Annotated in this window: 59 protein-coding genes and 1 tRNA gene (2 of these 60 only partly in view); 29 read left to right on the top strand and 31 right to left on the bottom strand. The window is 40.9% G+C overall.

Features of this window, described 5'->3' with window-relative positions; translation table 11 throughout:
* Positions 1–403 carry the 5' portion of a hypothetical protein gene (locus FLL46_RS05610; RefSeq protein ID WP_142892491.1) on the bottom strand. Its footprint begins 62 nt before the window's first position, so only the first 403 of its 465 coding nucleotides appear in the window; its start codon is at positions 401–403; its stop codon lies off the left edge, out of view.
* 63 nt (positions 404–466) lie between these two features.
* Positions 467–1,360 (bottom strand): Fpg/Nei family DNA glycosylase, encoded by an 894-nt coding sequence (locus FLL46_RS05605; RefSeq protein ID WP_142892490.1) that lies wholly within the window; start codon positions 1,358–1,360, stop codon positions 467–469.
* 1,047 nt (positions 1,361–2,407) lie between these two features.
* Between FLL46_RS05605 and FLL46_RS05600 the strand changes: the two genes are divergently transcribed.
* The 5 genes from FLL46_RS05600 (at position 2,408) to FLL46_RS05580 (ending at position 8,470) form a co-directional block, all read left to right on the top strand.
* A complete protein-coding gene (locus tag FLL46_RS05600) occupies positions 2,408–3,367 on the top strand; it encodes a sensor histidine kinase (RefSeq protein ID WP_168204061.1) in 960 nt (319 codons plus the stop codon).
* Positions 3,368–3,370: 3 nt separating this feature from the next.
* Complete coding sequence (locus FLL46_RS05595) at positions 3,371–5,587, top strand: bifunctional diguanylate cyclase/phosphodiesterase (protein WP_142892488.1); 2,217 nt, start codon at positions 3,371–3,373, stop codon at positions 5,585–5,587.
* A 187-nt stretch (positions 5,588–5,774) separates the two neighbouring features.
* On the top strand, positions 5,775–6,482 hold the full coding sequence (gene tsaA / locus FLL46_RS05590) for a tRNA (N6-threonylcarbamoyladenosine(37)-N6)-methyltransferase TrmO (protein WP_142892487.1): 708 nt from the start codon (positions 5,775–5,777) through the stop codon (positions 6,480–6,482).
* 146 nt (positions 6,483–6,628) lie between these two features.
* Positions 6,629–7,231 (top strand): outer membrane beta-barrel protein, encoded by a 603-nt coding sequence (locus FLL46_RS05585; RefSeq protein ID WP_142892486.1) that lies wholly within the window; start codon positions 6,629–6,631, stop codon positions 7,229–7,231.
* A 237-nt stretch (positions 7,232–7,468) separates the two neighbouring features.
* On the top strand, positions 7,469–8,470 hold the full coding sequence (locus tag FLL46_RS05580) for a phage integrase N-terminal SAM-like domain-containing protein (RefSeq protein ID WP_142892485.1): 1,002 nt from the start codon (positions 7,469–7,471) through the stop codon (positions 8,468–8,470).
* Positions 8,471–8,630: 160 nt separating this feature from the next.
* On the opposite strand, the gene FLL46_RS05575 is transcribed toward FLL46_RS05580, so the two are convergent.
* From FLL46_RS05575 to FLL46_RS05525, 11 genes are all read right to left on the bottom strand, one after another.
* Complete coding sequence (locus FLL46_RS05575) at positions 8,631–9,065, bottom strand: YbaN family protein (RefSeq protein ID WP_168204060.1); 435 nt, start codon at positions 9,063–9,065, stop codon at positions 8,631–8,633.
* An 83-nt stretch (positions 9,066–9,148) separates the two neighbouring features.
* Positions 9,149–10,111 carry an MBL fold metallo-hydrolase gene (locus FLL46_RS05570; RefSeq protein ID WP_168204059.1) on the bottom strand — a complete coding sequence of 321 codons (963 nt, stop codon included), beginning with the start codon at positions 10,109–10,111 and terminating at the stop codon, positions 9,149–9,151.
* A gap of 205 nt (positions 10,112–10,316) precedes the next feature.
* On the bottom strand, positions 10,317–10,880 hold the full coding sequence (locus FLL46_RS05565) for a hemerythrin domain-containing protein (protein ID WP_142892482.1): 564 nt from the start codon (positions 10,878–10,880) through the stop codon (positions 10,317–10,319).
* 330 nt (positions 10,881–11,210) lie between these two features.
* On the bottom strand, positions 11,211–11,687 hold the full coding sequence (gene greA / locus FLL46_RS05560; protein ID WP_142892481.1) for a transcription elongation factor GreA: 477 nt from the start codon (positions 11,685–11,687) through the stop codon (positions 11,211–11,213).
* Positions 11,688–11,700: 13 nt separating this feature from the next.
* The gene (gene carB / locus FLL46_RS05555) at positions 11,701–14,919 is read right to left on the bottom strand and encodes a carbamoyl-phosphate synthase large subunit (RefSeq protein WP_142892480.1); all 3,219 of its coding nucleotides are present in this window, start codon (positions 14,917–14,919) and stop codon (positions 11,701–11,703) included.
* A 70-nt stretch (positions 14,920–14,989) separates the two neighbouring features.
* Positions 14,990–16,141 (bottom strand): glutamine-hydrolyzing carbamoyl-phosphate synthase small subunit, encoded by a 1,152-nt coding sequence (carA, locus tag FLL46_RS05550; protein WP_142892589.1) that lies wholly within the window; start codon positions 16,139–16,141, stop codon positions 14,990–14,992.
* A 210-nt stretch (positions 16,142–16,351) separates the two neighbouring features.
* A tRNA-Leu gene (locus FLL46_RS05545) sits at positions 16,352–16,437 on the bottom strand.
* Between the two features lie 18 nt (positions 16,438–16,455).
* The gene (secG, locus tag FLL46_RS05540) at positions 16,456–16,959 is read right to left on the bottom strand and encodes a preprotein translocase subunit SecG (RefSeq protein ID WP_142892479.1); all 504 of its coding nucleotides are present in this window, start codon (positions 16,957–16,959) and stop codon (positions 16,456–16,458) included.
* A 3-nt stretch (positions 16,960–16,962) separates the two neighbouring features.
* Positions 16,963–17,724, bottom strand: a complete 762-nt coding sequence (gene tpiA / locus FLL46_RS05535; RefSeq protein ID WP_142892478.1) for a triose-phosphate isomerase — start codon at positions 17,722–17,724, stop codon at positions 16,963–16,965.
* A 143-nt stretch (positions 17,725–17,867) separates the two neighbouring features.
* On the bottom strand, positions 17,868–19,967 hold the full coding sequence (locus tag FLL46_RS05530) for an EAL domain-containing protein (protein WP_142892477.1): 2,100 nt from the start codon (positions 19,965–19,967) through the stop codon (positions 17,868–17,870).
* A complete protein-coding gene (locus FLL46_RS05525; RefSeq protein ID WP_142892476.1) occupies positions 19,967–21,403 on the bottom strand; it encodes a YfiR family protein in 1,437 nt (478 codons plus the stop codon). Before FLL46_RS05525 ends, FLL46_RS05530 begins: the two co-directional genes overlap by 1 nt.
* A gap of 395 nt (positions 21,404–21,798) precedes the next feature.
* Between FLL46_RS05525 and FLL46_RS05520 the strand changes: the two genes are divergently transcribed.
* The 10 genes from FLL46_RS05520 (at position 21,799) to FLL46_RS05475 (ending at position 30,481) form a co-directional block, all read left to right on the top strand.
* On the top strand, positions 21,799–23,142 hold the full coding sequence (locus tag FLL46_RS05520) for a Na(+)-translocating NADH-quinone reductase subunit A (RefSeq protein WP_142892475.1): 1,344 nt from the start codon (positions 21,799–21,801) through the stop codon (positions 23,140–23,142).
* Positions 23,142–24,371, top strand: a complete 1,230-nt coding sequence (locus tag FLL46_RS05515) for an NADH:ubiquinone reductase (Na(+)-transporting) subunit B (protein WP_142892474.1) — start codon at positions 23,142–23,144, stop codon at positions 24,369–24,371. The genes FLL46_RS05520 and FLL46_RS05515 overlap by 1 nt, the downstream gene beginning before the upstream one ends.
* Complete coding sequence (locus tag FLL46_RS05510; protein WP_142892473.1) at positions 24,361–25,122, top strand: Na(+)-translocating NADH-quinone reductase subunit C; 762 nt, start codon at positions 24,361–24,363, stop codon at positions 25,120–25,122. The genes FLL46_RS05515 and FLL46_RS05510 overlap by 11 nt, the downstream gene beginning before the upstream one ends.
* Positions 25,122–25,766, top strand: coding sequence for an NADH:ubiquinone reductase (Na(+)-transporting) subunit D (locus FLL46_RS05505; protein ID WP_142892472.1), 645 nt, complete (start codon positions 25,122–25,124; stop codon positions 25,764–25,766). The genes FLL46_RS05510 and FLL46_RS05505 overlap by 1 nt, the downstream gene beginning before the upstream one ends.
* Positions 25,766–26,374 carry an NADH:ubiquinone reductase (Na(+)-transporting) subunit E gene (nqrE, locus tag FLL46_RS05500; protein ID WP_142892471.1) on the top strand — a complete coding sequence of 203 codons (609 nt, stop codon included), beginning with the start codon at positions 25,766–25,768 and terminating at the stop codon, positions 26,372–26,374. Before FLL46_RS05505 ends, nqrE begins: the two co-directional genes overlap by 1 nt.
* An 18-nt stretch (positions 26,375–26,392) precedes the next feature.
* A complete protein-coding gene (nqrF, locus tag FLL46_RS05495; protein ID WP_142892470.1) occupies positions 26,393–27,619 on the top strand; it encodes an NADH:ubiquinone reductase (Na(+)-transporting) subunit F in 1,227 nt (408 codons plus the stop codon).
* A 119-nt stretch (positions 27,620–27,738) separates the two neighbouring features.
* Positions 27,739–28,749 carry an FAD:protein FMN transferase gene (locus FLL46_RS05490; protein WP_142892469.1) on the top strand — a complete coding sequence of 337 codons (1,011 nt, stop codon included), beginning with the start codon at positions 27,739–27,741 and terminating at the stop codon, positions 28,747–28,749.
* A gap of 81 nt (positions 28,750–28,830) precedes the next feature.
* Positions 28,831–29,778, top strand: a complete 948-nt coding sequence (locus FLL46_RS05485; protein ID WP_142892468.1) for a carbon-nitrogen hydrolase family protein — start codon at positions 28,831–28,833, stop codon at positions 29,776–29,778.
* A gap of 118 nt (positions 29,779–29,896) precedes the next feature.
* Complete coding sequence (gene nqrM / locus FLL46_RS05480) at positions 29,897–30,106, top strand: (Na+)-NQR maturation NqrM (protein WP_246119268.1); 210 nt, start codon at positions 29,897–29,899, stop codon at positions 30,104–30,106.
* A 36-nt stretch (positions 30,107–30,142) separates the two neighbouring features.
* On the top strand, positions 30,143–30,481 hold the full coding sequence (locus tag FLL46_RS05475; RefSeq protein ID WP_142892466.1) for an outer membrane protein assembly factor BamB family protein: 339 nt from the start codon (positions 30,143–30,145) through the stop codon (positions 30,479–30,481).
* A gap of 58 nt (positions 30,482–30,539) precedes the next feature.
* Here the strand turns inward: FLL46_RS05475 and FLL46_RS05470 are convergent, their stop codons facing one another.
* The 3 genes from FLL46_RS05470 to folP form a co-directional block, all read right to left on the bottom strand.
* Positions 30,540–30,950, bottom strand: coding sequence for a CBS domain-containing protein (locus FLL46_RS05470; RefSeq protein ID WP_142892465.1), 411 nt, complete (start codon positions 30,948–30,950; stop codon positions 30,540–30,542).
* Between the two features lie 101 nt (positions 30,951–31,051).
* The gene (glmM, locus tag FLL46_RS05465; RefSeq protein WP_142892464.1) at positions 31,052–32,389 is read right to left on the bottom strand and encodes a phosphoglucosamine mutase; all 1,338 of its coding nucleotides are present in this window, start codon (positions 32,387–32,389) and stop codon (positions 31,052–31,054) included.
* Positions 32,390–32,417: 28 nt separating this feature from the next.
* Positions 32,418–33,278: a dihydropteroate synthase gene (folP, locus tag FLL46_RS05460; RefSeq protein WP_246119267.1), complete on the bottom strand. Its 861-nt coding sequence runs from the start codon at positions 33,276–33,278 to the stop codon at positions 32,418–32,420.
* Positions 33,279–33,484: 206 nt separating this feature from the next.
* Here folP and ubiE point away from each other — a divergent pair, with 206 nt between their 5' ends.
* The 11 genes from ubiE (at position 33,485) to FLL46_RS05405 (ending at position 41,738) form a co-directional block, all read left to right on the top strand.
* Positions 33,485–34,249 carry a bifunctional demethylmenaquinone methyltransferase/2-methoxy-6-polyprenyl-1,4-benzoquinol methylase UbiE gene (ubiE, locus tag FLL46_RS05455; RefSeq protein WP_142892463.1) on the top strand — a complete coding sequence of 255 codons (765 nt, stop codon included), beginning with the start codon at positions 33,485–33,487 and terminating at the stop codon, positions 34,247–34,249.
* Positions 34,250–34,278: 29 nt separating this feature from the next.
* Positions 34,279–34,935 (top strand): ubiquinone biosynthesis accessory factor UbiJ, encoded by a 657-nt coding sequence (locus FLL46_RS05450; RefSeq protein ID WP_142892462.1) that lies wholly within the window; start codon positions 34,279–34,281, stop codon positions 34,933–34,935.
* On the top strand, positions 34,928–36,565 hold the full coding sequence (ubiB, locus tag FLL46_RS05445) for a ubiquinone biosynthesis regulatory protein kinase UbiB (protein WP_142892461.1): 1,638 nt from the start codon (positions 34,928–34,930) through the stop codon (positions 36,563–36,565). The genes FLL46_RS05450 and ubiB overlap by 8 nt, the downstream gene beginning before the upstream one ends.
* 56 nt (positions 36,566–36,621) lie before the next feature.
* Complete coding sequence (locus tag FLL46_RS05440; protein WP_142892460.1) at positions 36,622–36,957, top strand: histidine triad nucleotide-binding protein; 336 nt, start codon at positions 36,622–36,624, stop codon at positions 36,955–36,957.
* Between the two features lie 125 nt (positions 36,958–37,082).
* Positions 37,083–37,328 carry a twin-arginine translocase TatA/TatE family subunit gene (tatA, locus tag FLL46_RS05435; protein WP_342779775.1) on the top strand — a complete coding sequence of 82 codons (246 nt, stop codon included), beginning with the start codon at positions 37,083–37,085 and terminating at the stop codon, positions 37,326–37,328.
* A gap of 43 nt (positions 37,329–37,371) precedes the next feature.
* Positions 37,372–37,728, top strand: coding sequence for a Sec-independent protein translocase protein TatB (gene tatB, locus FLL46_RS05430; protein ID WP_142892458.1), 357 nt, complete (start codon positions 37,372–37,374; stop codon positions 37,726–37,728).
* A complete protein-coding gene (gene tatC / locus FLL46_RS05425; protein ID WP_142892457.1) occupies positions 37,721–38,500 on the top strand; it encodes a twin-arginine translocase subunit TatC in 780 nt (259 codons plus the stop codon). Before tatB ends, tatC begins: the two co-directional genes overlap by 8 nt.
* Complete coding sequence (locus FLL46_RS05420) at positions 38,490–39,050, top strand: hypothetical protein (RefSeq protein ID WP_142892456.1); 561 nt, start codon at positions 38,490–38,492, stop codon at positions 39,048–39,050. Before tatC ends, FLL46_RS05420 begins: the two co-directional genes overlap by 11 nt.
* Before the next feature lie 17 nt (positions 39,051–39,067).
* Complete coding sequence (locus FLL46_RS05415) at positions 39,068–39,856, top strand: YdcF family protein (protein ID WP_142892455.1); 789 nt, start codon at positions 39,068–39,070, stop codon at positions 39,854–39,856.
* A gap of 241 nt (positions 39,857–40,097) precedes the next feature.
* Positions 40,098–40,745, top strand: a complete 648-nt coding sequence (pyrE, locus tag FLL46_RS05410) for an orotate phosphoribosyltransferase (protein WP_142892454.1) — start codon at positions 40,098–40,100, stop codon at positions 40,743–40,745.
* Positions 40,746–40,769: 24 nt separating this feature from the next.
* Positions 40,770–41,738: a hypothetical protein gene (locus FLL46_RS05405; RefSeq protein ID WP_142892453.1), complete on the top strand. Its 969-nt coding sequence runs from the start codon at positions 40,770–40,772 to the stop codon at positions 41,736–41,738.
* A gap of 104 nt (positions 41,739–41,842) precedes the next feature.
* Here FLL46_RS05405 and slmA read toward each other — a convergent pair whose 3' ends face one another.
* Genes slmA through coaBC form a run of 3 tightly spaced genes read right to left on the bottom strand, consistent with a single transcriptional unit; the run spans position 41,843 to position 46,216 of the window.
* Positions 41,843–42,427, bottom strand: a complete 585-nt coding sequence (slmA, locus tag FLL46_RS05400; protein WP_342779774.1) for a nucleoid occlusion factor SlmA — start codon at positions 42,425–42,427, stop codon at positions 41,843–41,845.
* 9 nt (positions 42,428–42,436) lie between these two features.
* The gene (locus FLL46_RS27800; protein WP_281281932.1) at positions 42,437–44,962 is read right to left on the bottom strand and encodes a phosphomannomutase/phosphoglucomutase; all 2,526 of its coding nucleotides are present in this window, start codon (positions 44,960–44,962) and stop codon (positions 42,437–42,439) included.
* Between the two features lie 45 nt (positions 44,963–45,007).
* A complete protein-coding gene (gene coaBC, locus FLL46_RS05390; RefSeq protein ID WP_142892451.1) occupies positions 45,008–46,216 on the bottom strand; it encodes a bifunctional phosphopantothenoylcysteine decarboxylase/phosphopantothenate--cysteine ligase CoaBC in 1,209 nt (402 codons plus the stop codon).
* 279 nt (positions 46,217–46,495) lie between these two features.
* Here coaBC and radC point away from each other — a divergent pair, with 279 nt between their 5' ends.
* The 3 genes from radC to rpmG all read left to right on the top strand — a co-directional run bounded on the left by radC (position 46,496) and on the right by rpmG (position 47,789).
* Entirely contained in the window at positions 46,496–47,173 is a 678-nt protein-coding gene (gene radC, locus FLL46_RS05385) for a RadC family protein (protein ID WP_142892450.1), read from the top strand.
* A 210-nt stretch (positions 47,174–47,383) separates the two neighbouring features.
* Positions 47,384–47,620, top strand: coding sequence for a 50S ribosomal protein L28 (gene rpmB, locus FLL46_RS05380; RefSeq protein WP_142892449.1), 237 nt, complete (start codon positions 47,384–47,386; stop codon positions 47,618–47,620).
* Between the two features lie 13 nt (positions 47,621–47,633).
* Entirely contained in the window at positions 47,634–47,789 is a 156-nt protein-coding gene (gene rpmG, locus FLL46_RS05375) for a 50S ribosomal protein L33 (RefSeq protein ID WP_142892448.1), read from the top strand.
* A 195-nt stretch (positions 47,790–47,984) separates the two neighbouring features.
* Here rpmG and FLL46_RS05370 read toward each other — a convergent pair whose 3' ends face one another.
* From FLL46_RS05370 to FLL46_RS05315, 12 genes are all read right to left on the bottom strand, one after another.
* Positions 47,985–48,728 carry a Rossmann-fold NAD(P)-binding domain-containing protein gene (locus FLL46_RS05370; RefSeq protein ID WP_142892447.1) on the bottom strand — a complete coding sequence of 248 codons (744 nt, stop codon included), beginning with the start codon at positions 48,726–48,728 and terminating at the stop codon, positions 47,985–47,987.
* Positions 48,709–49,521, bottom strand: coding sequence for a bifunctional DNA-formamidopyrimidine glycosylase/DNA-(apurinic or apyrimidinic site) lyase (gene mutM, locus FLL46_RS05365; protein ID WP_142892446.1), 813 nt, complete (start codon positions 49,519–49,521; stop codon positions 48,709–48,711). The genes FLL46_RS05370 and mutM overlap by 20 nt, the downstream gene beginning before the upstream one ends.
* A gap of 14 nt (positions 49,522–49,535) precedes the next feature.
* The gene (locus tag FLL46_RS05360) at positions 49,536–50,018 is read right to left on the bottom strand and encodes a hypothetical protein (protein ID WP_142892445.1); all 483 of its coding nucleotides are present in this window, start codon (positions 50,016–50,018) and stop codon (positions 49,536–49,538) included.
* Positions 50,008–52,053: a motility-associated ABC transporter substrate-binding family protein gene (locus tag FLL46_RS05355; protein ID WP_168204057.1), complete on the bottom strand. Its 2,046-nt coding sequence runs from the start codon at positions 52,051–52,053 to the stop codon at positions 50,008–50,010. The genes FLL46_RS05360 and FLL46_RS05355 overlap by 11 nt, the downstream gene beginning before the upstream one ends.
* A 1-nt stretch (position 52,054) precedes the next feature.
* Positions 52,055–52,966, bottom strand: coding sequence for an ATP-binding cassette domain-containing protein (locus tag FLL46_RS05350; RefSeq protein WP_142892443.1), 912 nt, complete (start codon positions 52,964–52,966; stop codon positions 52,055–52,057).
* Positions 52,967–53,195: 229 nt separating this feature from the next.
* The gene (locus tag FLL46_RS05345; RefSeq protein ID WP_142892442.1) at positions 53,196–53,504 is read right to left on the bottom strand and encodes a DUF3301 domain-containing protein; all 309 of its coding nucleotides are present in this window, start codon (positions 53,502–53,504) and stop codon (positions 53,196–53,198) included.
* A 125-nt stretch (positions 53,505–53,629) separates the two neighbouring features.
* Entirely contained in the window at positions 53,630–54,040 is a 411-nt protein-coding gene (locus tag FLL46_RS05340) for an ExbD/TolR family protein (protein ID WP_142892441.1), read from the bottom strand.
* 353 nt (positions 54,041–54,393) lie between these two features.
* Positions 54,394–54,654, bottom strand: coding sequence for a YfhL family 4Fe-4S dicluster ferredoxin (locus FLL46_RS05335; RefSeq protein WP_142892440.1), 261 nt, complete (start codon positions 54,652–54,654; stop codon positions 54,394–54,396).
* Between the two features lie 78 nt (positions 54,655–54,732).
* Positions 54,733–55,218: a pantetheine-phosphate adenylyltransferase gene (gene coaD / locus FLL46_RS05330; RefSeq protein ID WP_142892439.1), complete on the bottom strand. Its 486-nt coding sequence runs from the start codon at positions 55,216–55,218 to the stop codon at positions 54,733–54,735.
* A 66-nt stretch (positions 55,219–55,284) separates the two neighbouring features.
* Positions 55,285–56,877 (bottom strand): GMC family oxidoreductase, encoded by a 1,593-nt coding sequence (locus FLL46_RS05325; protein WP_246119266.1) that lies wholly within the window; start codon positions 56,875–56,877, stop codon positions 55,285–55,287.
* A gap of 45 nt (positions 56,878–56,922) precedes the next feature.
* Positions 56,923–57,441, bottom strand: coding sequence for a hypothetical protein (locus FLL46_RS05320; protein WP_142892438.1), 519 nt, complete (start codon positions 57,439–57,441; stop codon positions 56,923–56,925).
* Between the two features lie 88 nt (positions 57,442–57,529).
* On the bottom strand, positions 57,530–57,671 hold the final stretch of the coding sequence (locus tag FLL46_RS05315) for a hydrolase (protein WP_210418598.1). The gene runs 830 nt beyond the window's last position; only the last 142 of its 972 coding nucleotides appear in the window; the start codon falls outside the window, past its right edge; its stop codon occupies positions 57,530–57,532.

The following is a 57,671-nucleotide window of genomic DNA, read 5'->3' as shown; positions in this document are numbered from 1 at the left end:
CTGATAAATAGTCAGTTATTACTTCAAGAGTAGATTCATTTTGAAAATGATCAATCTTTGTTTCTGGATGTGGATAATAAATGAAACTATTAAACCATCTCTTTTGAAACTCAATTTCACAGGTAATAAACGAAAAATCTTCCGCTGGAAATCCCTGAGCCCAATTGACGTTTTGAAATAGATAGTCAGCTTTCAATATTTTAAATGTTTTAGGGGAAATCAAAAGGTTGAGCGTCGCGGGATAATAACGCTCCAAATTTAACCCTCTCTGATTAAAATGTGGGATCTGCATTTGAATAGAGCCCATAGGATACGGTGATTGCTTATTTTTTCCAGAAGCAATCATGTATCCTTGGGTGACAACAGCAGGTATTGTTTGCGATAAAGATGAAGTTTTAGGCATATTTAGAAAAAATGTAAATTAAATTTTTATCATTTAATTATAATCAGCCAACCAAAAATATATTTAACTTTTTTTACGCTCTAACTCTTCAATAGTTTTCGGCCAATCTTTTTTTAATAACCTTGAAAGTGAGCGATCAGCTAATAATTTACCGTCAGTTTGGCATCTCGGGCAATAATTAGTTTCATTACTGGCATAGCGAATTCTTTGCACAATAGTTTGGCAAACCGGGCAATTCTTTCCAAACCTACCATGTACCATCATTTCAGAACGGAATGCAGTCACTTTTTCAGGGAAGTTATCACCACTTTCATTTCTCAACCTATCGGTCCATTCAACCAGAACATCTTTAGTCGCGGAGTACAAAGTCTCAATCTCGTCTGAAGAGAGCTTTTGTGATTGTTTGATTGGAGATAAGCCTGCTCGATGAAGTATTTCATCAGAATACGCATTGCCGATGCCACTATAAATGCGCGGGTCAGTTAATACTCTCTTCAAAGTATGATTAGTATGAGTAAGTAAATTCGAAAAAGCTTCAAGATCGAGCTCCGCAATTTCTTTACCGCCAGGATCTTGCTCTGCTACCGCTTCCTCACCGCGTACAACGTGCAACGACGCTCTTTTCTTTTTACCCGCTTCTGTAAGATAGAGGATTCCGTTATCAAATTTTAGAATGATCAACGCACTTTTTCCTGGCATTTTTTTAACCGAATCCTTCCAATGTAAACGACCGGCAATCATCAAATGAAATATCAACCAGTAATCGTCAAATCCTATAGCAATGCGCTTACCAATCCGTTGCAATCGAGTCACTTTTCTATCGATGAGATCAGTCAGTGGAATTTCAGCGGTTCTCAGTAAAAAAGGACTTTGTAACTTAATATCGACAATTGAGTGCTGCTGGATACGCGATTCAAGCGCTTCAATATAGACGGTAATGTCGGGAAGTTCAGGCATAAATACTCCTAAAAAATGGCGCCAGGTCCCTGCTCACTCAAACCTGTGCTATGAGCAAACTAACGACAGGAAAATCACTCTCTTGAGGTTAAGCGACTCACCAGCCTCCTTAGCTCAGCGCTAATTCAGACAAGGCTATTTCGTTCCTCACGCCGACAAGTGCCACCACTATTTCTAAATGTTATCTAGACACTCTTAAATTAACTTAATGGATTTATCATCCATGCAGCTCAGTTTTGGTAGCTAAAAAACCAATCATGAATAATATCAAACAAGGGCAAAGAAGATGTTTTTCAAGCTCTGCTTTGGTTTTTAATCTATTAATGTTCTATATTAGTAAGTATCTTTCCAAATAACAAAATAGGACTCAGTCGGTAAAACTGCTTGGCTATATCAGGTAAAGTTATAAACCTAAAAGATATTATCATATTATTGGAATATAAATGACCAAATATCTCATCGAAGGGAAGCTTTACACATTGTCAGTTTAATTTTTATTGTCATCTACTAACATATATAAATTTGACATAAAAGGCAGGTTTAAACTTATCGAAAAATGGCTATGGACAAGCGAAAAAAAACCTCTCCCCATGAAGACACATCATTAGTCTTTGAGAAACCCACTCGTAGGCAAAAGCTGCTTCACCGTCAGGATGGTGACAGCGTTGTCCAATCTAAATATAAAATATGTTTTATGGGAACAATAGAATTGAGTCAATATAAGATCAGGAAATAGCAAATTATAGGGAAGTAAAAATGGAGAAGTTTTACAGTCAAACGAGCGACAACAAAAACTTGATGGTAATTTTAAATTAGATATGAACATTTATAACGGAAAAATGGACATTGTGAAAAAGCAGAATATTTTAAGCCTAATGGTATTTCCCGAAAAAATTACGTGGTCAATGAAATTGAAAAGCCACGTTTCACTTTTCCACCAATGTTAGCTAGCTGTGAATGTCGCTTATTATGAATAGTCATGACCTCACTTATAAACCTAACCAGGTATTTCTATTTTCAATTACGTTACTTGTTGTAAGTATCAGTATGACCTTTTTTGCTTACCAAAACCCTGAGTCTAAACTAGTTTATTATATAATTATTGCCAGCCCTCTAATTACCTTCCTGGTTTGTATTTCTCTAGGTTTTGTGCTGCAAAAACACAAGAGTGCCCAACGAACTTTACAAGAAAATAAGGAAAAACTAAGTAATACTCTCGAATCGCTAACAAAAACTCAGGAGCAATTAGCCCGTTCCGAAAAGCTCGCCTCTTTAGGTGGTTTAGTCGCCAGTATTGTTCATGAATTGAATACGCCAATAGGAAATACAATGTTAGCCGCCTCAACACTCAGCGACGACATTTCTACGTTAAAAAACACTTTTGATTCTGGCTCTCTTAAAAAATCTAGTTTAGAGGAATTTATCGAATTGGCGCTCAAAACAATAGCTCTTATCCAGAACAATACAAATAGCACAAACGAGTTGATCAAAAATTTTAAACAAGTTGCTGTCGACCAAACTAGCGAGCGACGACGAACCTTTGACTTAAAATCTGTATTTGAAGAGCTTATCTGGGTCTTGACTCCTCAGATAAAGCGAACGCCATACATAATTAAAAACCTTGTGATTGAAGGTTTAATACTAGATAGTTATCCAGGTGCTTTAGGCCAGATCATTACAAACCTGATAAATAACTCCATTATTCATGGCTTCGAAAAGAGAAGTCAAGGAACTATAACAGTAAAAGCGGAAGAAGTTGATGGCGATATACGTATTGTTTATGAGGACGACGGAGATGGAATTCCCGAAGACAAACTTCAAAAGATATTCGATCCTTTTTATACAACCAAACTAAGTAAAGGTGGAAGTGGATTAGGTTTAAACATTGTTAAAAGTCTGATTACAGACTTACTAGGCGGTAAAATCGAAGTTGAGAGCGAACTCCAAAAGGGCACAACTTTTATTATCCAAATTCCAAAAAAAGCACCAGAAGAAAGCGGGAGATAATCAGTGGCACAGAAGGACGAATTAATGAGTTTCGCAGAAGAGGAAGTCGAAGTAACTTCAGTCGAGGAGAAGTGGAAAATCCTCGTTGTAGACGACGATGTAGAAGTTCATACCGTAACCACACTCGCCCTTAGAAAACTAAAAGTTCTCGATAAGAAAATTCATTTTCTTCATGCTTATAGTGCCTTGGAAGCCAAAGAAATTTTAGCTAATCAAAGTGGCATTGCTGTCATACTACTTGACGTTGTTATGGAAACAGATGATGCAGGATTAAAACTAGTTAACTTTATTCGCTCGGAACAAAACTATAGAAATATCAGAATAATTTTGAGAACAGGTCAACCAGGCTCAGCGCCTGAACTTGAAGTGATACAACATTACGAAATTGACGATTACGAAATGAAGTCGGAGCTTACTCGCACACGTCTAGTTACCTCAATTACCACAGCCATTCGTTCATATTATCAACTATCAATGATTTCAGTTAATCGAGATGGACTGAAAAAAATTATCGATTGGGGCACCGAACTGATGGCAAGACGAAACGCCAATTCGTTTGCAGTTAGCGTGCTAGAGTATATTACATTACTTCTATCTTTGCCCAAAGAAAGCCTGTTTTGCGTGGCAATGATCGATCCTTCGCAGAAAACTCGAAGACCAACCATAAAAGCACTTGCAGGTCTAGGACGATACTCAGAGCTTTCGGAAAAAGACATAACTCAGTTAGAAGATAGAAAAATCATCGACCTATTTAATCAATGCCTTATTAGAAGAGAACATATTTTTAATGAAGACACTATTATTTTGTACATGAAAAGCCACTATAACGAAGCACTCATTTATCTTAAGTCAAATGGACATATGAATGAGATTTACCGGAATCTTTTAGGTGTATTTTGCTCTTATTCAGCAGTTTGTTTCGAAAATGTGAAACTCTTCGAAAAACTCAACTTTGCAGCCTACTACGACAATCTAACAAATTTACCAAACCGACTACATTGCGTGGAAGTTCTTGACCAATACACTATTGGAGAAAAGAAAAAAGGTGAATGCATCGCTCTCATTGATATAGAACACTTTCATGACATTAATGTTTCGTTAGGTCAGCAGACAGGCGAGCAACTACTAGTGACATTTGCTCAAAGACTAACCGATGGTTTTGGCCGAGATTGCTACATTTCGAGGATTGGGAGTCATTCGTTTGGAATACTAGGCTCTGATGAAATTGTAAAACCAGAAAGAATATATGAGCTTTTCTCAAAAACATTAAAGTTTTCCAACAACGCTATACCGGTATCACTCAAAATTGGAATTTGCGAAAACAAATATTGGAAAGATAACGGAATAGACGTACTTAGGAAAACAAGCGTGGCGCTTGAATATGCAAAGAGACAATCCGAAAATAATCATTGCTACTATCAATCAAAACTCACTAAAACAACTCAGAATCGATTGCAATTAATGCATCGACTTAAGCAAGCATTGACTGACGAAAAACTTCAGGTTTGGTATCAACCTCAAATTGATTTGAATACAAAAGCGATCGTAGGAGTCGAAGCATTAATTCGCTGGCAAGATGAAGACAACAATTTCATTCCACCCAATGAGTTCATTCCTGTTGCGGAAAATTCAGGACTTATTGTTGATATAGGCGCTTGGGTGCTTAAGCAAGCGCTTGAAGATATTCAAGAAATTAACCAGTCGTCTGCTCAGAAAATGAAGGTTTCTGTCAATGTGTCGGTTACTCAGTTTAAATCTTCAAGTTTTATTTCACAAATAAAAAGACTAGAGTCGGAAAATGTAGATCTCAAGAATTTGTTAGAGTTAGAAATTACAGAAAATGTTGTGATGGATAATCATAATGAAATCATATTGGTATTGAATCAACTAAAAGAGCTGGGCATCGAACTGGCGCTTGATGATTTTGGGACAGGCTTTTCGTCGCTAAGTTATTTAGCCAACATCCCGTTTGACACGCTAAAAATTGATCGGGCTTTTGTGATCAATTACCAGGAAGAAATTGGAAAAACAATTTTAGACTCTATCGTCCTACTCGGAAAGCAGCTTAAGAAAAGAATAATATGTGAAGGAATAGAAACGATTGATCAAGCAGAATACCTCAGAAGTCTTCAGTGTGAAATCGGGCAAGGTTTTTTATACTACAAACCGATGCCGCTGCAAGCTTTTAAGGAGATATTATTAACACCTACACATCAATAAAGAATTACTTTTCTTTAATAAACTTTTCTACTAAAACGTTCTCTGGTCTGAAACTTTTACTCAAATAATGCCATCCACAAAAACCACGCGATATTAAAAACACTTAACAATTAGCATCAGCTATTTAATCTCTGGACATTTCTTACATAACGTCGGAAAATGCTTTTTTTGTCCTGTGTCAAATTATATGAACTTTTCTTTCTCCCCAATAGGTGTTGTTCATTCCCCTTATAAGCAAAAATTTGCAATTCCACGACAACCAGGTCTCGTTAGTGAAGCAAATGGTTTAATAGAAATGTTACCGCCCTGCGATAAAATCGAAGCATTTGAAGGTATCGAAGAGTTCTCACATTTGTGGTTGTTATTTATTTTCCACGAAACGATGGAGAAAGGCTGGTCAAATCAGGTAAGACCGCCACGGTTAGGTGGAAATATTAAAAAGGGAATTTTTTCGACTCGAACGACATTTAGGCCTAACCCTATCGGTATGTCTGTCGTTGAATTTAAGGGGATTCGAAAAGAAAATAAAAAGCTGTTTTTGGAACTCAGCGGACTAGACTTACTCGATCAGACACCAATCATCGATATTAAACCTTATTTACCTTATGCTGATAGCATTACTGGCGCCTCAGGTGGTTTTGCCCCTGCAAAACCAGAAGCTGATATGGAAGTTATTTTCGAAAGTACAGCACTGAAACAATGCGAAAGCTTTCTAGGACAATACCCCGATTTAATAACATTTATTTCTGCTGTACTCAAACAAGATCCCAGGCCTGGTTATAAAAAGAAAAGTGAAGAAGAAAGAGAGTACGCCGTTTATTTATATGATCTAAATATTAGATGGAAAGTCATCGGCAATACCAATGTAGTCACGACAGTTGAAAAAAAATGTTAGTTTCCTTTTTCCATACGTCTCATTGATAACCGAACTACTCTTAATCTACAGTTTCATACAATTTAAAAACAAAAGTCAGACAGATTTCATTGAACTCCCCGATTAAACTACGCCCGTCATTTTACGTAACATTAGGGAAACCAACAATGAAGAAACCAGCTCACTTAATTTCAATTATGCTCTTAGCGAGTTCTTCTTTCACGGCAATTGCTGAAGAGGGAAAATTTTCACCACATACGTTCGGAATACAGGCCGCCGGAGGTAGCGCTGAGTACAAAGGTTCTAGCGAAGACGGGGACGGCGTTGCACATGTTTATACTTATTATAACTACGCCTTCTCATCTGACTACTCCGTGGAAACAGGGATCACCGCAGGTACCGATGCTGACGACTGGAAATGCACAGAAGTTAACGGGAATGAATGGGTCTGTCGCTCAGACAATCGGCCTATTTTCGACCTACAAGCAGATAAATTAGAGTACTCAACTATCGTTATGGCTCTCAAAGCTAAATACCAATTAAGTAAACGTAATTCTTTATATGCGAAAGTTGGCGGGCAATTTTATGACTATGAATTTAGCCGCAATAACGCAAGAGTAGCGGATAAATCGGGCTTTGGCGCACTAATTGAAGGCGGCTGGGAAATCCGCTGGAGCTCAGGTTGGGGCCTAAATGCAGCTTATCAGTATTCAGACATGGGAGATTTAGAAGTCACTTCTTTTAACGTCGGCACATCTTACTCGTTTTAACCGACAATAAAAGCACTCAATGAAGGCTTGATTTCATGCTCTATAGGTAATCAGCGTGGCCAAGCCTTCAATTGTCAGAAAATATCACCAATTAAAGAAAAATTCCCCCTATATTCTATTCCATATCCTTTCCTCAATCTCAGACTAGCCAATATTTCAAGATCTTCAATAACCTCTTGACAAATACTACTTATACAAATACCATTATTTCAAATAGTATTTAAAGAGATAGTTCGCATGGAAGAATTTAAGGCGCTAAACCAGATCAGCTTCTCTCAATTTCTTAAGCAAATTGAAGCGCTTGCAAGCTCTGCAGGCTTTTCAGAATTGATGACAAAGAACTATACGAACTGGATTTTACGCTTTGTACGTTTCCACAATCAGTGTCGTCTTGCGGATATGGGCAAAACTGAAATCGAAACTTTTCTATCTTTTCTTGCTGACGAACTTAATCATGATCAGCTAGCACAAGAAACAGCATTAAAAGCGCTTGAGTTTCTTTATTCTAAATTCCTCAAAGTTAAATTTGGGAATCTCCACTATTCGCGGCTGAAAAAACGCCGCGGCTTTTTTTCCAGATTTGATGAGCACCATTGCCACGCAGTTATCAACAAAATGAATGGCGCTACGCAATTAATGACAAAGCTTGCACTGCTTACTAATTTGACGTTAAGAGAAGTTATTAATCTAAAATTGTCTGATATTGATTTAAAGAAAAACCAGTTAATCGTACGAGACTATATTGGTACCCATGGCGATTCTTTGAGAATTAGAAAAACGGAGATTAGTAAAACACCTATTAAAGATAGTCTCTTAAATAAGAAGTTTACTGTGAATATTCCAGTACAACTGATTTTGGATTTACGCATTCAAATAATGAAAGTACATCATTTAATACGAAAAGAAAAAGAGCGACAAGTTGACCAAGCTCTCACTAACTTTTCTATTTTTGACAAGCACTTAGAGCCAAAACAGCAATATCTGTTTCCCCATAACTTTCAAAGAAAGAATGACCAGACTTCTTCGCTATTAGATCAAATGCCTCTGGCAATATTAAAAAGTGATATTCGATTGGCAATTAGAACTTATCGAAGATTCTTACCAAATGATAACTATTTGAGTTCAAACATAAAAATCCCCAAACAAAGTCAATCACAAGTAACCCCTGCCACTCAAGCAATGCAAGTGCATACTCTACTGATAAAACAGAGTGGACCACAAACTTCTTTTAATTTTTAAAATGCTCCCAAATTGATTTAATAAGTCACAGAGAGAAACTGATTCTTAACATCGAGGCGAAACTCATTATTTTATTCACGTAATATGATCATCGAAGCAGAACCATCGTAAAAAAAGCTTAAGTATTAGTAATCAATAAAGAGAAATAAAAACCTTGGAACTAGTTAGTTTTTTTCGTTTCAATGGCATTCGGTGTTGGGTTTGACTGTTCTATATCTTCACTGATAGGTAGGCGATATACAAAGATGGCAGGAAACAACATAACTGTAAAAATTATCAATTTGAGTACTAGAGAATCTAAAACAACTGTAGTGTAAATGCAGGCAACCAGCATCGCAGATAAAGCAATAAACTTTGCTTTCTTAGGAATACTACGAGTTTCATTCCAATGATGAATGATTGGTCCAAACCATCGATGAGACATCAACCAACCGTGTAAACATGGAGACGATTTTGCAAAGCATCCAGCGGCAATAATTAAAAATATCGTTGTAGGTAGTCCAGGCACGACTATTCCAATAACTCCAAGCGCGACAAAGAAAATACCCGCTAGAATTAATAAATATTTTACGACCCCTTTTTGCTGACCAATCACAATTTACCTGAAATATTTAAATGAGTTTTACCAGTATCAGTTGATCCTAGCCTCACCCTTTATTCTAGACTAACGCTCAACTTTTACAATCTTAATTGCATTCCTTCAACAGCATACTGAAAACCAGCTTTTTTTACTTGTTGCTGCGCTGCACTTCCGTCAATGAGCAACGGGTTGCTATGGTTAAAATGAATGAAAATGATTTTTTTCTTATGCTTTTGCGGTAATTTGTCAAATAACTGCATACTCTCAACGACAAATGGGTGTGGAACTTCACTCATATCACGGTTAGGTAGTTCATCATCAGAAAAGAATGTGGCATCTAAAAAGGCATAATCGACCTCCTTTACCAATTCGCTAATATCAAGACGCCACTTTTGCCATTTATCGATATCAGGAATAAATAGTAGCGACTTGTTAGGCCCTTCCAATTTATAACCGACCGTTTCAGTATATTCATCTCTATGGGGTACTTTTAGAGGCGTCAACTTTAACCGCTCGTTAAGCAACATAACTTTTCCATCTTTTAGAGGTTTCAATGAAATATTTTTCAATTTAACTAACTGACTCCAAGGCCCATTGGATGATAGATATTGCATCATTCTAGGCATTGCAAATACAGGAACTCCTTGCGAAGCCGTGGCTTCTCTCCCCAAATGCATCAATCCAGTATAGTGCCCCATATGGCCATGAGTAAGCATAATTCCACCTAACTGATACTTATCATCAGGCGCGTACCGATGAAGTTGATACATTTGCTCTTTTATGTCTGGTGTTGCCTCAAATAAAAACTTTTGCTTATTTGAATGATCGATAATCCCTAAAGAAGTTGCCAAACGGCGCTTTTGAGGATTTTTCCAACCAGGCATACAGTGAGGTTTATAACAATTTATTTGAGGATATCCGGCGTCCTGAGCAATACCTAACACTAACAGTGAAACACCTTCATGAGTTTTTGCATTTAACGACGATTGGAAAAAACACAAGGTAAGTAAAAGAAAACAAGAGCTTATATTCAACAAAGAGGTATTTTTATTATTATGCATATGTTTCGTTACCATTAGCTAACCGACCTTAGTACTTAAACGAACTGATTAACGAAACTAGCGATTAATACAGCCAAACACCAAGATAAATTAATTCAGATCGCACCACAAACTTACTGCATGAAGCAATCTATCATGAATAATGGAATTTCATCAACGTAAAAAGTTGACTCAAACCGCTCAACCAATTAGCGTCCTCAGGAATTTAATTAACTGGAATTTGATTTAAGCTTTCAACAACTAAACGGTCAAGTTCCTCAACAAAATCAAGTTGGCGCTTCCAAAGTTTCTGTTTGTTTCTATTCAACTCAATCGCTTCGTAGCTCTGATTAATGACCTTTTTGACTTGCTCGCTTAATTGATTTTCAGCCATAGGGTAAAGAATATTATTCTCTTTGAAAATATGTTGAGTTAATACTTCACTATATTTATGAATTCCGCTCCTTATAAGCTGACAATCTTTAGTGCTCACTCCTTGCCTGACTACATTAAGGGAATCTCTGGCAATATCGTGCTCATGAAGCATTTGTCCAATAGGATTACAGTGTTCCAAAACACCAGGCTGAGCTAAGTGGTAAAATAAGATATCTTCTTCTTTTGCGTGATGATAGTCGTCTGCAAACTCTTCAACAAATAGAACAAATCTGTGAGCCAACTCCAGGAAAATAGTATCAACTAGATTTTCATGACAATCGCTCAACTTCACCATCGAACCAATGACTTTCATAATCAACTGATGTTCTTTAATTAATTCTTCACTAATATTCATGGCGCTCCTCGGTAGAAACAGCTGAAAAAAGATACAACTTATTAATATTCAAATTAGATAGGAATTGGCTAGCCTGGTGAAACGACAATTTAATCGGTGACTCGCTTTATGTTGTTTCTGGGGAACTGTTCAAAAAGAGACTTACCTTAATCCCGCTTTTAGAGCATACAAGTCCTATTTCACATTCAGAATTCTATTGTAATCAAGACGCAAAAAAATAATTTGATCTAACTCAATAGAACAACTACAAGCGGTTGCTTGATGAAAGTTGAAGGGCATAAAAAAAGCCTGCGAATTTGCAGGCTTTTTAAATAACTTACGTAAAAATAATCAGATATATTTGACTTCGACAATCTCGTACTCAACATCACCACTAGGCGTTTTTACGACAGTAATATCACCTTCGTCTTTGGCAATAAGTGCGCGAGCTATTGGTGAGTTAACTGAAATTTTATTCAGCTTTAAATCAGCTTCATCATCACCGACAATCTGATAAGTAACTTCCTCGTCTGTATCCAAATTTACTAAATCCAGAGTAGAACCAAAAATAACTTTTCCATTATTTTTAATAGAAGTGACATCAATAATTTGTGCTGTACTTAACTTAGCTTCTATTTCCTGAATTCTTCCTTCGATAAATCCCTGTTGTTCTCTAGCAGCATGGTACTCAGCATTTTCTTTTAAATCACCATGCTCACGAGCCTCAGCAATCGCAGCAACAACACGCGGACGTTGAACTTGCTTTAAATCAGTTAATTCAGTCTGCAGCGCATCAGCGCCTTCTTTAGTCATTGGAGTGAAATTCATTTCTGATACCTTATTATTTTACCAATTGGTGCAACTCTTGCACTGATACAACTTTTTGTCGTGTTTGATGACGAACTGCTTTTGCAGTCGCTAAACCTCCGGCTAAAGTTGTCGTGTAAGCCACCTTATATTGCAACGCTGAACGTCTTATCTGGAATGAATCAGCGACAGCCTGCTTTCCTTCTGTCGTGTTAACAATATAATCAATTTCATCGTTTTTGATCATATCAACCAGATGAGGACGGCCTTCATAAACTTTGTTAACTCGTTGACAGAATACGCCGTCTTGAATCAATTTAGTGGCGGTGCCGCCAGTTGCCAGTATTTCAAAACCACAGTCGATTAACGCTTTGGCCGTTTCCGATAATTTTGCTTTATCTCCATCTTTGACACTTAGAATTGCTTTTCCGCCACGAGGAGCTTGCGAACCACCGCCTAGCTGCGCTTTATAATAAGCCTCTCCAAAAGATTCTCCGACTCCCATAGCCTCACCGGTCGACTTCATTTCAGGCCCTAAGATGGGGTCTGACCCTGGAAACTTATTAAACGGGAAAACAGGCTCTTTAACTGTGAAGAAGTTGGCAGTCAACGCCTCAGTCTCACCTTGCTCTGCTAAACTGCGGCCCGCCATAACGCTCGCCGCAATTTTTGCCAGTGGTCTTCCAGTTGCCTTGGAAACAAAAGGTACCGTACGCGAGGCCCGGGGGTTAACTTCTAAAACATAAATCACTTCACCCTGAATCGCGAATTGAGTATTCATTAAACCACGAACGCCCAATTCCTTGGCCATTGCTTCAATCTGCGAGTGTAATCGTTGCTGAAGCTCCTGACTGAGAGTATGTGGTGGAATACAACAGGCAGAGTCACCAGAGTGAACGCCCGCTTGTTCGATATGTTCCATAATACCGCCGATTAAAACGGTTTCACCGTCGTAAATAGCATCGACATCAACTTCGATGGCATCATCAAGGAATCGATCGAGCAATACCGGTGATTCGTTTGACACTGAAACAGCGTCGCTCATATATCGCCGCAGCTCGTCTTCATTGAAAACAATTTCCATCGCTCTTCCGCCAAGCACATATGACGGCCTGACAACCAATGGATAACCAATTTCATCCGCCAGACGCACCCCATCTTCGAGGTTTTTAGCTGTTCTATTTGGTGGTTGCTTTAACCCAAGTCTCTCAATTGCACGCTGGAATCGTTCTCTATCTTCTGAACGGTCAATGGCATCTGGCGAAGTTCCAATAATTGGAACTCCAGCCGCTTCAAGATCTCTCGCTAACTTTAATGGCGTTTGACCACCGTATTGAACAATTACACCTTTCGGCTTTTCCTTCGCGACAATCTCTAACACATCTTCTAAAGTTACCGGCTCAAAGTAAAGTCGATCAGAAGTATCATAATCGGTAGAAACGGTTTCGGGATTACAGTTAACCATAATCGTTTCATAGCCGTCATCACGCATCGCAAAAGCGGCATGAACACAACAATAGTCAAACTCAATTCCTTGACCGATACGATTTGGCCCGCCACCTAAAATCATAATTTTATCGCGATCACTTGGCTCAGCTTCGCATTCCTCTTCATAAGTAGAATACATATAAGCCGTGTCAGTAGAAAATTCTGCGGCGCAAGTATCTACTCGTTTGTATACCGGAAACAAATCAAAACCGTGGCGCACGCGACGCATTTCTTTTTCGGAAACATCCAACAACTTAGCTAAGCGTCTGTCAGAGAACCCTTTTCGTTTCATCAAACGCAAAGTATCTTTATCGACATGGCCTATCCCAAGCGCCTTGAACTGCTGCTCTAATTTCACGATCTCTTCAATTTGCACTAAAAACCAAGGGTCGATAGCGGTCAACCGGAACACATCTTCAACACTGTATTCCTGGCGAAATGCATCAGCAACATAGTAGATTCTTTCCGCACCGGGCACCTGTAAATTATGGCGCAATCTTTCTTTCCAATCATCTCGCTCTGTGTCGAGGAAGGGATCAAAACCATCAGCACCGGTTTCGAGACCGCGCAAGGCTTTCTGCATCGATTCCTGGAAAGTTCGGCCGATAGCCATTACCTCTCCGACCGATTTCATCTGGGTCGTTAAGGTCGCATCGGCATTTGGAAATTTTTCAAAGTTAAATCGAGGAATTTTAGTCACGACATAATCGATAGTCGGCTCAAATGAGGCCGGTGTTTTCCCGCCGGTAATGTCATTTTGTAGTTCATCCAGGGTGTAGCCTACAGCCAGCTTTGCCGCTATTTTTGCGATAGGGAAGCCGGTCGCTTTTGAAGCAAGTGCTGATGAACGCGAAACTCTCGGGTTCATTTCAATAACGATCATTCGACCATTTTCGGGATTGACCGAAAACTGCACATTAGAACCACCTGTTTCAACACCGATTTCGCGTAAAACCAGCAACGAGGCGTTTCGCATGATCTGGTATTCTTTATCCGTTAAAGTCTGCGCAGGAGCAACGGTAATTGAATCTCCAGTGTGCACACCCATTGGGTCAAGATTTTCAATGGAACAAACGATAATACAGTTATCATTTTTATCTCGAACAACTTCCATTTCGTACTCTTTCCAGCCAATCAATGACTCATCGATTAGAAGTTCACTTGTTGGAGAAAGGTCCAGCCCTCGCATACAAATCTCTTCAAATTCTTCTCGATTGTATGCAATACCACCGCCAGTACCACCCATGGTAAATGAAGGACGAATAATGCACGGAAAGCCAACTTCGTCGAGTACTTTATAAGCATCATCCATTGAATGTGCAATGCCGGCTTTGGGCATGTCTAATCCAATTTTACGCATCGCTCGAGCAAATTGTTCGCGATCTTCAGCTTTATCGATTGCTTCACGAGTTGCGCCAACCATTTCTACTTCATGAATTTCTAATACGCCACGAGAGGCCAAATCCAGTGCACAGTTAAGCGCAGTCTGCCCGCCCATTGTCGGCAAAATTGCATCAGGTTTCTCTTTTTCGATTATTTTGGCAACCACTTCCCAATGCAAGGGTTCAATATAAGTCGCATCGGCCATCTCTGGATCAGTCATGATGGTCGCAGGGTTTGAGTTCACCAGAATAACCCGATACCCCTCTTCTTTTAATGCCTTACATGCTTGAGCGCCAGAATAATCAAACTCACACGCCTGACCAATAATTATTGGCCCAGCCCCTAAAATTAAGATACTTTTAATATCGTCGCGTTTTGGCATTCACTCTTACCGTTTTAACAAAAGTTTTAATCTGAAACTTACTACTTTTCGTTTACACACTACTTTAGGATTAGTTTTTCCGCGCACTCATCAGTTCGATAAAACGCTCAAACAAAGGCGCAACATCATGCGGCCCAGGGCTCGCTTCTGGATGTCCCTGAAAACTAAACGCTGGTTTATTGGTCAACTCAATACCTTGCAAACTTCCATCAAACAGAGACTTATGAGTCACTTTAATATGAGCAGGTAGTGATTTTTCATCAACTGCGAATCCGTGATTTTGACTAGTAATCATAACGGTTTTGTCAGCAACATTTTCAACAGGATGATTTGCGCCATGGTGGCCAAATTTCATTTTCACTGTTTGCGCTCCGCTAGCCAAAGCAAGCAATTGGTGTCCCAAACAAATACCAAATATAGGAATATCAGTTTCAAGGAACGTTTTGATAGCATCAATTGCATAATCACATGGTTCGGGATCGCCTGGACCGTTAGATAAGAAAATTCCATCGGGCGACATAGCTAAAACTTCATCTGCGCTCGTTTGAGCAGGCACAACAGTTAGCCGGCATCCCCTGTCAGAAAGCATTCTTAAGATATTCTTTTTAACACCGAAATCATAAGCAACCACATGGAATTTTTCGTCAGAATCGTCCAATTGTCGATGACCCTGGCCCAACTGCCAAGTTCCTTCAAACCAATTGTATGTTTCCTTGGAACTGACTTCTTTGGCCAAATCCATTCCTTTTAATCCTGCAAACTTTTTCGCTTGCTCCAGTGCTTCAGCCTCGTCAATGCTTTCTCCAGCAATTAAACAACCTGACTGGGCACCTTTATCGCGTAAAATTCGGGTGAGACGGCGTGTATCAATATCTGAAATACCAACAATATTATTATCCTGCAGGTACTGAGAAAGTGTTTTTTCGCTGCGCCAGTTGCTCTGTTGCAGAGGCAAATCTCGAATAATTAATGCGGCAGCCCAGATATTACCTGATTCTTCGTCTTCTGAATTAATCCCGGTATTACCAATATGTGGGTAGGTTAAGGTAACCATTTGTTTGGCGTAGGATGGATCAGTCAAAATTTCCTGGTAACCCGTCATAGCAGTGTTAAAAACCACTTCTCCAACAGACATGCCATCTGCACCAATAGATTTACCATGAAAAATACTACCATCTTCAAGAACAAGAACAGCAGCTTTTAACGCTGCGGATTGAGACATTGCTGGTTGAGACAAGACACCCTCCGGCTATAAAACAGATACTAAAAAGCGGAAAAGTCTAATAATCTCTTCCGCTTTCTATACTTAAATATGGGGATTTCGCTTGATTGCAGCAAAATCGACGTATTTTACGCGATTAACTCGCTGATTGTCCAATCGATAATGAGAAATCAGCTATAAAAAAACCGCCTTAAAAGGCGGTTTTTTAATTGGTGCCGAAGGCCGGACTTGAACCGGCACGACCGTAGGTCACTACCCCCTCAAGATAGCGTGTCTACCAATTCCACCACTTCGGCATAAACACATCTCAAGACTTATTTATCAGTTTCGTCTTCTTTCTTTTCTTCTTTTTTAGCAACTTCTTCAGTTTTTTCTTCAACCTTAGCTTTTGCCTTATCGATATCAGATTCAACTTTAGATTGAGCGTCTTTCAGTTTTTCTTCTGCGGTAGTAGCGTCTTGTTTTTGCTCAGTTGGAGCAACTTCAGCTTCTAGACCACCTTCTGTTGTGGGTAATTCTGCTTCTAAACTTTTAGGCGCTGCTTCTTGCTCAGTAATCACTTCATCAATGACAGAATCAGTTTCAACCGTTGGCTTCGATTTCATAAAACTTATTCCAAGCGCTATGGCGAAAAACAGAATAGCCAAAACGGTTGTTGTTTTTGTCAAAACATTACCTGATCCTGCGGCCCCAAAAACAGTGTTAGCACCACCGGCACCAAAAGAAGCGCCCATCTCTGCCCCTTTTCCCTGTTGTAAGAGAATAATACCGATTAAGGCAATTGAGACAACTAAGTAAATAATTAATATAATTTCCATTGTTTATCCTGCGACGGAATAAATTTTCAAAAAATCTTCAGCTTTCAAAGAAGCACCACCAATCAATCCACCGTCAATATCTGGTTGTGCTAGTAATTCGCTAGCGTTGGCGGCGTTCATACTACCACCATACAAAATCTGTAAATTTTTGGCAATCTGAGCATTTTTCTCAGCTAGCCATACACGCAAACTATGATGTACTTCTTGCGCTTGTTCCGGAGTCGCTGTACGCCCAGTACCAATTGCCCAAATAGGCTCATAAGCGATACAAGCATCAGCAAATGCTTCAATACCCACTTCATCGATAACAGCCTGGCATTGCTCCTTCAATACATCGAAAGTAACCCCTTGTTCTCTTTGAGCCAACGACTCACCGATACATAGTATGGGCTTGATTCCATGTTTTAAAGCGCCAGCAAACTTTTTTGCGACAATTTCATCTGTATTCGCGAACATTTCGCGCCTTTCAGAATGACCAACTAATAAGTATTTCACCTGATAATCGGCCAGCATGCTTATGCTGATTTCTCCGGTGAAAGCCCCAGAATCTTGCCAGTAAGCATCCTGAGCACCGAGTAACACATGTGAATTTACCGCCAGCTTTCCAATATCAGCTAAATGAATATTGGGCACACAAATAAGAATTTGCGCTGATTCCTTTTCTTCTGAAGATGCAACAACTGCACTTGCTAATTGAATTGCCTCGCTTCGAGAACAATTCATTTTCCAATTTCCAGCGATGAACTTTCTTCGAGTGTCACTCATAACCAATCTGAATTCGCTTGGCGTAACTTAAAAAGGGCGCAAATCTTACCTGACAAAAGGAGGATATACAAGATCTTGATAACATTTACAGAAAAATAACTTGGAGTTAGATTCGTTTACTCAGGCCTGCCCAATGGCGCAGCCTAGCTCACTGACTCATTAACATTACAGTCTGTATCGACACGTTTTTTTAAAAAATCAGTAAACTCTTGATAATTCAGTGGCCTGGAAAAGTGATAACCCTGAATATCATCGCAATTATTTTGCGCCAAAAACTCTTTTTGCTGGGCTGTCTCAACCCCTTCAGCAATTACTTCTAATCTCAGGCTTTTCGCCATCGAAATAATTGCCAGAGTAATTGCAGTATCATCAGCATCGACAACCAACTCATCAATAAACGATCGATCAATTTTTAACGCATCTAATGGAAATCGTCTTAAATAAGACAACGAGGAATAACCGGTGCCAAAGTCATCAATGGCAATTCGGATTTGCATTTCTTTCAGCCGCTCCAGAATATCAATTGCCTGGCTGACATCGCGCATCAACATACTTTCGGTAATTTCAACTTCTAGTAATCTGGGCGGAATACGATGAGATTGCATGACACTAGCGATTGATTCAGGCAAATCAACTTGACGAAATTGCAGTGCAGAAAGGTTAACCGCTAACCGAATATCAATGCCTTCTTTTTGGCACTCCGCGATTTTCGCGCAAGCATTATCAAGTACCCAGGCCCCAATTTCCTTAATTAAGCCAGTATTTTCAGCTATTGGCACAAATTCAGCGGGAGAAATATTACCTAATATCGGGTGATGCCAGCGCAGTAACACTTCAGCACCGATGACTTTATTTGCTTTAATGTTAAGTTGTGGCTGAAACACCAGGCTTAACTCTTCATTTTTTATTGCCTGGCGTAGCTCGTTAGCCAATTGATGTCGACGAATAGCCAGCTGATTAAGTTCTGCCTCATAAAATTCGTAGGTATTACGTCCCACTTCTTTCGCTTTATACATTGCCGCGTCGGCAGCTTTCATTAACGAATCAACATCCGCACCGTCATTTGGAAACATACACACACCGACGCTGACAGTTGTGTTAACTTCATAGTTAGACAATCTGAACGGCGCTTCAAAACTACTGACAATTTTTTCAACAATTGTAATCACATCTTCTGTATCACGAATTTCATTCAAAATAATGACAAACTCGTCCCCACCCAATCTCGCGAGAGTATCTTCACTTCGAATCTTTTCTAATAACCGCTGGCTGGTAGCTTTTAACAACTGATCACCCACCGCGTGCCCAAGGGAGTCGTTAACATCTTTAAAGTGGTCTAAATCAAGAAAGAGTATCGAAACCATGGTGCTGGTTCGCGAGGCTCTTTTTAAAGCATATTTGATTCGATCCATACACAAAGCGCGATTGGGAAGCTGAGTGAGCGAGTCGTAATTCGCAAGGTACTGCAAATCCTTTACTGCTCGCTCTAATCTCTTTTTATTTAGCTGCAGCGCCTCATTAGCAGAATCCCGCTCTTTTTGGTTTAACTCAATTGTTTCCAACATTTGGTTAAATGAGCGGGCCAGAGAGCCAATTTCATCTTCGCCGTAGTATGGCACTCGTATCGCGTAATTGCCGCTTCCACTGACCTTGCGGCTAATATCTTCCAGTTCAACCAACGGACCAGAGATCATTCGTTGCATTCTCAGGGAAATCAAATACACCAGAAAAAGTAATGCAATCACAATCACAATACTCATCAAGGTAAAGGCTTGAATTTTCGAATAAAACTTCTCGGTAGAAATTTTTAAGTAGACAATTCCTGAATATTCGCCATCTTGTTGCTGCAGTATTGGTGACCAAACATAAAGACGATCACCACCCCAGATTGCATGTTTTTCGCTTTTATATTCAGCTTCGCTAATATAAAACTCAGTGTTGTCTTCATCTCTAACAGCCATGATATGGCCAGTGTTATCAAAAATGGCAGCACCAAACTGGCCACTAAGCACAGCGGAGTTAAGAACTTTTTTCAATACTTCTTTCGAGCCAAGGCTCACAGGAACCGCCGCGTTAGTCGCAAGCAACCCAGCTTGCGTTTCTGCATCAGCAATTAATGCTTCTTGACTGGTTTGATAATAATTAACGCCTATTCCCAGCATACCGACGGCCAGTGAGCCCGCGGACATCAATAGGATAATCGCGATTAATTTCGAACGAATAGATTGTCCCAGATTAATCATTAAAGATTTCCTCCAATCACAACACCAGACTCAATGAGTGTTTTTTGAGGGACAAAACCGGCTCCTCGTAAATTGGCCGAAAATAATTCAAAAGTAAACCGTTTGGCAGCAACCAGTAAATTGTAGTGAATACCAAACTCTGCGGCATCTCGCCGACTAGTTATTAATAAAGTAGACTTTTCTTCAGATTTTGAAAATAATTTGGCAATTTCATCTGAATCAATATCGACAAAAAGTACCGCGTTGCAAGCCTTCATGCCATCTTCTGAGATAATCGAAGTCAGTTTAATCTTCTGAGTTCTTGTTTTGAAAACAGGTAAAAAGTACCGAATGGCATCATATTCTTTTTCACCACGATAAATACATAAATTAACTGTCGATAATTTAGGTTCCTCGCCAGGCCAGTTTGTCTGCTGAATCAAATTGATAAGCAGCTGAGTAAAAATAGGAAAATCTTTTTCAATAACAACTGCAGAATTAAATAACTGAAAATGCGGTGAATGCCCGGTCTGTTCAAAGGCAAATAAGTTGATTTCAAAGCGGTGATTTTGCTCATTTTGCAATGGCACTAAATTATAGTGGGTTCCCTTCTCACCAAACGATTGGGCGTTACCTATTAACAATCCCCCTAACTTGTCCCGATGATAGACCAGCTCGCGCAGTTTCCCTTCATCAGCTTCTCCTAGAATAAGTGCATGGCATTTTTTGGCGTCTTCGACCTTTGATATCTTACTGGTCTGAACGGACCTCCCTTTTATCGACTTATCATTCAAAAGAAACTCTGAATAAACGCTGAAAACATCGCTCTGGAATGAGCATAGAACAAACGGTCCGTCAATTTCACCAGGCCATTCGGTATAATTGATCAAAGAACGCATCAGCTGGGTTTTGCGCTCTGTAGAATTGTTGACAATTTTACCAAGTGAAAAAATCTCCAGCGGAGGTTTGTGCTGAGTCTGGACAAAAGCATCCGGGTTCAGCTCAAAGTCGAAATCATTACTTTTTCCGATATAAAGGCCCAAGTGTGCTCCTCTATCGGCATAACCTCGCCCCTCTGCGACCAAAAGCGCGCCATTGGCGGCGTTATTTTTAATAAACCATGAGAACTCACTATTTGAAGGCTTGTTCATGTAAACAACATGACACGAAACTGCATTGCTTCTATCTGTCATATTTTTTACAACAATAGGAACATTGCGGATTGATAACCCATTGAGATTTTTACTGAAATGTCCATAGGAGGGATAATGATCAAAAACACACAATCGAAATTCACGAGACGACTTTTGTGCAAATATCTCCTGACGCCAATCTATTTGACTCACAAGCCTGGCAACAATTAAAGAGCGTGCAATGTTTTCGTTAGCTTTATCGACACCAACTGCCGGCTTGCAAATCCCTACCAAGCAAATAAAAACTAGCGTAGCTTTTTTCAAAGCAAAAACACCCCAAAATCCATGATGGATAACAATATGTTAGACATACGCCCCGTTAACTTAGAATGACTATTCGACTCGAATTATTATGTTATCAGTATAGATTAAATTGACTGATAATGCGGTACTGCACTTATATTATCATTATTTCTCATATAAAAATGATGTTTTTTCTGGTCAATTATCAGTCTGACCCCGTATAATACGCGCGCCAAAAATTGGCTTGGGAGATAACAACTCAGGTCAATAGAAATACTGAAGTATATTTTGGCAGCAATACGTCTTTTTATCACCACCCCTTAATCTGCTGATATAGCACTTGTTTTGAGGCAGGAATGGTGGTTTTAAACTATATTAGACGTTTAAATTCAACTTTTTTTACCACTGAAAATTCTATGATCAAAATACGCGAAGGTCTGGATCTTCCGATTAGCGGAAGCCCTAAACAAGAAATTCTTGATGGACCCGCAGTTTCAGAGGTTGCAGTACTAGGTGAAGACTACCTGGGGATGAAACCTTCGATGAAGGTCCGTGTTGGCGACAAAGTCAAATGCGGTGATGAAATCTTTGTCGATAAAAAGACTGCTGGTGTAATTTATACGGCTCCTGCAAGCGGCACAGTTAAAGCTATTAACCGCGGTGCAAAGCGTAAACTTCTCTCCGTAGTAATTGGTGTTGAAGGTGATGACTATAAAGAATTCGCCAAATATGACGCAGCTCAATTACCTCAACTCAGCCGAGAGGAAGTCGTCAGTAACATTGTGGCGTCTGGTTTATGGCCAAGCTTCAGGACTCGCCCACAGAGCAAAGCACCAACAATTGACAGCGAGCCTGCTGCTATTTTTGTGTCTGTTATGGACACCAACCCACTAGCCGCAGACCCAATGGTCATTATCGAGCCACAAATCGAGGCCTTTAACCATGGCCTGACCATTATCAAACATTTGACTAACGGTGAACTATTTGTTGGCTTCGACGCCACCAAAGATCACGATCTGGCACAAAATCCGCTCGCCAACTATCATGGTTTTAGCGGTGTTCATCCTGCTGGTAATGTCGGAACCCACATTCACTTTTTGAAACCAGTGAATGAAAATCGAACCGTCTGGCATATTGGTTATCAAGATGTTATTGCCATTGGTAAATTATTCACCAAGGGCAGACTCTCCACCGATCGCGTCATTTCTTTAGCTGGTCCTCTGGTCAAACAACCAGGCCTAATCAGAACTCGAGTTGGAGCTAATATTGAACAGCTAGTTGCGGGCAATATTGAAGAAACTGATGAACGAATTATTTCTGGCTCAGTTTTCAATGGCCATATCGCAGTTCACCATCGGGCTTACCTGGGTAAATTTCACAATCAGATTTCGGTAATCGCTGAAGGTCGCGAAAAAGAATTCTTTGGCTGGATACACCTCGGCGTTGATAAGTTTTCTGTGACCAACGCGTTTGTTTCGCACTTAAACGCTAGCAAAAGATTTAACTTTACGACAACAACCGGTGGTAGCGAACGAGCGATTATGCCGATTGGCACCTACGAGCAAGTCATGCCATGGGATATTCTGCCAACCCAACTACTAAGAGCCTTGGTAACGGGTGATACAGATACCGCCCAACAGTTAGGTTGCCTGGAATTTGACGAAGAAGACCTGGCGCTTTGTACTTTTGTCTGTCCCGGCAAGTACGAGTACGGTCCTATCCTTAGGGATGTACTCACCACGATTGAGAAGGAAGGTTAATGAAAGGTTTAAGAGAATATATAGAACACCTTGAACCTCATTTTGAGAAAGGTGGTAAATACGAAAAATGGTATGCGCTTTATGAAGCGGTAACGACCATTTTTTACACTCCCGGACATGTGACCAAAAATGCGTCACACGTTCGCGATAACATTGATCTTAAACGAATTATGATTTTCGTTTGGGCTTGCACATTCCCAGCTATGTTCTGGGGTATGTATAACGTTGGTTACCAGGCTGTTGACGCAATGAGCGTGACAGGCGCAACTTCTCTTGAAGGATGGCGTGGCTGGGTAATGGGCTTATTCGGTGCTGAATATTCCAAAGATGTTTTAAGCTCAATGTTCATCGGCGCACTTTACTTTATCCCTATTTATGCAACGGCATTTATCGTCGGTGGTTTTTGGGAAGTTGTATTTGCCTCTGTACGCGGTCACGAAATTAACGAAGGTTTTTTCGTCACTTCTATCTTATTTGCGTTAATTCTCCCGCCCGATATCCCACTTTGGCAGGTAGCCCTGGGTATTAGCTTTGGCGTTGTAGTAGCTAAAGAAGTCTTTGGCGGCACTGGGAAAAACTTTTTAAATCCAGCATTAGCCGGTCGAGCTTTCTTGTTTTTCGCCTACCCTGGCGACATGTCCGGTCAGGTATGGAATATTGTTGACGGTTACTCTGGCGCCACGCCCCTGGCAGCAGCGACAACTGGTTCTATGAAAGAATTATTCGAGATGCCTTTCTTCGAAGCCATTAGCAGTACTCAATGGCAAGACGCATTCCTTGGTTTCCTGCCCGGTTCTATTGGAGAAGTCTCAACCCTGATGATTTTAATTGGTGGTCTTGCGCTGGTTTACTGCAAAATTGCATCTTGGAGAATTATTGTCGGTGTAATGATTGGAATGGTAGCTACGACGTTACTCTTCAATTCTATTGGTAGCGATACCAATCATATGTTTGCAATGCCCTGGCACTGGCACTTAGTCACCGGCGGTTTTGCATTTGGTATGATGTTTATGGCAACTGACCCGGTTTCAGCTTCCCTGACCAATAAGGGTAAATTCTATTTTGGTGCCTTAATCGGCATTATGTGTATCATGATTCGCGTCGCTAACCCAGCTTACCCAGAAGGTATGATGCTGGCGATTTTATTTGCTAACTTGTTTGCTCCTCTGATTGATCACTTCGTTGTTCAGGCAAACATTAAGCGGAGGGCTAAACGATATGTCAGCTAACAACGATACTTTTTTCAAAACCATTATCGTCGCTGTTGCACTTTGCTTAGTGTGCTCGATTTTAGTTTCCGGAACTGCGATCTCTTTAAAAGAGCAACAAAAAGCTAACGCATCACTCGACAAAAAGAAAAACATTCTTGTCGCAGCAAACATGTATCAAAAAGATATAGATATTAGCGAAGCTTTTAAGAACTTTGAAAGACGATTTGTTGATCTGGAAACAGGAAAATTTGTTGAAGTAACCAATCCAGAATCTTTCGATCAGCGTCAGATGGCAAAAGATCCTGACAATAGTATTGCTATTGAAAAAGACGAAGCCAAAATCAATCGTCGTTCAAAAGTTGCTTCTATTTATCTCGTTAAAGATGCAGATAAAGTGAAAACAATCATTTTACCAATCCACGGTAGCGGTTTATTTTCGACGCTTTACGGTTTTGTCGCTTTAGAAGCGGATAAACAAACCGTCGTTGGCCTCAAGTTTTATGAGCACGGCGAAACCCCGGGTTTAGGCGGAGAAGTAGACAATTTAAAATGGTTAGCTAGTTGGCCGGGGAAAAAACTCTTAGATGCTAATGGCAAACTCGCTCTTTCTTTAGTTAAAGGCGGCGCCAGCAAAGATACCGAAATAGACGCTCTTTCTGGAGCAACGATGACAACAGATGGCATTAATAATATGTTGTCTTACTGGCTAGGTGAAGATGGGTTCGGTCCATTCTTAGCTCGCTTAGATGTTGATAAGGGAGAAGCATAATGACCACTGCAACTCTAGATGCAAAAGAAATTAAAAGTGTAATCACATCGCCAATTGCGGATAACAATCCGATCGCATTGCAAATATTGGGTGTGTGTTCTGCGCTGGCAGTAACCGGTAAAGTTGAAACAGCGTTAGTTATGAGTGTGGCATTGACAGTGGTTTGCGCATTTTCAAACTTACTTATCAGTGTTATTCGTTCGCAGATTCCATCAAGTATTCGAATCATAGTGCAAATGACGATTATCGCGTCGCTAGTAATTATGGTCGATCAAATCTTGAAAGCCTTCGTTTATGAAACAGCGAAACAAATGGCTGTTTATGTCGGATTGATTATTACCAACTGTATCGTCATGGGTCGAGCCGAAGCATACGCGATGAAAAATGGTCCGGTAATGAGCTTTTTCGATGGTGTCGGAAACGGTTTAGGATACTCCGCTATTTTGGTTGCGGTTGCTGTCGTGCGTGAACTATTTGGCTCGGGTAGCATTCTTGGTTTCACCATTCTTTCGCCGATTAACGATGGCGGCTGGTATCCAACCAATGGTTTATTGTTATTACCACCAAGCGCATTCTTTATCATCGGATTTATAATCTGGGCACTTCGTACCTGGAAGCCAGCACAAGTAGAGGAAACTAACTAATGGAAGAATTGATTAGTTTATTTATCCGTGCCGTATTCGTTGAGAATATTGCTCTATCTGCCTTCTTGGGTATGTGTACCTTTTTGGCTGTCTCGAAAAAAATTCAAACCGCTATCGGTTTGGGTATTGCGGTCATAGTTGTTCAAACAATTACCGTTCCAGTTAATAACTTGCTTTATACCTACTTACTGCAGGAAGGCGCGCTAAGTTGGGCTGGTATGCCAGAAACAGATTTAAGTTTCTTAGGTTTGATTGTTTACATTGGCGTTATTGCTGCAATGGTACAAATATTAGAGATGTTCTTAGATAAATTTTTACCAGCACTTTATCAAGCACTCGGAATATTCTTACCTTTGATTACCGTTAATTGCGCAATCTTAGGTGGCAGCTTGTTTATGATTCAACGTGAATACGATTTTGCGGAGTCAGTAGTTTACGGTGTTGGCAGCGGATTTGGATGGGCGTTAGCTATCGCAGCGCTTGCCGGTATTCGTGAAAAAATGAAGTATAGCGATGTTCCGGATGGTCTACGTGGCCTTGGAATTACTTTTATCACCGTTGGCTTAATGGCACTCGCCTTTATGTCATTCTCCGGCGTTCAGCTTTAATAGAAGGAAATTAAGACTATGCAAGAAATTATTGTTAGCGTTTCCATGTTCACGCTGGTGATCCTGGCGCTAGTATTGATTATTTTGGCGGCTAAAAAAGGCTTGGTCTCAAGTGGTGATGTGAAAATCAGCATCAATGGTGACGAAGATAAATCGATGACCACAAGTGCAGGTGGAAAGCTCCTTGGCGCTCTCGCCAATAGCGGTATTTTTGTTCCGTCAGCCTGTGGCGGTGGTGGTACATGTGGTCAGTGTTTATGTAAAGTTAGTTCTGGCGGTGGTTCATTGCTACCTACTGAAGAAGGCCATATCAATAAGCGTGAAGCACGTGAAGGTTATCGTCTTTCCTGTCAGGTTAATGTCAAACAAGACATGGAAATTGAATTGCCTGAAGAAGTTTTTGGTGTGCAGAAGTGGGAATGTGAAGTTATCTCTAACGATAACAAAGCAACCTTCATCAAAGAACTAAAACTTAAACTACCTGAAGGCGAAAGTGTTCCATTCAGAGCCGGTGGTTATATTCAAATTGAATGCCCGCCACACAAACTGAAGTATAGCGAATTTGATGTAGACCCAGAATACCACCCAGACTGGGATCACTTTAAATTATGGGATGTCGAATCAGAAGTTAAAGAGTCAGTAACTCGCGCTTATTCGATGGCAAACTATCCAGAAGAAAAAGGCATTATCATGCTCAACGTGCGTATCGCTTCGCCGCCACCACGTAACATGAGTCTACCAGCCGGTAAGATGTCTTCGTACATTTTTAACTTAAAGCCGGGCGACAAAGTAACGATTTCAGGTCCTTATGGAGAGTTTTTTGCCAAAGAAACCAAAAATGAAATGGTCTTTATCGGTGGTGGTGCTGGTATGGCGCCGATGCGTTCACATATCTTCGATCAGTTCAAACGTTTGGACACCGATAGAAAAGTTTCTTTCTGGTATGGTGCTCGTAGCAAGCGAGAAATGTTTTATGTTGAAGATTTTGATGGTATCGCAAAAGACAACGAAAATTTTGAATGGCATGTAGCGCTCTCAGACCCAATGCCTGAAGACAATTGGGAAGGCTACACTGGTTTTATTCACAACGTCCTTTATGAAAACTATTTAAAAGATCATGAAGCACCTGAAGATTGCGAATATTACATGTGTGGACCACCGATGATGAACGCGGCAGTCATTAAAATGCTCGAAGATCTTGGTGTCGAAAGAGACAACATATTCCTCGATGATTTTGGTGGGTAAACCGACTAAAAAGGGCAGTTATTACTGCCCTTTTTATCGCTCTGATTTCTAGTCTTTATCTGTGAATATTTTCCAAGAAGTCTAATGCGACTCTGCAGAATACAACCTTAGAGTTTCTCATGAATTTAGAATATTTTCATAAGCTTTTCATTTCCTTCATCTTATTAGTCGCAGTAACAGCTTGCCAGCAAGACCCGCAGTACGCCCGTCTAAAAGGTTACACCATGGGAACCACTTACCATGTGACTATTGAGAAAAAATCAGTAGACGAACAAAAACTACAGCAAGCTATTGATAATCGGTTGGCTCAAATCAATCAACTGATGTCGACATACATTGATGATTCTGAACTTTCATTATTTAATAAATCATCTTCAACAAATTGTCAGAAACTATCGGAAGATACGCTTTATGTCATAAAAAATGCGATTGAAATTTCTCAGCAAACTAAAGGAAAGTTTGATGTCACTCTTGCCCCGTTAATCGAAATCTGGGGATTCGACAAAAAAGACACTGGCAACCAGATCCCAACTCAGGAAACCATCAAACAATTATTGTCGCAAATTGGATACGAAAAAATTTCAATTGGAAATAATTGCGTTGCCAAGCAAACCGATAAGCTCTCAATAAACCTGTCTGCAATTGCTAAAGGATATGCAGTCGATGAAATCGCGAATACGGTGAAAGCCCATGGCGTCAAAAACTATCTGGTGGAAATAGGCGGAGAGATAGCGTCGAAAGGCGTCAACGCAAAAGGCATTTCATGGCAAATTGCCATTGAGTCGGCCTCAAGTAAAGATCGCAGCATTCAGAAAATCATTGCACCTAAAGGGCTCAGCGTTGCGACCTCGGGAGATTATCGAAATTATTTTGAGAAAAATGGTCAGCGGTATTCTCACACAATTGACCCAACGACTGGATTTCCTATCACGCACAAATTAGCATCAGTTACCGTGTTACATAAAGAAGCGATGATGGCCGACGCCATTGCCACAGCGATGATGGTCATGGGACCTGATGATTCCCTAAAATTAGCCAATGAATACAAACTCCCAGTTTTTATGTTGGTGAAAAATGAGAATGGCTTTGAGGAAGTTTTCAGTGACGGATTTAAGCAATATGTTAAGTAAACAAGTTTAATATTTTGATTGTAATAAACTCGATAAATTTGAGTCCTGTAAATTAGTGTATTTTTTCGGAGAATAAGACGAATGCAAAAAATTAAAGTCGCTTTGGCACAAATAGCGCCCGTCTGGTTTAACCGTGAAGCCACTCTGGACAAAGTTAATCAGTTTGTTCAGGATGCCGCCAACGAAGGTTGTAAACTTATCGCTTTTGGTGAGGCGTTCGTTCCAGGATACCCCTTCTGGATAGAAAGAACTGATGGCGCCCGATTTAATGATGAAAGACAAAAAAATATTCAAGCTGAATATATCAAGCAGGCAGTTCAAATCGAGCGAGGCGATCTCAGCCAACTTTGCGAAACGGCAAAGCAAAATGAAATTTCGATTTACCTGGGAATTATAGAACGCCCTAAAGACAGAAGCGGCCATAGTTTGTACTGCAGTCTCGTTTACATCGACCAAAACGGCATTATCCAGTCAGTTCACAGAAAACTCATGCCTACCTATGAGGAAAGACTTAGTTGGTCCATAGGGGACGGTCACGGCCTGGTGACCCACTCCCTTGAAGATTTTACTGTAGGCGGATTAAACTGTTGGGAAAACTGGATGCCGTTGGCAAGGGCATCACTTTATGGGCAAGGCGAAGATCTTCACGTAGCAGTATGGCCTGGGAACATCAATAATACCCATGATCTGACCCCAGTCATTGCCAAAGAAGGGCGTTCCTTTGTACTTTCTGTTTGCAGTTTGATGCGCCCTTCTGATATTACCAATGCAATTCCGGAATTGGCTGAGCTTGCAGATTCAGATGAATCTTTTTTTGCTAATGGTGGCTCTTGTATCGCTAACCCCGATGGCACCTGGCTAATTGAGCCGAAAGTTGAGACCGAAGAATTATTAATTGCAGAACTCGATCACCAGATTGTCCGCAAAGAGAGGCAAAACTTCGACCCTGCAGGCCATTATTCCAGACCTGACGTTACTCGATTAGAAATCAATCGAACTCGTCAAAGTACCATTTCGATAAAAGATTAAAGTTAGTGATTATAATTTAGTATGTTGTGTTGAAACCTCTAAATTTTGAAATTGTTTTATTAAAGTATATTTTTGAGTTAGTAAGATTATGGAATTATTTATTATTACGTTCGTTCTAATGCTAGTTGTCATCTTGATAATGGCTGTCGGCTATATTTTTCAACGCAAAAAAATTAAAGGAAGTTGCGGTGGAATTTCCGATCTTGGACTAGAAAAAGTTTGTGATTGCGAAGAACCTTGTGACAAACGCAAAGAACTCAACAAGCGTATGGAAGCACAGAGAAAAGCTGAACAGCAAATCGATATAAAAATACTGGATCATAACTAGGGCGTGTTTATCGCTAGTGAACATAAAGAGGGTAAAATGGAAAAGATTTATTTAGGTATGAATGGTTATGTCGTTTGTCTTAAACAAAAAAATGGAGAGGAAATTTGGCGAACTAAACTAAAGTCCAGCCAAATAACCAACATTACCCTGGATGACGATAAAATTTACGCATCTGCCGGTGGACATTTATTTTGTGTTAATGCTAAAAATGGAAAAATAATTTGGGAAAACGGTTTGTCCGGTCTTGGTTATGGCGCTTGTATTATTGCAACCTCCAACCAGTCAGCGAGCGTTATTGCAGCAAACATCCAGGCACAACAATCTGCAAGTATCGCAGCTGGTGCTGGAGCAACAACCGCCGCTACTTCAAGCTAACTCACCGCTCTTAAAACACATTCAATTGAGGGTAAACTGAACTAATCCGGGAAACGGATTAGCTCGGGCTTGTCTGGCTGATACGACAAAACGCATTTAATACACTTTGTCTAGAAATCATGCCAACCAATACATCCTTTTCAAGTACTGGATACATACGCACGCCATCTTTCAGAAACCTTTCAGCAACATCGGTAATGTTTTCTGAAGGATGAACTGTTTTCAGTTGAGTCGCCATCCTATCTGACACAAGATCACCATAGTCTTGATTGTAAACTGCACTCAAAACAGTATGTAAACAATCTTTTTCCGATAGATAACCAATCAAACGATTATGATCATCAAGTACAGGAGCACCAGACAAACGATATTCGAGCAATGTCTGAGCCGCTTCGACAATGTCTACCTCAGGTTTCAAGGTAATCATTGCTGATGTCATGTAATCTTTTACCGTTACCGAATTAAGCATGCACTCTCCTTAACCGTTTATGTTTAAATGACGACTAATAAGTTTTATCAACTCATTAATTTTATCTGCTCTTTACGTATCATAAAACTTGATAGCTGCTGTTAGAGCTTTTCACGTACAACATCTGCTAGTTGATTAGCAAGTTTATCGACCTTCGGTGCGTCCTCTCCTTCAATCATCACTCGAATCAGAGGCTCGGTACCAGAAGCTCTTAGCAGAACCCTGCCTGTATCTCCCAGATCATCTTCAACTTCATTCACTGCTTTTACAATAGCATCATTTTGCATTGGATCGCACTTTTCGGAGATTTTCACATTCACCATAGTCTGAGGCATTTTAAACATGCCCTGTTTTAACTCTGCGAGTGATTTATTCTCGCAAGCCATGGCAGCTAAAACCTGTAACGCGGAAATAATTCCATCGCCAGTTGTATTTTTATCTAAACAAACAATATGTCCAGACGACTCTCCACCAAATCGCCAACTGTTCTTGTGCAGCAACTCCATCACATAACGGTCGCCAACCTTTGCTCTGGCGAAAGGAATTCCGTCGGCTTCGAATGCTTTTTGTAAACCAAAATTCGACATCAAGGTTCCAACAACACCGCCACCTAAAACGTCTCGCTTATTAGCATCTTGCGCAATGATGTACAATATTTCATCGCCATCCACTATTTCACCAGTGTGGTCAACCATCATGATTCTGTCGGCATCACCGTCAAAAGCAAGCCCGATGTCCGCCTTGTTAGCTTTAACAACTTTCGCTAATGTAGCCAGATCTGTCGCACCACATTCTTTATTTATATTTAAGCCGTCTGGCTGATTAAAAATCGTTTGAACATTTGCGCCTAACTCGCGAAATACCTTAGGGGCAATGGAGTAAGCAGCACCGTTGGCGCAATCAATAACGATTTTCAAACCTTCTAATGAAAGTTGAGTTGGAACACTTGCCTTACAAAACTCAATATAGCGTCCCGCAGCGGTTTTTACCAATTTGGCTTTACCCAATTTGTCTGCCGAAACCGTCGTCATCGGTTGATCAAGTTGATTCTCAATTGCTAATTCGACTTCATCTGGCAGCTTAAATCCTTCCGGCGAAAAGAACTTAATTCCATTATCGAGATAAGAGTTGTGAGATGCAGAAATAACGATTCCTGCTGCCGCCCGAAAAGTACGGGTTAAATAAGCAATTCCCGGTGTGGGCATTGGGCCGAGTATTTGAACATTCATTCCTGCGGCAATAATTCCTGACTCTAACGCAGACTCAAACATGTAGCCCGATATTCGAGTATCTTTACCAATTACAATCCGATCACGGTTACTGCTGCCGAGAACCTTCCCTATCGCCCATCCTAGTTTCATAACAAATTCTGGTGTAATTGGATATTCGCCGACCTTCCCGCGGATACCGTCGGTACCAAAATATTTTCGTGCAGACATCGATGTCTCCTAATTGACTACTTATAAGTTATATTAATTCAGCTGTATTTGTTGCTATAAAAATTTTTTTTACATCCGATGTTTGTTTTACATCGTGTACCCTGATGATTTTTGCTCCCTGCTGCATGGCAATTAATGCTACCGCTAAACTAGCCGCTAATCTATCGTTAACATCTCTGCCTGTGATTTGCCCCAACATCGACTTACGCGATAACCCTGCCAATATCGGCACATTCAAGTCATTAAAACAGGATAACTGAGTTAATAGTTCTAGATTATGCGGTAATGTCTTTCCAAAACCAAATCCTGGGTCAATAGCAATTAACGAAGTATCAATTCCCGCGTTGACACAGGCTGCAATTCTCTCGCGCAAAAAACCTTTAACCTCGCTAACAACATCCTGATAACTCGGATTATGTTGCATGGTTCTCGGCTGTCCCTGCATATGCATCAGGCAAACAGGCAGTTTAATCTCAGAGACAACGGCTAACGCCCCTGGTTCGGTCAATGCTCTCACATCGTTGATCATGCCAGCCCCCGCTTCAGCCGAAGCTCGCATTACTCCAGGTTTGCTCGTATCAACCGAAACAGGAACCCCTAACCGGCTTACTCTTTCAACCAGTGGAATAACACGCTTGATTTCTTCGCTTTCTGAAACGGCTTTTGCACCAGGGCGAGTAGACTCACCGCCAATATCAATTATATCGGCGCCTTGCTCGATCATTTCCTCTGCGTGTGCCAATGCCTGGTCAAACTGATTAAAACGCGCTCCGTCAGAAAATGAATCAGGAGTAACATTCAATATCCCCATAATGAGCGGTTCATCCGAACTGAAAATACCTTTTGTTGAGTGTCCGTCGCGCTTTTCTAATGATTTCTGATGAGACAAGATAGCTTTAAGCCCTAGCCTGAAATGTAATACTAATATTATGTCAAATTAATGAGCCGGATCAAAGCCATAGGAATCACTCTTAAATTAACTTCTATTTGTCAGATAATTGAATTAATCCACTGAACATCTAGCGGTAAAGCTGACCTATATGCTGACACTTGTTATACTAGCGACAATTTTCTATTACCCAACTTAATCGTCCTATGTCGCAACAATCAGCGCCTGAGCAGAAAACCACGCATTTCGGATACCAGGAAGTTCCACTCAATGAAAAGCAGCACAAAGTCGCTGACGTTTTCCATTCGGTCGCACAGAAATACGACATTATGAATGATTTGATGTCTGGTGGTATTCACCGCCTCTGGAAACGGTTTACGATAGAAATGAGTGGAGTCAGGCCAGGGCATCAGATACTCGATCTTGCCGGTGGTACTGGTGATTTAACCGCATTATTTGCGCCGAAAGTCGGCCCCAATGGAAGAGTCGTTTTAGCTGATATTAATGATTCCATGTTAAAAGTTGGTCGTGATCGCATGATTGATCGCGGAATAATGAATAATGTGGACTATTCTCTTGTTAACGCCGAGTGCCTGCCTTTTGCTGACAATACCTTCGATTGCATTACCATTGCTTTTGGCCTGCGCAATGTTACTAACAAACAAAAAGCCCTTAACTCAATGTTCCGTACACTTAAACCGGGTGGCAGGTTACTGGTTCTTGAGTTTTCAAAACCCATTTATCCCTGGTTAAGCAAAATCTACGACCATTACTCATTTAACCTGATTCCAAAGTTCGGCCAGTGGGTTACCGGCGATGAGGAAAGCTACCGTTACCTGGCCGAGTCAATCCGCATGCATCCAGGTCAGGAGGAACTCAAACAAATGTTTGCAACGGCGGGATTTGAAGACAGTGAATATCATAATCTCACTGGTGGCGTCGTCGCACTCCACCGTGGATTCAAATACTAATCTTTCAGCGCTAAGGATTAACAAGGGTAATGTTAACTATCAACCGGTTATCCGCTACTTTTATTGAACAGGTCGGCAATCGAATTTTAAATCTCGACGCTGAAGCCCATCAAAAGCTGAAAGAATTCGAAAATAAAGTCATTCACATCGAAATTACTGACTTACAACTCGATTACTATTTCATTTTTCCGAATGGGACACTTGTTGTACAAGATTCAAAAAATGAGTTCGCCACAGCCCAGGCGGAAGAATCTGAAGAATCTATTGCGAGAAAAACTTCCGCCTCAATTAGTGGCAAGTTAAGAGCTTTTCTTGCTGCAGCTAGCGCAGAACACTCGGGCGACTCAGTATTTACCGGCGATTTGCATTTTTCAGGCGAAATTAATACGGCCAAAAAATTTCAGGATTTCGTTCAATCACTGGAAATAGACTGGCAAGAACCACTAAGCCAGTTGCTTGGAGACGAGATAACTCATTTTGTCTCTCGCGGTGTCAACCATGCACAGCAACTCTTTAAAAATTTTGTGACTCAAACTCGCCAGGACGTGCCCGAATATTTGCAAGAGGAAGTGCGAGTCACTCCGACTCAAACAGAGCTCGATATTTTCTTTGAAACAGTCGACTTAGTTCGGAGCCAGACAGATCGACTACAAGCACGGTTGCAGAGACTTCAAATTAATGACTAGTTTACTCACCCTACGGCGCGCCTTTGTCATCAACCGAATACTCATTCGTCATGGTCTGGAAGAATTTTTAGCGCCGACACCGTTATCCAGATTGACCCAGCTTATGCGGCTTTTTGCCCTGACAAGCAATCGAAACAAGTCGTTGAATCGAGGCCAGAGACTTAACCAGGCATTGACAGAACTAGGCCCGATTTTTATTAAACTCGGCCAAATGCTGTCGACGCGTCGTGACCTGCTTCCAGACGATATCGCAGATGAGCTCGCCAAGTTACAGGATAAAGTCGCCCCTTTTGAATCAGAAGTCGCAATTAATGTCGTTGAACAACAACTTAATAGCCCTATTGATCAAGTATTCAGTCAATTCGACCGCACCCCACTGGCTTCAGCATCCGTCGCTCAAGTCCATAGTGCAACATTGATTAACGGTGACGACGTAGTTGTTAAGATAATTCGCCCTGGGATTAAGAAGAAAATAAAGGCCGACTTGAAATTGCTCTATTTACTTGCAGGCTGGTTTGAAAAATACTCGTCAACAGGCAGGCGGCTTCACGCTAAAACCATTATTAAAGACTATCAGACTACATTATTTAACGAGCTTGACTTGCGCATCGAAGCGGCAAACACGAGTCAACTAAAACGTAATTTTGAAGATAATTCAATTTTATATGTACCGGCAGTTTATTGGGATCTGTGCCGCAAGCGTGTCATGGTACAGGAAAAAATCTCGGGAATCCCAATTGGCGATATTGAAGCGCTAAAAAGTGCTGACGTCGACATGCGGCTTTTAGCCCATCGCGGTGTAGAGATATTCTTTACCCAGGTATTTAAACACAGCTATTTCCATGCAGATATGCATCCCGGCAATATATTTGTCGATGCGTCTAATCCTCAAGACCCGAAATATATCGGAATTGATTGTGGAATTATGGGAACACTTAACGAATCAGATAAGCGTTACCTGGCACAGAATTTCGTCGCATTTTTTAATCGGGATTATCGCCGAATCGCCGAACTTCACCTGGATTCAGGCTGGATCCCGGCCAAAGTCTCTGTTGAAGAGTTTGAGTCTGCGATCCGCACTGCTTGCGAACCAATTTTCGGTAAACCACTGGATGAGATATCTTTCGGCCAATTCCTGGTGCAGCTATTCCAGACAGCCAGACGATTTGAAATGGAAGTTCAGCCGCAGCTCGTTTTACTGCAAAAAACGCTGCTCTACATTGAAGGACTCGGGCGTCAGCTTTATCCCAAGTTAGACCTGTGGGAAACGGCACAACCCTTTTTAAAAAGCTGGTTAAAAGAAACCTACGGCCCCAAAGCTGTGTGGCTTAAAATGAAGAATAAGGCGCCTGAATGGCTAGAACAGCTGCCAGAAATGCCTGATAAAATAAATAAATTGCTAGATCAGGTCGAAAAGCGCGAAGAGCACCAACATCAACTTGTTAATGCCATTCAAACCTTGAAAAAAGCACAATCCAGAGGAGCGCAGAAGATAGTCTGGGCGCTCGCAGGCACCGCATTAGTCATGGCCGGCTTTAGCGAACTTCCCGGTTGGCTTAGTGCTCAATGGGGAGATGTGGGCTTGCTGACCTTGTCATTGGTTTGTTTTATGGTATCTTTCAGATCCTGAGTTTCGCCTGTTCCTTAAATTGAGAACCTGCTAGCATCTATCCACGGAGATATGAAATGAGCGATTGTTTATTTTGTAAAATAGAGAGAAATGAAATCCCATCTGACCGTGTCTACGAAGATGAAGATGTTATTGTTATACGTGATATTGCTCCAAAAGCAGATACTCATTTGTTAGTTATCCCAAGAAAACATATCGCAAGCCTAAACGAATTGTTACCAGAAGATCAGGCGCTGATGGGAAAAATCATGTTATTGTTACCTCAACTAGCGAAGGAACAAGGCTTGCATAGTGGTTTTAGAACCATAATCAACACAGATAAAGGTGGCGGGCAGGAAGTATTCCACATTCATGTTCACCTACTTGGTGGCGGCCATTTACCGTTTGCATGACATTTGGCCATCGTAACGATAATATCGAGTTGTTGATAGCACATTTATTTAACTTCTATTTGCTGGAAAGAAGCTTGAATAAGACTTTATTAAAGATAATACATTGTTAAAAGAGAGACGTAATCATGGGCTTAAGTATTCCTAGTCTAATTCTAATTTTAGTCATCGTTATTCTGCTTTTCGGCACTAAGAAACTTAAAAATATCGGTTCTGATTTAGGCGGTGCTTTAAAAGGATTTAAAAAAGCGGTTAATGACGGCGAAACAGAGAAAAAAGAAGCTATTGAGAAAAAAAATGATGATTCAGTGATTGAAGGCGAAATCGTTAACGGAGAAACAATTAAAGAAGAGTCAACGAAGGAAAAAGACTGACCAGAGTAATTTTCACACCTTCAATAAACGAGAATTTTAACTGATGTTCGATATCGGCTTTCTTGAGCTTTTTATCATCGGCGTAATAGCGCTAATAGTGTTGGGTCCTGAAAGGCTGCCCAAAGCAGCAAGAACCGTTGGGCTCTGGGTTGGAAAAGCGAAGCAAAGCTTTAACTCAATAAAACAAGAAATTGATCGAGAGTTAAAAGTCCAGGAACTTCAACAACAACTCGAAGAACAAAAAGCGAAATTAGAAGAACAGGTCGAACTGAAATCGCTTAAAGAAGAACTATCAGAAACACAAAATACCATCAATAATATTTCAGACAACTTTTCGTCATCACTAGACGACAAAACTGCTGAAGCAGAAAAAGAAAAGAAATTACCGAGCAATGACTGAAGAAGCCTCTCAAAGCGCTGCTAAAAGCGAAATGCCACTGCTCTCTCACCTGCTGGAACTTAGGGACAGGTTGTTAAGATCGGTTATTGCAATTCTTGTGGTGTTCCTGGCACTATTTTATTGGGCGAATGATATTTATTTACTTTTGTCAGCGCCACTAAGAGAAAATCTTCCTGAAAACTCAACGATGATTGCGACCAATATCATCTCGCCTTTTCTCACGCCATTTAAAATGACCGCTATCATCTCGGTGTTCATTGCTATGCCGTATATATTACATCAGGCGTGGGCATTTATTTCTCCCGGACTTTACCGTCACGAAAAGCGATTTGCTTTTCCATTGCTTTTTTCAAGTATTGTACTTTTTTATTCTGGGCTGGCATTTGCTTACTTCGTTGTTTTTCCTTTAGCCTGGCCATTTCTTACTGGCGCAGGGCCGGCAGGTGTCCAGGTTTTGCCTGACATTAGTAGTTATTTGAGTATCGTTCTAAAAATGTTTTTTGCCTTTGGTCTTGCATTTGAAATACCAGTGGCTACTGTACTTATGATATGGTCGGGCTTAACCACAGTGGAAAGTTTAAGAGAAAAGCGCCCTTATGTAATAGTGGGTGTATTCGTTGTTGGTATGTTGCTAACACCGCCCGATGTCATTTCACAAATTTTACTCGCGATTCCAATGTGGATTTTATTTGAACTGGGAATTATTTTTGCTCAAATCAGTCCAAACAAAAAATCAGGTGATGTAGCCAATAAGGAAAATAATGAACAATAACTCACGCAACATAAAATCATTAGTTAAGGTTATTCTAGTTAGCGCGCTAATTTCTTCGCTGCCGGCCTATGCAGATATAAGCGCTGATATTAACCGATGTACAAAGATTCAGGATAACAATGACCGGTTAACATGCTTCGATACTGTAGCCGCTTATTACAAAACATTTCCAGCCGCGGAGCCAAAAGCCAATAAAGAACCGGTAAGACCAGCAGTCGGAAATACGCCCTCTCAGGAAATCAATGCGCCGGTTAGTATCCCTAAACCGACCAAAGAAATTGTCACCTCAGAAGATGCTTTTGGCCGATCATCAGCTGAACTTGTTCAAATAGAAAGTCTGAAATCGAATATTGTCGGCGAATTTCGTGGATGGAAAAAAGGTAGTACTTTAACCCTGAAAAACGGTCAAAAATGGAAGGTAGTCAGCCGAACCACCGGCTATGTAAAACTTCAAAACCCAGCGGTGGAAATTACCCGTGGTGTGTTTGGTTCATTTAACATGAAAGTCAATGGACTCAATGCTGTCGCAAAAGTGCGACGGGTCGATTAATCAATACCGGATTAATCGTGAGCTGGGATATATTAATAAGTTACACTTTCAAAGCCTTTTTGCTTCCACCGGGAATCAATTTACTTTTGTTGATAGTCGGATTGGCGATGCTTGGTTTTAGCCGATTTCGTCGCTCGGCAATCGCTTTAATCAGCCTGGGATGCATTAGTCTGGTAGTGCTAAGTACACCAACAGTATCTGATTCACTGATTGCTTCGTTAGAAGTTGATGAAGCAATTAAAATGCCTCAATTAAAAGCCCTTCAAGCCGACCAGCAAACCGATAGGGCTATTGTCGTATTGTCAGGAGGGAGGTTGTCGCGAGCACCTGAATATGGCGAAATAGATACCGTCAGTGCGCAGACGCTACTGCGAATACGTTATGCCGGGTGGCTTCAAAAAAGGCTTCATCTTCCCGTGCTATTATCAGGCGGCAGTGTTTTTAACGAAGCGACTTCTGAAGCTGTACTCATGAACCAGGTAATGGTATCCAGTTTTAATATAGCGCCCAAATGGATCGAGTCACAAAGTAAAAATACCGCAGAAAATGCTGTCTATTCTTCACAAATTCTCAAACAAAACAACATTAACGAAATCCTCTTAATCACCCACGCATGGCATATGCCAAGAGCAAAAAAAGAATTTGAAAAACAAGGAATTACCGTTATTCCTGCACCGATGTCATTTTCATCAAATAAAAAACCAGGTAATTTCACCGATTATTTACCTAACGCCAAAGCCCTTCACCGAAGCAGCAGTGCGCTACATGAATTATTAGGTAATCTTTGGTACGACATTCGCTATTAAATCAATTGTTTGAAATCATCAGATTCGCTTTATATTAGAGCCGCTAAACGAATGATGGCGCGTCAGTTAATGCTAAATCCCGAATTCAGGTTGTTTAACTTGTCCGATCTTCAAGTCCTTTGCAGGGAGTGTTCGGAATAAAATAGATAACTGTTTATCGTTTTAACGAGTATCCGTGTATTGATGTGGTTTTTTAAGTTAAAATCAGGCCCACTAACCAACTAACTCATTCTAAAAAATAATGGCTGATAATAAGACAACCTTTATTGACCTGGCTATTCGCAGAAAAGCGCTTAAATTTGGTGAATTTACACTTAAATCGGGTCGAATAAGTCCATACTTTTTTAACGCCGGTTATTTTAACCAGGGAGAGGACTTGGCTACCTTAGGAAATTGTTACGCTGAAACTCTGATTTCAGCCAACGCAGATTTTGATATGTTGTTTGGCCCAGCCTATAAAGGAATTCCACTGGCTACAACGGCTGCAGTCGCATTATCACGAAACAACAACGTCAACGTCCCTATCTGCTTTAACCGAAAAGAGGCAAAAGCTCATGGTGAAGGTGGCAACCTGGTTGGCGCGCCTTTAAAAGGAAAAGTAATGATAATCGACGATGTTATAACCGCTGGTACAGCCATTAGAGAATCGATAGATATTATAAATGATTCTGGTGCTACACCTGCCGGGGTATTGATTGCACTGGACAGGCAAGAAAAAGGCCAGGGGGAACTGTCGGCGATTCAAGAAGTCGAAAAGGACTATAATTTGCCTGTTTATGCTATTATCACTTTAGCGGACCTGCAAAATTATTTACAGGACCAACCGGAGCTCTCACTTTATCGAGAACCTATGTCTCAGTACCGCGAAACTTACGGGATCTGTGGTTAAATTTTTAATAGAGTGTTGATATTTATGAGAAATGTAAACCTATTAATTTTACTGTTTGTACTAGCATTATTTTCTTTCGAGGGAATGGCTAAACAGTTTTATCGTTATAAAAACTCCGACGGCGCCTTAATCATTAAAGACCAATTAACCAATGAGATGATTGCTGTGGGTTACGACATTCTGAATGATTCAGGTAGAGTCATTAAGCGTGTCGGACCGGGAAAAACACTTGCTGAAGAAGAGCAAGAGCGCCTGTCTAAAATTGAGCAAAAAAAAGCAGAAATACAACTGCAGCAAAAAATTCGAAGTGACGCAGAATTGCTTCGCCAGTTTAGTTCTATCGGAGACATTATTCGCAATCGCGATGCCCAGCTTTTAGCGCTAGAACAAAGAATCAAAATACAAGAAAGCAAATCAGATTTACTTAAATTACAATTAGAAGATCAGCAAAAACAGGCCGCCACTCACGAACGCTTAGGCCAGAACCTTCCTAAATTACTTCAAAATGATATCCTCGCAACTCGTCAACAACTAGTCAGAAATGAGCAAAACTCTAACTTACTTGAAGACGAAAAAATAAAAGTTGCAAGTCGATATGAAAAAGATATCGTCCGCTACAAAGAGTTGGAATCTTTACGTAAGACATTAAAGAAAGATGCGAAAGAAAATGACGGTTCTCAACCTGTGATTTATGATTGTCCTGATCCTCGAGTTTGCCAACGCGCGTGGCAACTGGCTCAAGTTTATGCCAAAGATAATGCATCAGGACAAATTGAAATTATTACCAATACTCTGATACTGACTAGTAAACCGGAAAAAGATACCGAGATAGCATTATCTTTTTCTCGCATTCCTGCTCCTAACAATGGTAATCAAATCGTATTGGAAGTGTCGTGTAATAACACTGAGCAAGGTGTTAACTTGTGCAAGAGTAACCAAGTTAAAAAAGTTCGAACTAGTTACCTGAGTTTTCTTAAAGAACGTCTTAACTGATAAAGTCGTATTTGAACATTAAGTTTATAAGGTTAATGTTCAAATACGGATAAGTCATACAACCATAAAATATCGCCTAAAAATCGAGTTAGGTCTATTTGGATTTAATTCGACAAACCTTGTCTTAACAATCGCCACTGAACTTCCCACTGATCAACTGGCTGAATCGCGAAATTAGAACGTACAAACTGTTGAACACGGCCTTCAATCACAGAAGTGATTAATTTCGCAATGGCTGCAGAGTCGACACTAGAGTTTCCCTGTTCAATCGCCTCAGTTCGCAAAATCTGCTTAAGATTCAATTCGAGCTTGTCAAACATCTGGGAAATGCGCTCTTTAAGGCGCTGGGTTTCGCCCAATAATACTTCGCCAGTCAACAAACGAGAAATCCCAGCGTTACGCTGGCTAAAATTAAGCACTAACGAGGCGACTGTATAGCATTTTTCTATTGCTGGCTGCGGCCCTGAAGCTACCGAGTTAACCCGGCTAAAAATACTTTCTTCACAAAAATCGAGTAATGACTCGTACATTCTAGCTTTGCTAGGAAAGTGGCGATAAAGTGCAGCTTCAGATACACCAACCTCCTTAGCCAATCGTGCAGTGGTAATCCTGTCGCCCAAGTCGCTTTCCAACATATGCGCGAGGCTTTGTAGAATATCCTGCTTTCTATTCGACTTTTTATCGACCACAATATCCCCCTAGAAATTCAAATCTAAACTGCTATCAACCATCATCATTTGTTGTTTAAAAATATTTTTTATTCGTTCAATGATTTGCTGATCATTCCCCTCAAACCTGATAACCAGATTAGGAGTCGTGTTCGAAGCTCTTACCAGTCCCCAACCATCCTGGTACTCGACACGCACACCGTCAATATCAATCATTTTTCCTTCACCAAATGCGCCTTGTTGAGACAAACGGTTGATAAAATCGAACTTCTTTTCATCGGCAATTTTGACATTAATTTCCGGTGTGACCTCACTGTCAGGTAATGCTTTAAATACCTCCGCTGATTTTCGTGTATCTGCTGACAATACTTCAAGCAATCGTGCTGCGGTATATAACGCATCATCAAATCCATACCAGCGCTCTTTAAAGAAAATATGACCGCTACATTCGCCGGCAAGCAATGCGCCGGTTTCTCTCATTTTGGCTTTAACCAGTGAATGGCCCGTTTTCCACATAATTGGATGACCACCATTCGCAGAAATCACCTTCGCCAGATGCTTGGTACACTTCACATCAAAAATAATGTCAGCGCCGGGGTTTCGGGATAGTACATCCATTGAGTAAAGCATCATCTGGCGATCAGGCCAAATAATGTTGCCTTCAGAGTCAATAACACCCAGCCGGTCGCCATCGCCATCAAAAGCCAGTCCGACATCGGCTTTTTCAGACTTGACCAGATCAATTAGTTCTCGCAAATTTTCAGGCTTGCTCGGATCCGGATGATGATTTGGAAAATTACCATCAACTTTACAATAAAGACCTATCACCTCGCAGCCTAGTGCTTGCAATAATTGAGGTGCAATTTTTCCAGCGACACCATTACCACAATCGACTGCCACCTTAAGCGGTTGCGCTAACGCGACATCACTGGTTACCTGACCAATATAATCTTGGGTAATACTGGCAGTTTCCTGACTGCCACTGCCCTTAACCATATTATCGGTTTCAATCCGCTTGCGAAGTCCCTGAATATCTTCCCCTGATAGTGTTTTCCCAGCAATAACAATTTTTAAGCCATTATAATCTCTGGGGTTGTGACTGCCTGTTAACATAACGCCGCTGCTGGCATCGAGATAATTCGTCGCAAAATAAAGTATCGGTGTTGGTACCTCACCGACATCAATAACATCTCTACCACTTTCAACTAATCCAGCTTTCAGGCACTCGAGTAACTCAGGTCCGGACAAACGCCCGTCACGAGCAACAACGACCCTCTGCTCTCCTCTTTCAAAGGCTTCACTGCCGATAGCTCTTCCAATTTCCTTAACGATTTCTGGTGTTAAAGTATCACCGACAACACCACGAATATCATATTCACGGAAAATCGATTCAGGAATAAAAGCACCACCGGTTATTTGTAAAACCTCAGCGCCCTGACTGTCTGATGATGAATCCGTTTCAAGCGCTTTTATCAATGAGTCAGGCTTTGACTCTATTGCTTTGGTGTCTTCTTTACTTTCTTTTGTAGATTCCGTGGACTGCGAAATTTCCAAGTCAAACCCCTCTCTTACCAATGTTTTCGACATATCTTGAAAAACCTGTAAATCAAATTCCGTAACAGTCAGAGGCTTGCCTTCTTTCTTGCTATCAATTAGCCATTTAACAAATCCCGATGCGTCGCTTCTAACCATTGTCTGAAGGTGTCTGAGACCGAAAAATCCTCCGATTCCAACTAGCGCCAATACCAAAATTAATCCGCCAAAAAACAACATGAGTTCTAATTCAGAAGTAAATTTAGCAGGATCTGCTGGCCAAAAAGCAATTCTCCACGGTGTTTGTGCAACTTTCGCAACACCTAAAGGCTCTCCCTGTTTAAATTGATTTCCACCAATCGAAATAATCGTTCTATTTTGGTTGGCAAAACTCTGCCAGAATTCGTAATACCCTGGAACGAGTCGCTCTTTGGGCAGCGCCTTAGCAAAAATGCCAAAATCGACTCCAATAACAGCAACTTTACTAGTGCCGGTGATCTTAAAAATCACCACCACATGCTGGCTAGCTTTTCCGGCATCGATAGCTTCGTGCATTACCGTATCCGCGGTTTTTAACTGGCGGATGAGTTGTAATGTTACATTAGTGATAACTGGTTTTGACTGCGGATCGACATCATGAATATCGCTATCTAAAATTCGTACTCCAACAACATCCGTTAGGCGTTGTTGTAAGTTTTCTTCCATTTGTTTCAATTGTTCGGGAGTAGCAGTACGCAAAATTTGCTTTGCGTTTGGATCTTTTAAAATTGATTGAGCTGATATACTAATACTATCGAGTCGGCTCAACACCAACTCCATATATGACGTCATAGTCACATTAACAAAAGTTCGATTACGGTCTTCTGCAGGGTGAATAACCACGGAGTAATACTGAACAACAGCAACAAAAATGATTGTTAATATGCATAGAGTCAAGTAAGGCAGCGAGTAGGATAACAGTGTATTGGCTTCCTGTTTCGGTTTTACCTTTTTTTGTTTTTCTTTCTCTTTATTAATTTTCACCTTGAGTCTCCATTAGTGCCCTTAGCGGTTACTACCCCAAATTTGTTAAATTCTAGCGACAATTTGATTAATTATTTTACAAGCCAACACTTCTTTCGAAGCAACATCAAGTAACTCTTCATTGCCTTTTTTATCCAATAATAAAAGCTGGTTATCATCACTATTAAACCCCAGCCCTTCACAACTAATGTCATTCGCACAAATCATATCAAGCTTTTTCTTATGCAACTTCTTAGTAGCAAACTCTTTTAATGACTGGCTTTCCGCGGCAAAACCAACGACAAAAGGCCTATCTTCCTGCTCAGCCACCCACGCAAGGATATCAGGATTTCGCTTAAGTTCTAATGTCATTTGTTCATCATTTTTCTTGATTTTTTGGCAACTAACTTTCACCGGCGTGTAATCCGCAACCGCCGCACAACCGATAAAAATATCGCAATTTTTGACCGCTAGTTTAACTTGTTCAAACATTTGTGCTGCACTTGTTACGTGATTAACGGTAACCCCCGCAGGATCAGCTAAATTAACCGGGCCAGAAACAATTTCTACTTCAGCGCCAGCTTTTTTTGCAGCTTTAGCTAACGCAAAAGCCATCTTTCCTGAACTGTGGTTAGATATATATCTAACGGGATCGATCGCTTCAACGGTTGGACCTGCAGTTATCACAACTCTTTTTTCAGTCAGTTTTTTTTCTTGTGTTGTCATAGATTCTAGTTTTAATGCGATATCGAGAGGTTCTAACATTCTACCGGCCCCCACATCACCACAGGCTTGTTCGCCTGTTCCAGGCCCCAATACCGCTACACCTCGCTGCCTTAATTGTTCAATGTTTATTTGCGTTGTTTGATTTGCCCACATTTGCTGATTCATCGCCGGGGCAACAACCAGCTGAGCCTGCGATGCTAACACAACGGTGGTCAGTAAATTGTCACCCTCACCATGCACTAATTTAGCTAAAGTATTCGCGGTTGCCGGAGCGATTAGAATATAGTCAGCCCATTTTGCTAACTCGATATGTCCCATCGCAGCTTCCATTTCTGGATCAAATAAATCCTGATGCACAGGGTTGCCAGACACCGCTTGTAATGTCATCGGTGTTATAAAATTTGTGGCAGCAGGCGTCAACACTACTCTTACTTCAAAGTTGCGTTCAGTTAATCGGCGTACTAAATCAGCGCACTTATAAGCAGCGATACCGCCAGAGATCCCTAATACCAGTTTTTTTTTAGGTGGGGGAGAAGCTTTTTCAGACAAACTGTTTATTCCTTGAGAATTACTTGTTAACAGCGCCCAAGGCGAACTAAATACTCACTAACCTGAATCATAGCAAACCTTTTAAGTTATTTCTCACTCTTTTTATCATAACTATCCTACAGACTTTAAAATAATGCTAATTCATTATTGCGTCAGAATTAAAAGTTACTTTCTGAATAAAATTTCATCAGATTTAACGAGTTATCGGTTCCAATAAAAGTTATTAGTTTTAATAAACGCTTTTAACAAACTTTTAACAAAGGCAGATAAGGAAATGTCATGAGCCCTATCAACCAATGGCCAGCACAAGAACGCCCCAGGGAAAAATTATTGCATAGAGGTCCTCAAGCACTCAGTGACGCGGAGTTGCTTGCCATCTTTTTAAGAACCGGCACCCGGGGTAAAAATGTTATTGAGCTCGCCAGAGATATTATTCAGCACTTCGGTGGGCTCAAAAAACTATTTGCCGCCAATCTCGAAAGTTTTTGCCAAATTAAGGGGCTCGGAGAAGCTAAGTACGTCCAACTGCAGGCTTGCATGGAAATGAGCCAACGCCACCTCGCAGAAGAATTAACTCATAGTGATGTGATTCAAAATCCAACGCAAGTAAAAGCTTTTGTTCAAAGTCGGCTAATGAGATATTCCAATGAAGTTTTTGCAGTATTATTTCTAGATAATCAACACAGAATACTAGCATTCGAAGAGCTATTTTTCGGCACAATCAATGCGTCCACAGTACATCCTAGAGTTATTCTACAACGAGCGCTTTCACTGAACGCCGCAGCGATTATAATGAGCCACAATCATCCCTCAGGTTTAGCGGAAGCCAGTGTCTCAGATATCGATATCACGCACTGCCTGAAAAAAGCGCTCAGCCTGGTTGATATCAGGGTGTTAGACCATTTAATTGTTGCGTCACACCAAGTAATTTCAATGGCTGAACAAGGCCATATTTGATAAACAAAACATATAGAAAATTAACAAATATTGTTTAACGCTACCTAACAGGCCTAAATTAAGCCATGAATTGGTAATTTTCTGAGCAAATTGTTGTATTATTCGCGCGTATTTGGTATAAAGTGCGCCCTTTCCGCGGCAGGAAGGCAGGCAGTTCGTACTGAATACAAGATTTCGCCGCTATGTACAGAATTTAAAGAGGCTAATGCAATGTCACGAGTATGTCAGGTTACCGGCAAAAGACCAGTAACAGGAAACAATGTATCTCATGCAAAAAACCGCACCAGACGTCGTTTTTTGCCAAATCTTCACAGCCACCGTTTTTGGGTTGAAAGTGAAAACCGTTTTGTAAAACTACGCGTTTCTGCTAAAGGTATGCGTATCATCGATAAGAAAGGCATCGATGCAGTATTAGAATCCATTCGCCAACGCGGCGAAAAGGTATAAGAGGACTTAAACCATGCGTGATAAAATCAAACTAGTTTCTTCTGCTGGTACAGGCCATTTCTATACCACAGACAAAAACAAAAAGAACACTCCTCACAAACTTGAGTTCAAAAAGTACGATCCAGTTGTTCGCAAGCACGTGATGTACAAGGAAGCTAAAATCAAATAATCATTTGGTTTTACCCCTCGTGTACCGAGTAGCCTTAAAAAGCCTGGCAATTGCTGGGCTTTTTAGTTTTCCGATTTAGCCTTAAGAGTTTCTCAAATCTTTCTATCGTTACTTTTCATAGTACTGTCTTTCCCTGCACCAATTTTGATTTTTAACATCTCAACCCTTTTAAAAATCTAATTTGATTCAGCGATATCAGGAAGAACTATGATTATGAGCTGAGGATATCAACACTTTCGATTTTAGTGACAACTGTTTGACAGCAACGCCATGACAAGACGCATCGTAGCACTCCCCTTCAAAATAGACCTTACCGTCAGTTAACACCTCAATACCTGGCAAGAAATCCCCTGTAAGCACCAACAGAGTTAGTTCTACTAATCGATTAACGACTTGAATTGAGTCTATTCCAAAACGTGGCTTATCTGCAGCCTTAAGCATTATAGGTGTGTATGTCGGATACGCATCACCATAAAGGCCGCCACAACGTAATACCCTTACACTGGCGCGAAACTCAAACAATTGTTTCTCGGCAGCAATCAGCTGTTTAGCTTTTTGCGTAACGCCTTTTGCCGGAGTCTGCGCGGTGACAATCCCACGCTCAATTCCATCGTACACTCTAGTTGAAGAAACGAGAATAATGTTATCAACGATTAACTTTCCGGCACTAAGCTGAGTATTCAGTCCACTCAATATTTTATCCCAATACCATCGGGGTTCGTTATTTTGACTTCTCCCAGGCGCAATACAAATAACGAGCAACTTGAGACTCCGAGGTAGCTCTCCGATAGCTGGAATCAATCCCTTATTTTGATCGAGCCTCGCTAAGCTAAATTGGATGTTTAACGCTTTAAGTTTCGCGGCCAGCTGTCTGCCAATTCGCCCCTGACCGCAAAGCACAATCTGTTTTTCAGGCACTCTATCGTTGACAGTTTCCACAATAAACTGTTGACCTCTGGCTAATGACTATTTGTTTGAGAGTGGTACCGCATTGATTACAAGCTTCGCCGCCTCTCCCATAAACCTGATGGGCATGTTGAAAATAACCCGGTTTGCCTTCAGCAGAAGTAAAATCTTTTAAGCTGCTTCCACCTGCCTTTATCGCCTCGGCTAATACATGTTTAATGGCAACGACTAAACTCTCAATTCGCTTTCTGGATATTTTGTTAGCTGCTTTTTTTGGATTAATCGAGCTCATAAAAAGCGATTCTTGAGCGTAAATATTACCGACTCCCACCACAATGTTACTATTCATAATAAGGGTCTTAATCGATACTTTACGCTGTTGACACACAGCGTAAAGATAATCACTGTTGAAGTCAGCAGACAACGGCTCGACCCCCAGTTTGTTTAATAACGGGTGAGCATTTCCTTCCGTATTATAGATAAAACTGCCGAAACGTCGGGGATCGTTGTAGCGAATAATTTTACCATTTGATAAATGCACATCAATATGATCATGTTTAGCCGCTTCAACCGAAGATTCAACTATCCTCAGGCTGCCCGACATACCGAGATGAATCATTAGCGCAGCACGCCCAGTTTGAAGTAACATATACTTTCCGCGCCGTTCTACCTTTAAAATTGTTTTTCCTTTTAACTTTCTAGCAAGATCAGCGTCGACCGGCCACCTTAATTTCGGCTGTCGGACTTTGATCCGAGTAATTTGCTGGTCAACACAAAAAGGCTCAATACCACGGCAACTGGTTTCTACTTCAGGTAATTCAGGCATAAATTATTCTCTGTTTATTTTTGATTGCTTAATTCTGGCATATAATTAATTCGCTCAGAGTAAGGTATTGAAAACTGCTGCGAGGTACTGGCAAAAGTAACCAGCATTTGTTTATCTGAATAACTCACTTTGCTGACAACCGGCTGATTAAGCGTTGACAAATAAAGTAGCACAGTCTTCCCCCCCGGCACGCCGCTTTTTAGTGGTTGTGAACGGCTTAGCAAAAGCGCTTGCCAGTTCTCGCCGATAATTTTGGCCTGTTGTATAGAAATTTTCTTACTTGAAACAACTTGCCAGCTTTCGCTAACAAAACGCAATTGAATATCACCAAAATCAATTTCAGTTAACCGTGGAACCTGGCTTGGGCTCGCAGAATCGACAGTCGAATTACTAATTAATCGTCCAACTAGAACGGACAGCAACAACATTGCGCTCACCGAAATAATAATCAGATTAAGCCATTGTTGACGAGTTAATCGACTTCTTTTATTCGACATTGTTTGCCCTGAGCCCAGATCGGTTTCTCGCAGCAAAACCTAACCACCAACCGATTAAAACGACCGCGGGGAAAATAGCACAGAACACCCAGTTCATCATAAAATGCCCCCAACGACTAGGCTCAATGCTGGTATCTAAAGACAAGTTCATTGTATCTTGCGTTATTTTTGTATTAGTTAACCAACTCACAAGATTAAGTGCAAACTGCTTATTCGCGTAATTATTGATAGCTGAGTCAGAAACAAAGTGACTGTCACCCACCATAATAATTTTTTGCTGACTTTTCACATTATAATGAGTCATTGCCAAAGCAAACACCTGTTGAAGTTCGCCCTGATCTTTATCAAACGATAACTCACTTGCCTCAATATCAAACTCAGTCCAAACACCTTTATGGCTGGTTACAATTGGTTCGATAGTGACACCATCACTTAAATTTTCTGTCGCTTTTAAACCACTACTCCATGGAAAAGCAAGCAAACTTTTCACCTGGTTCATAATTGGATGTTGGCTTGTCTGATTGACAATAACAATAGCAGGATGGGGTGTCCCACTTTGATAACCACTCCAGTCAACCAAAGTTCCAGGGAAACGTGAAATACCAATATACTCCTCAATTGCAGCCGGTATTATGCTATCAGGGTCAAGCAATAATAATAAACTCCCGCCTTGCCTGAGATAGCTAACCACTAACTCAGTCTCTGACTTAAGCCACTGCTGTTTACTCGATGCGACGACCAACAATTGTGTGTTGTCACTAATAACGGGCATGCTGCTTAAACTTTGCACCGCCACGGGCCATCCCATATCCTTTAACGTTTGGTAAAAAATTCCCAGATCGGACGATTTTTTGCCGAGCGGAGAAGCTTCACCATGGCCCTCTACGAAAGTAATCCACTGCTGTTTTCGAATTAACATTTGGCGGATAGCAGATTCGAAAACCAACTTAACTTCTTGCTCAAATGGATAGGCAACAGATTGTTGTAATTCGCCTAATTGAAATTGCACATACTCTCCAGCACGCTGTAGCTCAGGAGCAAGGGCTTGTCGAGATTTAAAACTCAGTTGGCTATCAGGTATAAATTGTCGAATAATTTCGAAGCCGCGGACAATTTCTTCTCGACTGCTTTCTTCATCTACCACAGCAAAAACGTTAAGCGAATTTGCATCGCTATTTAACTTCTCAATCAAGTTTTCAGACAAGCTATTTCGTTTATCCTGGCTAACATCTAGCTGCCCCGGAATAAAGCCGGATGCCAACACGATCACCATGCCAACCAGACAAAGTAACTTTGGTAATTTTTTTGTCGCCGCAAGATGGTTTGAAATGAGTAGACTGCAAAGACCACCAGCTAAGATAAACATTCCAGAGTAAGTTGCGAGCCCACCTAATACTAATGAACCTTCACGTAACTTAAAAAATGAAAGAAATACACCATGCCATAATAGCTCAGGAAAGAAGTATTTGAGACTGACTTCCAGCCCAATTAATAAGCTGATAAATACCGCCGAAATTATTATGGCAATTAACACTCCTCTGGCGATGATACAAATTGCCAAAATTAACCAACCAATCACCAATTGGATCAGTATCATTCCTAATAGTGTCGTTCCAAACCGCGAAATATCCAGTGGTGAATGAATTGAGAGTAACAATACAATCCCAACAAAATAAAGCAGCGGCAAACTCGCAAAACCTTGCGTTGTTTTGTACAAGGCCCACAATAGTTGGTTTGGTTGAATTGACGCTTGCTGAAATAATGAAAATTGCTGGTTAGAACGAAATGTCGGAACGATTAGCACCCCACTCAATACGTTGAGCATGATCTGAAAAATAATAGTCAGTCCGGCCAATGGTAAAATGATTTCATTGAAAACGAAAAGCCCACTCAAACTTTGCCCTTGTAGATAGAGAAATTGCTGATAAGCTAACCTGGCAAATAATCCTATACCGATTAACGTAATGATCAGGCCGATAATAAAACTAGGTCTACGCCAGACAAATTGAATAAAAAATTTCGTTAATCCGTGCATGTCAGATGTCCTCATTTGCTAGTAGAGCAAACATGGGCATGAGTGCATTTTCGCCGCAACCAAGTTCAACCATAGAGGGATCGACATCAGATAATCTTTTGACAAGTAATTGCCATTGAGCGATATCTATCTGCTCAAACTTCACAAGGTTTTTAATTGATTGGGGATAAACAGAAATATTAGAGTCCTCAGAAAACAATTCAAGAATTTCTGCCTCGGATAACTTAGTCACTAACCAAAACTCGTCGCTCGAATGCAAATCAAGTATTGCGATCAAGCGACCATGATGTAGCATCATAACGCTGTCTGCGGCTCGCACAGCTTCATTGACATGATGGGATGAAAACAAACACAATCGAAAGTAAGAAAGTTTGTTGAGATTATCAATAAATCTCTGCTGCTCAATAGGATCAAGCGCCTGGCTCGGCTCATCAAGAATGATATATTCTGGGTTACCCAGAAAAGCTTGAGCAACAAAAAGTTTTTGCAGATTGCCTTGTGATAGCTTTGTCAGTGGGATATCCATGTTCTCTGTTAAGTTCCATTGTTCTGACACCAACTCAATATAATGGTGTTGATTATCACCACTCAGCGAGCTTTTTAACGAGCAACAGAAAGTCAGGTACTCTCGACACGACAGGTTTGGCAACGCTAGCATTCCTGATGCTTGATACCCAAGTTTATCCTTAAAGGCTTTCTCGGTTGGCCTGAGAGACTGAAAGCTAATTTCGCCTTTTTCAGCTTTAAACTCCCCTGTCAGGGTGCGTATCAAACAAGATTTTCCAGCGCCATTAAGACCTAACAAAGCTACTTTTTTACCGCTAACTACCTCAAAAGACAAGCCGTTGAGAAGCATTTTGTCGCCAACGGAAAATGTCAGGTTATTGACCTGCAAACAATCAGGTTGCTCCATAAAATAGCGAAACCGTTATTAGTATTTAGCCGTAATATACCAGACTGACCTAATGGAGACACCCATTACAGACCTTCGCCCAACTGAATTAATAAAAGAAATGATAAATCGGCAAAAGTCCGAGAAAAACAATCACATCAACCGTTGAACAATTGCTCGCAGCTATAGTGGGATTTAGAGACAGGCGAGTATAGATTGAGTCATCATACTGCGATTGTCACAACATTAATCAATTAATTGAGAAGGGCTCCAATTCGGTTGAAACGATATGCTGACCAAGCAACAGAATCTTCCCCTGGTATCGTTGCTCTCCAGTCGAAGTGAAATCAAATATATATTCGCGATAAATTCCCCAGCGACCATTTGCTCCCTTGTTTAACTTTAATCCATTTTGTACCACAGTATGGTCAAGAAATTGCACCCCCGCTTTTTGGCAACGCTGGCGGCCCGCACTGACTGCTAGCTGCTTCAATTTTTGCGTATAAGCCCAATAATAGGCAACTAACGCGAGGGCGATAATACCAAAAACCTTACTCATCGAAATACTTGCTCACTTAAAATATTGATTGATGAATACGCGCAGAGCGCACAATAGCCGCAGACATTTGCACTGGGCACAAAAAAGGCGACTGAAATAGCCGCCTTTTAGTCGTCTTTTACCTGTTATTTCGCAGGTTTTACAACTGTCACTTTGTCAGCCCCAGCCAAACGAGCTTGGTCAACAGAGCTAACCACAACGCCGGTCTTGGCAGATTCATGGGCTTGAACGATCACTAACGCATTAGGTGCTTTCGCTCTGGCAGTTTCAACATTCGCACGAACCGCATTAACATCAACCAGACGACCTCCAATTGTAATCTCACTACTGTCGCTAATTGCGATAACAATTGGTCTATTCTTTTGTGGCTCAGGATTATCGGGTGGGTTTGCAGCCGGTCGATTTAACACAATTCCATCTTCTTTAACGAACGAAGTTGTTACAATAAAGAAGATCAACATAATAAAAACGATGTCGAGCATCGGTGTCATGTCTACTTCAGTTTCATCTTCGTAGTGTTTTCTTTGTCTACGCATATTTAATCCTATTTAAAGCATCGAGAGATAAGTTGCTTTTCTCTCGTATTAACGTTTTTCTAAGATATTAAGATTGCTCAATTTTCAAAGCTATTTTTTCAAACAACTTATTGTTCTGACTTCTTTTATTAACGACTTTCTGTCCGAAACAGGGCTACTATTCGCTCGACTTTACTCTAATTAACCATTCATCTGACAAGATATCAACGGGAGTCCAACGTGAATAGCTTCGTTATTTTGATTTCTTTGTTATTTTTATAGAAAACTCAAAGCTGGCCTAACTATAACGAGTGAAAGTCGATAAGTCTAGCCCGCAATCAGCCCAAATGACTGATCATAGCGTAAAAATGTTGCTATTCAACAAATGTGTCACCGGTCAGCTTTTCATACTTAAAAATCAGCTGTTCGCGGGTTTCTCGATTATTTTCATTAAATGGAATACAATCAACTGGACAAACCTGTTGACATTGAGGCTCATCGTAGTGCCCGACACATTCGGTACATTTGTCCTTATCAATTTCGTAAATTTCTTCCCCTTGAGAAATCGCTTCGTTGGGGCATTCCGGTTCACAAACATCACAATTAATACATTCGTCGGTGATTATCAGTGACATAAATATTTCTCTACAGTACTAATTTGGGCGCTTATTGTACACCAGCACAAAAACATGACAAATAATTAAAAGGTTTTTTCAGTCCGCCTTAAAGCGCTCTTCAAGCGCTGATTGGACTTGCGCAGGAACAAACTCATTGACGTTTCCACCTAACGCAGCAATTTCTCTTACCAAAGTCGATGATATAAAAGAAAATTGTTCTGCAGGCGTAAGAAATAAGCTTTCCAGTTCAGGGGCTAAACGCCGATTCATGTTGGCTAGCTGAAATTCGTATTCAAAATCAGATACCGCTCGTAAACCCCGCAACATGACATTGGCCTTTTTTTGTTTAGCTAAATCAACTAACAACCCGGAAAATCCACAAACTTCAACATTGGGAATATTCTCAACAACCAATTCAACCAGTTCAACTCGCTGCTCCACTGTGAATAGCGGATTTTTGCCTCGACTCCGAGCAACCGCTACTATCACTTTGTCAAAAAGCCTCGAAGCACGCTCGATTAAATCAAGATGCCCATTAGTTATCGGATCAAAGGTCCCCGGATATAGAACGATTTTCGCCATAAATTACTCTGTTGTAGTGTCGAATGGTATCTGTCATCGAATCGATCAGACAAACTCAGTTTAAACTCATAATGCCTTGAGATCCTGAGGCAGGTTGCCACCAAGTTTCTGTGCAAGTTGAGCTACCAGTTTAGCGACAATTGCATAAATGCTCAATTGCGGGTTAACACCAAGGCTGGTCGGGAATATAGAGCCGTCTAATATTGATAAATTATCCAATCCGCGAAGTTGCCCTTTGCTATTACACACAGACTCGCTGGCATCACTTCCCATAGCACATCCCCCCATTACATGGGCACTCATTATTTGCCAGCGAAGCGCTTTTGCAGGCAAGTTCATAATCGCGTCACGAGCTCTCTTTAACGTCGAATAAAAAGTAGCATCCATATGAAGGGGGATCACTTTTTTAGCACCAGCGGCAAATTGAACTTCAGCCATCGATAGGGTTGCATGACGAATTCCTCGCCACAAAATTTCGTTCGGCGAGTAATCAAGTTGCGGATAGTCATATTTATCCAACTTGACCTCCCCTCCGATACTCAAGTCATTGAAACCATCTCTTAATAACGCCAGGTTAGCCTGGTAAAAAGCAAAATTCTGCATTAATTGAAAATGTTTTTCGCCATGGTGTCTCAATAATGTTGAAGCTAACAAAGGATGCAAAGGTGGCACTTCAAGTTTATAACCCATTTCGCCAGTTACGCCATCTCGCCATAAAAACTCATCGCTATAAATGCTTTGGGGCGCGCCGTAAAAACCATTGACCTTTTCTGACATGAGACCAATGGTTGCCGTCACCGGGTGCAAAAAAGTTCTCTTTCCAACCAAAGGGTTAGCTTTCTGCAGACCACTCCGTAATAAAATAGCGGGCGAACCAATCGCACCAGCGGCAAGAATGACTTGCCTGGCTCTTATGAATGTGACATTTTTTTGTTTGACTTGGCCACGATTATCAACACTGGACAACATGACACCTCGAACTTGTTCTTTTTCAACCAGTATTTGCTCCGCGCGGGCTCTTGCAATTAGTTGCGACCCCAACGAAAGCGCCATTGGTATGCAACTAACCAACATCGATTGTTTCGCATTAATGGGACACCCCATCCCGCAATATCCGAGATTGGCACACCCACTGACGTTCCTCGGAATGACATTATATTCCCACCCTAACTTGCGTAACCCATCGGCAAGAAGTTGGTTATTCTGATTGGGAGGAATTGACCACGGAGCAATATTAAGTCGCTGCTCAACCCATTGAAACCAAGGTTTCAATTCCGACGATGACAACCCCTTGATACCAAAGCGCTCTTTCCAGTATGAAAGCGTTCTTTCCGGGGTTCGAAAACTAGAAGTCCAATTAACCGTTGTTGAACCGCCCACACATCTTCCCTGTAAAATCTGGATCGACTTATCTATCGTTTGTCTTCCTGCAACCTCCTGGTATAAATCTGCGTAAGCCTGTTTTTCCTGCATTTTAAAATCAGCGGAAGTTTTGAGAGGTCCTTCTTCAACCATGACTACTTTTAATCCTGATCGGCTCAGTATTTCAGCGGCAATACCACCGCCCGCGCCTGTACCGACAATGACTACATCACACTCCATTTCTGTAGCAGGCGTTTCATTCGAATAATCGAATGTGTTCGGATATGCAATAGTCAAGGCGCTAATGACTCCTGTTGTGGATTATCGATGTATTTATTATCGTTATTGATTGATAGGATACGGTCCAGGGTAGCCAATTGCCGCCCAATGGTCAGGCTCAGCATAAATACTGCCAACCACCAACAAGCGCAGCCCAATATAGGCTTGCTGTAACAATGACAAACTATGTTCTCGCCAATCATCAAGAAAGTCTATGACATGTTGTGATCCCGCTTTCTGCCAATTTAACCAGACCCCGGCAAGTAACAAACGGCTTACTCCTGTAGATAAAAGGTCAAAAAGCTCTCGCAATTCAGCTTGTGTACGCAATGGAAGCTGAAGAATCGCCTCATCAACATTGAGTATTGTCGTCTCAATGTTTGGCGCCTGTGGTAAATCACCTGCAATAATGGGAATTAAAACGGACAAAACCACCTGATCGTCAGCGGTTAAAAATTCAGTCTTTACATGATTAGAGTATTCAATTGAGGATTGTTGATACCACTGAAAGGCCGACACCCCGCCCAGCATCAATACACTTGTTCCCATCAGAGATTTGAAAAACTGTCTTCTTTTCATCATTTACCCTGTTTTTCAGTGGCTACCAGCAATCAATATCGAGAATACTTTAATCTAGTAACCCAGGTCTAGTCACACTAATCCAGGGCACCTAGCTCTTAGCGTAATCATCGATAAATGTAGAAATTCGGCGTTCAAGATAGTACTCAGCCCGCCACGGCCATCTCCCACTCACAAAGCCGACATGTCCACCGTTAGCACTTAGCTCAAATTGCACACTTGATGAAAGCTCG

It is taken from the genome of Aliikangiella coralliicola (assembly GCF_007004725.1).
GTDB classification, from domain to species: domain Bacteria; phylum Pseudomonadota; class Gammaproteobacteria; order Enterobacterales; family Kangiellaceae; genus Aliikangiella; species Aliikangiella coralliicola.
The sequence above is the reverse complement of the archived record's forward strand: the minus strand, read 5'-3'. Positions and strand labels throughout refer to the sequence as shown.

Bases quoted from the DNA above. Each gene is read 5' to 3' on its own strand.
- FLL46_RS05345 (WP_142892442.1), bottom strand. From the start codon at position 53,504: ATGAGTAAGGTTTTTGGTATTATCGCCCTCGCGTTAGTTGCCTATTAT.
- FLL46_RS05570 (WP_168204059.1), bottom strand. From the start codon at position 10,111: ATGCATAATAATAAAAATACCTCTTTGTTGAATATAAGCTCTTGTTTT.
- carA (WP_142892589.1), bottom strand. From the start codon at position 16,141: ATGTCTCAATCCGCAGCGTTAAAAGCTGCTGTTCTTGTTCTTGAAGAT.
- FLL46_RS05605 (WP_142892490.1), bottom strand. From the start codon at position 1,360: ATGCCTGAACTTCCCGACATTACCGTCTATATTGAAGCGCTTGAATCG.
- FLL46_RS05520 (WP_142892475.1), top strand. From the start codon at position 21,799: ATGATCAAAATACGCGAAGGTCTGGATCTTCCGATTAGCGGAAGCCCT.
- rpmG (WP_142892448.1), top strand. From the start codon at position 47,634: ATGCGTGATAAAATCAAACTAGTTTCTTCTGCTGGTACAGGCCATTTC.
- FLL46_RS05470 (WP_142892465.1), bottom strand. From the start codon at position 30,950: ATGCTTAATTCGGTAACGGTAAAAGATTACATGACATCAGCAATGATT.
- nqrM (WP_246119268.1), top strand. From the start codon at position 29,897: ATGCTAGTTGTCATCTTGATAATGGCTGTCGGCTATATTTTTCAACGC.
- glmM (WP_142892464.1), bottom strand. From the start codon at position 32,389: ATGTCTGCACGAAAATATTTTGGTACCGACGGTATCCGCGGGAAGGTC.
- FLL46_RS05320 (WP_142892438.1), bottom strand. From the start codon at position 57,441: ATGATGAAAAGAAGACAGTTTTTCAAATCTCTGATGGGAACAAGTGTA.
- ubiB (WP_142892461.1), top strand. From the start codon at position 34,928: ATGACTAGTTTACTCACCCTACGGCGCGCCTTTGTCATCAACCGAATA.
- FLL46_RS05355 (WP_168204057.1), bottom strand. From the start codon at position 52,053: ATGCACGGATTAACGAAATTTTTTATTCAATTTGTCTGGCGTAGACCT.
- FLL46_RS05420 (WP_142892456.1), top strand. From the start codon at position 38,490: ATGAACAATAACTCACGCAACATAAAATCATTAGTTAAGGTTATTCTA.
- nqrE (WP_142892471.1), top strand. From the start codon at position 25,766: ATGGAAGAATTGATTAGTTTATTTATCCGTGCCGTATTCGTTGAGAAT.
- tatA (WP_342779775.1), top strand. From the start codon at position 37,083: ATGGGCTTAAGTATTCCTAGTCTAATTCTAATTTTAGTCATCGTTATT.
- FLL46_RS05510 (WP_142892473.1), top strand. From the start codon at position 24,361: ATGTCAGCTAACAACGATACTTTTTTCAAAACCATTATCGTCGCTGTT.
- tatC (WP_142892457.1), top strand. From the start codon at position 37,721: ATGACTGAAGAAGCCTCTCAAAGCGCTGCTAAAAGCGAAATGCCACTG.
- coaD (WP_142892439.1), bottom strand. From the start codon at position 55,218: ATGGCGAAAATCGTTCTATATCCGGGGACCTTTGATCCGATAACTAAT.
- tatB (WP_142892458.1), top strand. From the start codon at position 37,372: ATGTTCGATATCGGCTTTCTTGAGCTTTTTATCATCGGCGTAATAGCG.
- FLL46_RS05405 (WP_142892453.1), top strand. From the start codon at position 40,770: ATGAGAAATGTAAACCTATTAATTTTACTGTTTGTACTAGCATTATTT.
- FLL46_RS05515 (WP_142892474.1), top strand. From the start codon at position 23,142: ATGAAAGGTTTAAGAGAATATATAGAACACCTTGAACCTCATTTTGAG.
- tpiA (WP_142892478.1), bottom strand. From the start codon at position 17,724: ATGAGTGACACTCGAAGAAAGTTCATCGCTGGAAATTGGAAAATGAAT.
- tsaA (WP_142892487.1), top strand. From the start codon at position 5,775: ATGAACTTTTCTTTCTCCCCAATAGGTGTTGTTCATTCCCCTTATAAG.
- FLL46_RS05475 (WP_142892466.1), top strand. From the start codon at position 30,143: ATGGAAAAGATTTATTTAGGTATGAATGGTTATGTCGTTTGTCTTAAA.
- FLL46_RS05505 (WP_142892472.1), top strand. From the start codon at position 25,122: ATGACCACTGCAACTCTAGATGCAAAAGAAATTAAAAGTGTAATCACA.
- FLL46_RS05565 (WP_142892482.1), bottom strand. From the start codon at position 10,880: ATGAATATTAGTGAAGAATTAATTAAAGAACATCAGTTGATTATGAAA.
- FLL46_RS05360 (WP_142892445.1), bottom strand. From the start codon at position 50,018: ATGTCGAATAAAAGAAGTCGATTAACTCGTCAACAATGGCTTAATCTG.
- FLL46_RS05450 (WP_142892462.1), top strand. From the start codon at position 34,279: ATGTTAACTATCAACCGGTTATCCGCTACTTTTATTGAACAGGTCGGC.
- FLL46_RS05335 (WP_142892440.1), bottom strand. From the start codon at position 54,654: ATGTCACTGATAATCACCGACGAATGTATTAATTGTGATGTTTGTGAA.
- greA (WP_142892481.1), bottom strand. From the start codon at position 11,687: ATGAATTTCACTCCAATGACTAAAGAAGGCGCTGATGCGCTGCAGACT.
- nqrF (WP_142892470.1), top strand. From the start codon at position 26,393: ATGCAAGAAATTATTGTTAGCGTTTCCATGTTCACGCTGGTGATCCTG.
- FLL46_RS05340 (WP_142892441.1), bottom strand. From the start codon at position 54,040: ATGCGTAGACAAAGAAAACACTACGAAGATGAAACTGAAGTAGACATG.
- FLL46_RS05490 (WP_142892469.1), top strand. From the start codon at position 27,739: ATGAATTTAGAATATTTTCATAAGCTTTTCATTTCCTTCATCTTATTA.
- rpmB (WP_142892449.1), top strand. From the start codon at position 47,384: ATGTCACGAGTATGTCAGGTTACCGGCAAAAGACCAGTAACAGGAAAC.
- carB (WP_142892480.1), bottom strand. From the start codon at position 14,919: ATGCCAAAACGCGACGATATTAAAAGTATCTTAATTTTAGGGGCTGGG.
- FLL46_RS05530 (WP_142892477.1), bottom strand. From the start codon at position 19,967: ATGATTAATCTGGGACAATCTATTCGTTCGAAATTAATCGCGATTATC.
- FLL46_RS05350 (WP_142892443.1), bottom strand. From the start codon at position 52,966: ATGGAGCAACCTGATTGTTTGCAGGTCAATAACCTGACATTTTCCGTT.
- pyrE (WP_142892454.1), top strand. From the start codon at position 40,098: ATGGCTGATAATAAGACAACCTTTATTGACCTGGCTATTCGCAGAAAA.
- secG (WP_142892479.1), bottom strand. From the start codon at position 16,959: ATGGAAATTATATTAATTATTTACTTAGTTGTCTCAATTGCCTTAATC.
- radC (WP_142892450.1), top strand. From the start codon at position 46,496: ATGAGCCCTATCAACCAATGGCCAGCACAAGAACGCCCCAGGGAAAAA.
- mutM (WP_142892446.1), bottom strand. From the start codon at position 49,521: ATGCCTGAATTACCTGAAGTAGAAACCAGTTGCCGTGGTATTGAGCCT.
- FLL46_RS05580 (WP_142892485.1), top strand. From the start codon at position 7,469: ATGGAAGAATTTAAGGCGCTAAACCAGATCAGCTTCTCTCAATTTCTT.
- ubiE (WP_142892463.1), top strand. From the start codon at position 33,485: ATGTCGCAACAATCAGCGCCTGAGCAGAAAACCACGCATTTCGGATAC.
- FLL46_RS05485 (WP_142892468.1), top strand. From the start codon at position 28,831: ATGCAAAAAATTAAAGTCGCTTTGGCACAAATAGCGCCCGTCTGGTTT.
- FLL46_RS05585 (WP_142892486.1), top strand. From the start codon at position 6,629: ATGAAGAAACCAGCTCACTTAATTTCAATTATGCTCTTAGCGAGTTCT.
- FLL46_RS05600 (WP_168204061.1), top strand. From the start codon at position 2,408: ATGACCTTTTTTGCTTACCAAAACCCTGAGTCTAAACTAGTTTATTAT.
- FLL46_RS05440 (WP_142892460.1), top strand. From the start codon at position 36,622: ATGAGCGATTGTTTATTTTGTAAAATAGAGAGAAATGAAATCCCATCT.